This is a genomic window from Flavobacterium psychrotolerans, from assembly GCF_003097635.1.
In the GTDB taxonomy this organism is placed as follows: Bacteria; Bacteroidota; Bacteroidia; order Flavobacteriales; family Flavobacteriaceae; genus Flavobacterium; species Flavobacterium psychrotolerans.
This window is the reverse complement of record NZ_QCZI01000001.1, coordinates 173015-230358: the sequence shown is the minus strand read 5'-3', so window position 1 is coordinate 230358 and position 57344 is coordinate 173015. Positions and strand designations below refer to the sequence as shown.

Sequence of the window (57344 nt, the reverse complement as noted above, 5' to 3'; positions counted from 1 at the left end):
ATCGTAATATTTAATGTCTAATTCCAGATAAGGAAGAATTAATTTTTCTTTAATGAATGACCAAATAATTCGTGTCATTTCATCTCCATCCAACTCTACAATTGGATTGACTACTTTAATTTTTGCCATGCTTTAGTTATGAGGTTTGTACGTTTTTTTTTAATTGTCAGCAAATATAATGAAACGATATCGTAATAGAGAAATGGATTCCCTTTTGTTTTTATTAGTATCTGTTAAATTATGAAATTGGGATTATCAGTACCTTAAAAAGAGAATATGATAATTTACAGGTAGATTTTTGTCAAAAAAAAAGTTCCAATAGTACATCGGAACTTTTTTATAAGAAGAAAGCGAACTATCTTCTTTTATCTCTAATCTTAGCTTTTTTACCAGTAAGTTCTCTAAAGTAGAAAATTCTAGCTCTACGAACATGACCTTTTTTGTTAATCTCTACTTTTTGCAAAGCTGGCAAGTTTACCGGGAAGATACGCTCAACTCCTACAGCACCTGACATTTTACGAATCGTAAAAGTTTCTGTGTTTCCAGAACCTCTTCTTTGAATAACAACACCTTTAAAAAACTGTGTTCTTGTTTTTTCACCCTCTTTAATTTCGTAGTACACTGTGATGGTATCACCAGCTCCGAATACAGGGAAATCTTTTCTTGTTACGAATTCGTCTTGAACGAATTTCATTAAATCTGCCATGATATTTTTTAATTATGGTTTTAAATTGGAGCAACATTCGCGGACTTCGCCAGAGGTTGGTCTAATGTGGGCGCAAAAGTATTTAAAAAAGTCGAAAGTCACAAGTTAAAAGTCGAAAGATTACCTATGTTTTTACATTAATGACTTTAAGACTCATTTAACAAGTCCGGACGTCTGTTCTTCGTGTGTTCATAGGCCATATCCTCACGCCATTTATCTATTTTGGCGAAATGACCGCTGGTTAAAACATCGGGAACTTTCCATCCTTTATAATCGGCAGGACGAGTATAAATGGGGCCTGATAACAGGCCGTCCTGAAAACTGTCAGTTAAAGCCGAAGTTTCGTCACTCAAAACACCCGGAATCAATCGAATTAAAGCATCCGACACTACCAAAGCACCAAGTTCTCCGCCAGACAAAACATAATCGCCAATAGAAATCTCCTTCGTGATAAAATGATCGCGAACTCTTTGATCTACTCCCTTATAATGTCCACAAAGAATGATAATATTTTTGTAGAGTGACATGGTGTTTGCCATTTTTTGGTTCAGCGTTTCCCCGTCTGGCGACATATAGATAATTTCGTCATAGGTGCGTTCGCTTTTCAAATGTGTGATACAGGCGTCAATAGGCTGCACGGTCATCACCATTCCGGCACCACCACCAAAGGGGTAATCATCAACACTTTTCTGTTTGTTTGTGGTGTAATCCCGTAAATTATGAATGTGAACTTCCACAATCCCTTTTTCAATAGCACGCTTCATGATAGAAGCTTCAAACGGACTTTTTAATAATTCAGGTAAAACAGTAATAATGTCAATCCGCATTTTATGTATATTTATAAGAGTGCAAAGGTACTAAGGTTAATTGGAAAAGAGAAAAGAAGGTAAATTATTAGCATGTCTTCTTTTATCAGTATTTTTATTATACTCCAAATTGTTTTAAGTGATGGTCTAAATGTTTCCACATTAGCAAATCCCATTCGTCATAGTTCATTGCTCCCCAAAACGGATGTTTCATTATTTTTATGGATTGATGTCCCTGTGCGAAACGACTAAATTTTTCAATTAAATCTTTTTTTGAAGTTTCAAAATCATATTTATCAGAGAAAATAAATTCGGGGGCTGTCGGACTATTTTTTTTAAATTCCGAATTAAAGACTTTGTTTTTAAGCATCTTACCTAAAAATTTCATCAAGAAATTTATTTTAAGTTGCTTCGTGCCAAAAGCAACTTCAACTGCAGCATCAGTATGTTTCAGCATCTGGTCAACTGACATTTTTCCCCACAAAGGCTGGCTTTCGGGAATCAGCTTATTTATTCGAACAATCATGGCCTCATTTCCAGCACTGTCAAAAATGGAGTTCATATTTTTTGTATTTAAATGAAGCGCAAATATAATGTATATTTTTTTAGAAGGTATGTTCTGTTTTTAGGGAGGCAGAAAGATATGGAGTGTTGTCAAAACAAATTCTTAACAATTTTTCGGGACTATATCACTGTTTTTTCAATTACATTTATCTTTTATTAAACGAATCCTTTCTTATGCAAATTTTTTCAAGAATAATCATGGCAAGCAGTATGATTGTCTGCATTGCCTTATCTCAAGTTCAAACACTTTATGCACAAAACAAATCCATTAAAATGACGAATCCGCTTTTACAGAAAAGTACGTTGCAATACCAAGCACCGCCTTTTAATTTAATTAAAGACGAACATTTCAAACCCGCTTTTGAATATGGTTTAAAAATTCATGATGAAGAAATAGAGAAAATTGCAAACAATCCTGCCCAACCCACGTTTCAAAATACGGTGTTGGCATTAGAGACTAGTGGTTTAGATTTAACTAGGGCAACTGGGGTTTTTTATAACCTGACGGGATCAAACACCAACCCAACTTTGCAGGCTATAGAGGAAGAATATGCCCCCATTTTTTCAGCCCATAATGACAAAATATATTTAAACAGCAAAATATACAATCGTATCAAAGCATTAGATGTCGCCACTTTAAAAGGTGAAGACAAAAAACTGACCGAGTATTATTTGCAGCAATTTGAATTGGCAGGAGCCAATTTATCGCCGGCAGATAAAGAAAAAATGAAAAAAATCAATGAAGAGTTGGCTAGTTTAAGCACACTTTACAGTAACAAGTTATTAATTGCCCGAAAAAACGGAGCTGTTTTGTTTGATAACGCAAATGATTTAGCGGGTTTAAGCATCGATGAAATGGCATCGGCTCAAGCCCAAGCCAAAGAGGCTGGGCAAGAAGGAAAATATCTCATCGGATTATTGAATACCACCCAACAGCCCTTGCTGCCCAGTCTAACCAACAGAGCCACTAGAGAAAAAATATTTAAGGCCTCTTGGAATCGCGCCGAGAGAAACGACGAAGGCGATACGCGTGAAGTCCTGGAAAAAATGGCGAGATTGCGTTTGCAAAAAGCACAATTAATGGGTAAGAAAAGTTTTGCCGAATGGAGGCTGCAAGACCAAATGGCCCAGAAACTAGAAGCGGCCATGGACTTGTTGTCCAAAATTGCAAAGCCGGCAGTAGCCAAAGCCCAAGAGGAGGCCAAGGCCATTCAAGATTTAATTGACGTTCAAAACGGCAGGTTCAAATTAGAGCCTTGGGATTGGGATTTTTATTCTGAGCAAGTGCGAAAAGCGAAATACGATTTAGACGAAAGTCAAATAAAACCGTATTTCGAAATCACCAATGTATTAGAAAAAGGGGTGTTTTTCGCTGCCAAACAAATGTACGGCATCACGTTTAAGGAAAGAAAAGATTTGCCGGTGTATCATCCAGACGTTGTAGTCTATGAAGTGTTTGACAATGACGGAACCTCCATAGCCATTTATTATTTGGATTTTTACACCCGTGATAATAAAAACGGAGGCGCATGGATGAATAATTTTGTGAGTCAATCGCATTATTTAAAACAAAAACCGGTTATTGTAAACGTGTATAATTTTGCAAAACCCATAAATGGAAATCCATCCTTGGTCAGTTTTGACGATGTAACAACAATGTTTCATGAGTTTGGGCATACGCTGCACGGGCTGTTTGCAAATCAAAACTATGTCAGTCTTTCCGGGACTTCCGTGCCGCGGGATTATGTAGAATTCCCTTCTCAAATCAATGAGCATGCGGCATTAGACCCAACGGTCTTAAAGAATTATGCCCTTCATTACCAAACCAAAGAAGTCATCCCGCAGGCGTTGATAGACAAAATTAAAAAGGCCGAAACCTTCAATAAAGGATACCAACTAACCGAATTGTTGGCCGCATCAACCCTAGACATGGCTTGGCACAGCGTAGAACAGGAATCGGATTTTAAACCGACACTGGCTTTCGAAAACGAAGCCCTTCAAAAATATGGCTTGTTGGTCAACGAAGTTCCAACCCGATACCATACTCCTTATTTCGCGCACATTTGGAGTGGAGGATATTCCGCGGGCTACTATGCCTATACTTGGTCTAAAACATTAGATTACAATGCTTTTGATTGGATGGAAGCCAACGGAGGTATGACCAGAGCCAATTGTGAGCATTTTAGAAAATACATTCTGTCCGTAGGGAACAGCGTAGATTTAAACAAAGCCTTCAAAGATTTCATAGGGCATGACATGCAAATAGAACCGTATTTAAGAAATTCAGGTTTGTCTGAAAAGTGATAATTTTTTAGGTAAAATTTTGGAAGAAGCGGTTTTAAAACATAATTTGAGTCTGTGTCACGTCCTAAAAAAAAGTTTACATATTTTTTCTTAAATTTAGATGCTAATGCTGGGATTTAAACAAGCAAAGCCTAACAACAAATTCTCAACATACCATGTCAAAAACACTTTCAAGTCCATTGACGCTGGGAACTCCAGCTCCTAAATTTAAATTAAAAGACACCAATTCGAGTTTTGAATATTCCTATGATGAACTGAAAGGGGCTAAAGGCACTTTAGTGTTTTTTATTTGCAACCATTGTCCGTTTGTGCTTCATGTCATGGAAGAAATCATTCGAATCGCCAATGATTATAGGGTGCAAGGTCTGGGTATAATAGCCATTTCCAGCAATGACATCCTAAAATACCCACAAGATGGCCCTGAATTAATGACCGAATTTGCGTTCAAACACAAAATGGAATTTCCCTATTTATACGACGAAAACCAAGAAGTAGCCAAGGCATTTCATGCGGCTTGCACGCCTGATATTTTCCTTTTTGATGTTCAGGACAACTTGTTTTATCACGGCCAGTTAGATGATTCTCGACCCGGAAACGGAATCCCTTTGAGCGGAAGCGATCTCAGAGGCGCCATTGATGCCGTCATTTATAACAGAACCTTGGCTTCGCCACAAAAACCAAGTATGGGTTGCAACATCAAATGGAAATAGTTTAAATTATAAATGGTGTAGTGCAATAGAGCATCTGCAGCTATTTTTCTTAAAATAATACCATTACAACTCTTCTTGTATCGTTTATATATACAGGAAAATGTAAGAAAGTCCCATATATTTCATACTTTTATTTTTTTTTAAGAAAACATACAAATTGAGTATGAGGTTGAAGTTTGCCTCATCAAGTAAAGGCAGTTATTCAAATCCATAATGACGTATTGATTTTATAAATTATAAAAATCTAAAAATTACTAAATGAAAATAGCTCTTTTTACAAATGAATTCCCACCTAATATATACGGGGGAGCAGGTGTACACATTGACTTTCTTAGTCAGGAATTAGCCAAATTAGGAAAAGTTGAGGTGCGTTGTTTTGGTAATCAATCTGAAGATACCGAAAATATGCATGTATTGGGGGTTAACGTTTCACTTACCAAAATGACAGATGATAGCAACCCGCACATCAAAATGTTTCAAAACCTAAGTCGAAATGTTGAAATGGCACAGCACACGCCAGATGCTGATATCATTCACTGCCATACTTGGTACAGCCACCTCGCAGGGATATTTTCGCGTGAACTTTTGCAGGTGCCGCTCTTACTGACTACCCATAGTCTGGAAACGCATCGCCCTTGGAAAGTGGAACAACTAGGAAATGGCTATTTTCTTTCGCGCTGGATTGAGCAACAAGCCTATAAAACATCCGACGGGATTATTGCTGTGAGCCAACAGATGAAACAAGACGTCATCGAGGCGTATGGTGTTGATCCCGAAAAAGTAACCGTGATTCATAACGGAATTGATCCCGAATTTTATAAGCCTACATTCGACAGCGAATTGCTCGTTGAGTATGGAATTGACCCAACGGTTCCTTTTGTGCTTTTCGTCGGTCGCATTACGCGTCAAAAAGGAATTTCCCAATTGATTAGCGCAGCCAAACATTTTAACAAAAACTGTCAGGTAGTCCTTTGTGCCGGAGCTCCAGATACCCCTGAAATTGCTGCAGAAATCGAAGCACTCATCGCTAATTTACTTGCCGAAAGGGATGGGGTCATTTTAATATCAGAAATGCTTTCGCGCGATAAAATAAAAGTGCTTTACAGTCATGCGCGCGTTTTTGCTTGTCCTTCCCTTTATGAACCTTTTGGGATAATTAACCTCGAAGCGATGGCTTGTGAAACTCCCGTAGTGGGCAGCGCCGTGGGCGGAATACCAGAAATCATTGTTGAAGGAACCACTGGTTTTTTGGTTCCGTTACAAAGCGTTTCAAGAACCAATTTTAACCCCGCCGACCCTGAAGGGTTCCAAAAAGATTTTGCCGCCAAAGTAAACCTGCTTCTGGACGATGAAAATCTGGCTTCAAGAATGGGTAAAGCGGGTAGATTAAAAGTGCTGGAAAAATTCAGTTGGGAATCCATCGCCAAAACCACTTTTAAGTATTATGAGGAAGTGATTTCCAGATTTGAAAAGGAACATGCCTAACAATTCAAATATAAACTTAAATTTATAAAAAAAATGAACAAAAGTACATTAGCCATCATCTTAGGTGGCGGTCAAGGCTCAAGATTAGCGCCATTGACCGAAAATCGCTCCAAGCCAGCCGTGCCGATTGCAGGAAAATACCGATTGGTGGATATTCCAATTTCCAATTGCATTAATTCAAACATTACAAGAATGTTTGTTTTAACCCAATTCAATTCTGCTTCACTGAATCAGCATATCAAGAATACCTATCATTTTAGTACTTTTAGTACTGCCTTTGTGGATATTTTGGCGGCAGAACAAACACCTGATAATCCAACTTGGTTTCAAGGAACTGCGGATGCGGTGCGCCAATGTATGAAACATTTTATGAACCATGATTTTGATTATGCTTTAATTTTATCTGGTGATCAATTGTATCAGATGAATTTTAACGATATGATAAAAGCGCACGAATTAAGCGATGCTTCAATAACCATTGCCACTTTGCCGGTAAATGATAAAGATGCCCCAGAATTTGGAATTTTAAAAACTGACTCCGAAAATTTCATTACTTCTTTTATTGAAAAACCAGCTCCTGAATTGTTGCCTGATTGGACATCGGAAGTGAGTGATGAAATGAAAGCCGAAGGCAAACTTTATCTGGCTTCTATGGGAATTTATATTTTTAATAGGGACTTATTGGTGGAGCTAATGTCGAATTCTGACACCAAAGATTTTGGAAAAGAAATTATTCCACAAGCCATTGGAAAGCAAAAAATACTAAGTTACCAATATGAAGGCTATTGGACTGATATCGGAAATATCGATTCGTTTTTTGAAGCCAATCTAGGTTTAACCGACGATATACCTAAATTCAATCTTTTTGATAATTCCAGTAGAATCTATACCCGGGAAAGGGTTTTGCCACCATCAAAAATAACTGGAGCATCCATTTTTGACAAATCAATTGTCACGGAGGGTTGCATCATCAATGGGGCTAAAATTGAGCATTCGGTAATTGGAATTCGAAGTAGGATAGGTCATGGGTCAACTATTTCAAATTCTTATCTTATGGGTAATGATTTTTATCAAAATTTAGATGAAATCAGAGTAAATATTAAATATAATATCATTAATGTTGGTATTGGCGAACGCTGTATCATCAATAACACTATTGTCGATAAAAACTGTAGGATTGGAAATGATGTTCACTTAAACGGAGGGAAACACTTAGAAAACACTAATACTAATTTATATACGATTAAGGACGGAATAATTGTGATTAAAAAAGGGGTGACATTGCCCGATGGATTTACGATATAATTCCAATAACTAAAAGAATCCCAAAACTTGTTTTGGGATTCTTTGTATATAACGAAATTAAAACTTCGTAAATTACTTTACTTCCATTAATTCTACGTCAAAAATTAAAGTAGCGTTTGGTGGAATTGCTCCACCGGCTCCACGAGATCCATACCCTAAATGGGATGGAATCACGAAACGCGCTTTGTCTCCCACTTGTAACAAGGCAATGCCTTCATCCCAACCTTCAATTACTTGACCTTGACCCAGTCTAAATTCGATTGGTTTTTTTCTTGGATAAGAAGAATCAAAAACTTTTCCGTTTTCTAATGAACCTTCATAGTGAACTGCAACTGTTTTACCGCTTTCTGCTTTTTTACCGGAACCTCTTTGTATGAATTGGTAACGCAATCCGCTTTGTGTTTTTTCAAATCCAGCCGCTAATTTTTCCATTTTTGCTTCGGCAGCTTCACGTTCTGCTGCTTCTCGCTTAGCACGAGAACCTTCAAAAGTTCTGAAAGCTTCAACTGCATTCCATTTTTGGGCTTCTTCACCCACTCTCACAATCTCTAAAGTATCCAGAACATCACCTTGCGCAACAGCATCAACCACATCCTGACCTTCTACCACATGCCCAAAAACTGTGTGTTTTCCGTCCAACCATGACGTTGGAACGTGCGTAATGTAAAATTGAGAACCGTTAGATCCAGGTCCTGAATTGGCCATAGCCAAAATGCCCGGTTTGTCGTGTTTCAAACTTGGATGAAATTCATCGTCAAATTTATACCCAGGATCTCCAGTTCCGGTTCCTAGAGGACATCCTCCCTGAATCATAAAATCTGGAATTACTCTATGAAATTTTAATCCGTCATAGTATCTTGTTCCTTGTGGTTTTACTTTATTTTCTAGGTTTCCTTCGGCCAATGCCACAAAGTTACCTACTGTTCCTGGAGTTAATTCGTGTTCTAGTTTTACTAAAATCGACCCTTTTGTGGTGTTGAATTTAGCGTATATTCCGTTTTCCATTGTTGTTTAATTTTTATTGAGGTGCAAAATTACGAAATTAATTTTAATAAGGGAATTGAGCGATTTAGGAAATGAATTTAAACGAATATTTTTTTGGAGGTTTCCTTTCTAAAAAACGAAAGTCCTTCTTCCGAAACTCACTGGAAAAAGGCATGAAATGGATACCATAAAGGAAGTACTCATTGCAATTAAGGAGGCTGTCCTAAGCAATACGAGACAGCCCCTTATATTGAATTCTTTTTTAAATTAGGGTAGCCGTTGAAGTGATTGCGGCATTTAACAATTTAGAAACGGGGCAAGATTTACTTGCCTTTGTAACAAATTCCTGAAAGCTATCATTGGAAATTGCATTAATTTTCGCATGTACTGTCAGGTGTGATGTAACAATGGTCGATTCAACCAAATTGATTTCGCATTGGGTTTCAATACTCTCAATGACATAACCCGCTTCGCTGATATAGGCGGAGAGCTGCATAGTAAAGCATCCTGCGTGGGCTGCGGCAATGAGTTCTTCGGGGTTGGTTCCCACTCCTTCTTCAAAACGAGATTTGAATGAATATTGGGTATTGGTCAAGGTAGTGCTTTGGGTTGATAGTTGCCCAAATCCTTCTTTAAGTGAACCATGCCAGACTGCGGTTGCATTTCGTTTCATAACACTGTTTTTTAGTTACTCAAATTTACTTCTTTTTTAACTATAACCAGGGTCTATCTTTTTTATAATTCACTGTTTCTCCTCATTTGTTCCTTTTTTTGTTGCTTCTATCAATTCTTTATAGGTCATTTTGGAGAGGGCATCCTGCCAGTCTTCGGCTGATTCGGGTTGTTTGAGATTTTTTAGGGGATAGTTTTCGGGATAATTCTTGTTGCTGTCGGGAATCCAGAGGAGGAGGTCGTTGGGTTCACAATTGAGGGCGTCGCAAAGCAATTCGATGTGGTCTAATCTAAAGATGCGGCCTTTGTTATTTATAATGCTGGTTGCCGAATGTGGAGAGAGTCCTGCTTTTACCAGAAAGGTATAGGGTTTTTCTATTCTTCGGGCTTTAAAAATGGGGGTTAAATGGAGTGTTAGCATGATGACGGTGTTGGGTTTCTACTATATGTTGTTAAAAGTCCGAATAAAGTTTCTAATAACCAAATAGTTGTTTCGAAAAGTCTAAATTACTATTTTAAAAGTCTAAAATGAGTTTATAAAAATTCAAAAGTGGTTTCTAATAATCTAAAAGGAATTTCAAGAAATCAAAATGAAGTTTCAAGAAATCAAAATGAAGTTTCAAGAAATCAAAATGGAGTTTAAAGAAAACCAAAATGAGTTGTTAAAAGTCCAAAATAAGTAGCCTGTATTTAAAAAATGGGGAGTAGGTATTGGAAGGTGTATTTTTTGATTGGAAATTTTATTTTATTGCTGCGAGGTTGGGAGACCATCGCAGAGCGTTAATGAACACTTTGTTTAGTAGAGTATTAATACGTAACAAAACGGTTCTTTGAAGCTACCGTAGATGCTGTCAATTTATCTGTTAATTATTAATTTTCGGTTTATCGTGAATTCTTTTGATTTGATGGCAACCATGTAGGTTCCAGTTTTTAGACATGCGACATTAATGGTTGGATTGTTTTCTTTTAGTGATTCCGTTTTTACGAGTTGGCCTAAGGTATTGTAAATTTTAATTTCCAAATCTTTATTGGTATTCCTTTTCAAAGTCACACTATCGTTCGCCGGATTAGGGTAAAGGGTAATTGAATTGGTTTCTGAAATGCTCTCATTAACATCTAGTGTAATTCGGCTGTACTCTAAAATTAAAATACTCATGGCTGGCATGGAGTAATTTCCGTTAATATCAGGAGTTATTGTACTTTCAATAATTACATCGGAACTTAACGAAGTGGCGGTTAAAACTCTTGCGTTTGAAATCGTATAATTAGTTGTCCCATTTATTTGCATTGGAATTGTGATTAATTTATCCCGATTTACAGCAATTATATTCAGCTTGCTTAAGTCGGCGGATGCAAATGCTCCGCTTCTAACGGAATAAGGATTTGTGTCACTTGCAATCGGCGAAGTACTGATTGTTGAAATGGAGTTATCCAAAAAAACGGAATTTAATTTTTTATATAGTTCAGCAACTGGCATTGAAGTATATGTTCCGTTAGCATTTTTTCTGATTGGATGCCATTGAGCGGATGCAAGCCCATAAGCCCAAAAATTAGATCTTTCCAAATTATCAATTTGACTCATCATTAATAAAAAATCCATTGTTGTGTTAGCTCCCTGCCATTGCATCGCTAAATCTTGAACAGCGGCCGTTGGCTGAGCTCCTAAAATTGCATGTGCATTGTCCCCTAATATAAATTTATATCCTTTGATTTTTGCTGCTGCCGACAAACCCTTAATGGCTGTTTCGTATGTGTTTACGCCATACGGAATGGCGTTATTTATTACTTCCTCGGTTATAAAAGCATGGCTATTTATGCCATAAATTTTTCCTTGCAGCAAGGGCGAATTTAACACGGTATTGGTCCATGCAGAAAGTGCTTTTCCTGTAACTGTAACTGTAATTTTAATGGTAGGGTCAATTGCCCTCATGGCATCGATAATGGGTACAATCATGGTAATATAACTGTTAACGCCGCTGGTGTCAAATTCATTAGGGGTGTAAGGCTCGTTTCCCAAATTCCACAACTCAATGCCGTAAGGGGCAGGATGCCCATTTATTGCCCTAACTGCTGCCCAATCCGTTCCTCCACCGGGATTTGAATTATCATTTGGGGCATTGGCATATTCTACCCAATCGGCATTGGATTGAACAACGTTTGGAACGGCTGCATTCTGCTGAGTTGATTTTAATGTATTATCGGCAGAATCATAAATTGGAATCATTAACTGAACATTTTTAGGATTTGTTCCTCTTGCCGCAGTCATTGCCATGAATTCATCAAAACCAAATTCCAATACTTGTGCCGGAGTATTACCTTGAGCAAAAATTTGCTGGGCCGTTCTTGTGGCGATTGGTCCAATTGATTTTTTCCATTCAAAACCTTGCATAATTCCATTTGCCGGATATCTTAATCCTATCATCGGAAAATCGCCAAATACTGCATCAACCTCTGGTATAAAAGATCCGTCAGTATTGTGATAACCGGCCTGGCCATATCCCGATACGTTTAAACTGGATCGACAATCGTATGTGATTCCCAACAATAATTTAGGGTTAGACATTACCGTTGTGCCTATATTTACTGTAGTAGTTGCCGTTTGCGAAAACAGAATCCCGCTAAAAAGAATTATTGCTGAAAGAAGTGTCGATTTATTCATTAAAGTTTGGATGTCAATTTTTATTTGTAAATATATTGGTTTTACTGAACCTTTGGCTATTTTATCTAAATATGTCTAGTCTCTGATATAAATATCGGTATTGAAGATTGTATTTTGAATCATCCTAAAAAAGTTGATATAAAATAGTTTTTTGCCGTTCGCCATACTTGTCCCCAACTTATCTGTTAATTAGTAATGTGCGGTTTATCGTCAATTCCTTTGATTTAATGGTAACCATATAGGTTCCTGTTTTTAGACTTACGACATTCATGGTTGGATTGTTCTCTTTTAGTGATTCCGTTTTTACCAGTTGTCCCAAGGTATTGTATATTTTAATTTCTAAATCTTTACTGGTATTACTTTTCAAGGTGACACTATCGTTCGCCGGATTAGGGTAGAGGGTCATTGTATTGGTTTCTGAAATGTTTTCCTTCACTGAAAGAGGCACATTGACATACTCAAGAATGAGGATGCTTAAAGCGGGCATGGCATAATTTCCCGTACCATCAGCAGTTACTATATCTTCGGAAAAACTTTCTGCCTGCAATGAAGTGGCGGTAATTAAACGTGCCGTGCTTAAGGTATAGCCGATGGGAACTGTTGGAAGATAAGGGACGGTATTTAGTTTGTCCCGGTTTACGGCAATAAAATTTAATTTGGAGGCATCGGTAGAAATAAAGGCCCCTGATCTTACGGCGTAAACGTTTCCATCACTTGCGGCTGGTGAAGCAGTAGTAACGGCAAGCGATTTGTTTAAAAAAGCGGGAACTAATTTTTTATAAATGTCAGCGGCTGGCATGAGGGTGTAATTCCCCGCGGAATTGATGCGAATGGGATGCCAAACGCCATAAGGCATTCCGTAGGCCCAAAAATTAACTCTGTCGATATTGCTTTTTTGGGAAATCATTATCAAAAAGTCGGCTTCCATGTTGGCCCCCTGCCATTGCATGGCAAGGTTTTCGTTAGCATCATTATGGGTGGTTGGTGGGCTTGTTGGAATGGAATGGGCATAATCGCCAATCAGGACTTTTACTCCTTTGGTAGTGGCATAACTAATTAGGGCATTTATATTGTTTTGCACAGCAGCAACACCGGTTTGTATCACTCCTCCGCTCACTTTTTCAGTTATAAAATAGTGTTGTGAAACGCCATAAATTTTATGTTGGGCGACTAATGTTGAATTGAAAAGTGCATTTGCCCAACTTGTAGTATTGGTTGCGTTTCCAGTTGTGGGAAGTGTAATGTGCAAGGTAGGGTCGATAGCGAGCATGGCATCAATAATGGAGGTAACGTAGGCCAAAAAGGAATTGCAACTGGCGGCGCTACTTCCATATTCTCCTGCGGCCCACGGTTCATTTGCTATGTTCCAGATTTTTATTCCGTACGGGATGGGATGCCCGTTTGCAGCGCGTTGTGCGGCCCAATCAGTTCCTCCTCCTGGATTACTGCCATCATTTGGCGCATTGCAATATTCTACCCAATCTGCATTGGTTCCGACGGGATCGGTGATTGCCATACTGGTTTGGGTTGCATTTAATCCTATGGAGGTTTTGTCATATATCTGAACCATTATTTGAATATCGGCACCGGAAACTCCCTTGGCGGCGGTCATTGCCATAAATTCGTCAAAACCAAAATTTAATGGTTGGGCTCCACCTAATGCTCCTAACAAAGTGGCGGGTTGATTTTGCCTTGAGCCAACGGGACCAACGGATTTTTTCCAATCAAAACCAAATGAAACGGCGTTAGCGGGGTAACGCAAAGTGGTCATTGGGAAATCATTGAATACGGCACCCACTGCAGGAATAATGGTTCCATCGGTATTATAATAACCGATTTGCCCGTAATTAGCATTACCAGTCATACTGGTGCGTGCATCAAAGGTTATCCCGAATAACAAGGGGGTGTTATCCATTACGGTCGTGTTTATATTGGGGATAGTGGTTGTTGCGATTTGTGCAAATGATACTGAGGTACTAATTATTAGGCTAATGAGTAGTGCTTTTTTCATTGTGGGTTCGTCAGTGATTATAGTGCTGGCTCCGCACCTTTATATTTTATTGATTTTTCAAAGGAGGCTTTATAGAATAAAAAAAATAAATATACTTTTTTTATTCTATAAAACGTTAAACATCAAATAAATAAATTTTTGCAGAAATGAAATCAATGACTTAATCAAACAAATCGGAAGACAGATAGCGATCACCTCGGTCACAAATAATGGCGACTATTGTTCCTGATTCCATTTGGTTAGCTAGTTTGAGTGCCACGGCTACGGATCCTCCACTGCTCATTCCAGCAAAGACGCCTTCTTCACGAGCCAGTCTTTTGGTCATTTCCCGTGCTTCTTTTTCGCTTACTTCAATAATGGTGTCTACTTTTGACGCATCAAAAATTTTAGGTAAATATTCTTGAGGCCATTTTCTGATTCCCGGAATTTGGGAGCCATCACTGGGTTGCGCTCCCACGATTTGGATTGCCGGATTTTTTTCTTTTAAATAGGTAGAAGTACCTATGATGGTTCCTGTAGTTCCCATGGCAGAAACGAAATGGGTAATGGTACCGTCAGTATCCCTCCATATTTCGGGGCCTGTTGTTTTATAATGGGCTTTCCAGTTGTCCTCATTTGCAAACTGGTTCAGCATGATATATCCTCCTTCGGCGACTTTTTTATCGGCATAATTTCTTGAGCCAATAATTCCGGTACTTGCTGGAGTTAATATCACCGTAGCGCCATATGCCCGCATGGTTTGCGTGCGTTCTTTTGTGGAATCTTCGGGAAGCACTAGTTCAATTTCAACATTGAATAATTGGGCAATCATTGCTAGGGCAATTCCGGTGTTGCCGCTGGTAGCTTCAATAAGTTTGTCTCCTTTCTTGATATCACCCCTTTCAATTGCAGAAGCAATCATGTTGTATGCTGCCCGATCTTTAACGCTTCCGCCGGGGTTATTTCCTTCCAGTTTCAATAAAAGTTTTACGTTTTTATTTTTGACCAGATTGACCGTTTCCATTAGTGGCGTATTTCCAATAAGGTCTACTAATTTTTGTGGATTCATCCTATTTTTTCTCTTTTATTTTTACTTCGGTAGTTGTGGTATTGGTGACAATAGATTTAGCAGGAATGGATTTTGTGACCCATGAATTTCCGCCAATAATACTGTTTTTGCCGATGGTTGTTGTCCCTCCTAAAATGGTGGCATTGGCATAAATACAAACGTTTTCCTCGACCGTTGGATGCCTTTTAGAGTTTTTCATATCCTTAGTGATACTCAAAGCACCTAGTGTTACCCCTTGGTAAATTTTCACGTATTTCTCAATGATTGTAGTTTCACCAATTACAATTCCGGTGGCATGGTCAATGAAAATAGGAGAGGCAATGGTTGCTCCGGCGTGTATGTCGGTACCAGTAATACGGTGTGCATATTCACTCATGAGTCTGGAAAACAATAATAAGTCCAATAGATATAATTCGTGGCTTAATCGGTAGATAGCAATAGCATAAAAGCCGGGATAGGCTAAATATACTTCTTCGATACTATTAGAAGCGGGGTCGTTTTCTAAAAAATAATCGGCGTCTTGATTCAACTTTTCAAGAACAATAGGTAACTTTTTAAGAAATTGATCCCATATGGAATCGCAAATCGAATTTGTTTTTTTACAGGCAAGAGCAGCAATTTCTTTAAACTGTTTTTCCAGTTCATCAATACTTTCTCCCAAATGGGCATTAGAATCAAATAGGGTATAGAATAGTTTTTCGGTAAAGGTTTCTGTCTTGGTTTTGATTCCGTAATTGATTGAAGAATGTCCCTTCAAGGAATTAATAGTGTTGATAATCTGATCTTTTGTCACGATTAATAGGATTGAATAGTTGTTAGAAAGGGTTAAAAGTAAGGGTTTTTTAGAAAAGGCAGTAATAATTTGGTAAAGAAATTTTTTTCCGTTTTCAAGAATGGATTTTATAGTACTGGCTTGTTTTCGTGAAAAAGTGTTTCAGCCACGAATTTTGCGGATTTGCACAAAGGAATAAGTGTGAATTCGCGAAATTCGTGGCTGAATAGGTTTTTGATGTTGTATGGCTTTACTGTTTGCCGGTCAATCTAGTAGGTAGCGTTTTTTCAATAGTTGGTTCAAGGATTAATTACTAATATGTAATGTCAAAACTGCCACTTGGAATAACGATAGAATTTGTATTGCTGGAATCTGAAAGTCTTCCTGTGATATTCCCTTTTAATTTATTGGGTGTATTGACTGTAATGTTTACTTCGAATGAATTTCCAATTGCAGAGTCATAGTTGATATCACCATCCGTATAATCAAAATAATAACACGTTTCTGTGCCAACTTGCAAATGTTGCAAATTGAAAATGATACTTTTAGAATGATCATCGCTTTTGGTTGCAGTCACAATCAAATCGGTATAAGGATCTCCATCATTAGGGACTACTTCTTTGACCACTTTTAGAGTGTCAAAATTAAGCGTAACGCCATTTATTATCGCCGTCAAAAAATTAGTTGGTTGGGCAGGATTATTTTTTGAATCATCTTTAGAACAAGACGATAAAGACGTTAGTGCAATAGCGGTAATAAACATAAATAGCTTTTTCATTTTTTTAAAATTTGAGGTTAAACAATCTATTAATACATATCAAAACTATGGGATTATTAAGAATACAAAAAATATTTTCGTTGAATTACGGTAATACTCGATTAAACACAAATTGGATTTTTTTAGTTCTAGTTTTCAATTGATTGCCCATTTCTTACAAAGGGATTTTTAAATTTGAAGGAAAAATATCATTTTTAAGAATAATTGTTTTGAAGGATTTATGCACTAGGTTTTCCCGTACTAAAAATAGGGGTAAATAGAAACGGGACGTTCAGGAATATCATTTTGCATGAAATGATGGGCAAAAAATAATAAAATAGTGGACTTGCCTTTTTTTATAAATTTCTAATAATATTCATTAAATTTGAAGAAAATTAGATGATTTCTCTCTATAAGAAGGAATTGTAGAAAATTATTTAAAATAGTAGTTAAGAATGTCAGTTTTAGAAAAAATTAATGCAGAAGCGATAATCGCTTTGGAGAATAAATACGGAGCACATAATTATCACCCATTGCCTGTTGTTTTGAGCAGAGGGGAAGGGGTTTATGTTTGGGATGTTGATGGGAAAAAATATTATGATTTCCTATCCGCATATTCCGCGGTAAACCAAGGACATTGTCACCCAAAAATTGTTGGTGCTATGGTGAAACAAGCACAATCACTGACCTTGACCTCACGTGCTTTTTACAATGATCAATTGGGGCCCTATGAAGAATATTTGACAAAATATTTTGGTTTTGATAAAGTGCTGCCTATGAACACGGGAGCCGAAGCTGTAGAAACCGCCTTGAAATTGTGCCGAAAATGGGCTTATGAAGTAAAAGGAATTGCCGAATACGAAGCACAAATTATTGTTTGTGACGGGAATTTTCATGGCCGAACCACAACCATAATCTCTTTTTCAAATGATGAGAACGCCCGTAAAAATTTTGGTCCTTACACGGAGGGTTTTATCAAAATTCCATACGATTCCATTGAGGCTTTAGAGAAAGTATTACAATCCGATAAAAATATAGCGGGGTTTTTAGTGGAACCTATTCAAGGGGAAGCGGGTGTTTATACTCCGGCCGATGATTACTTGATGCGGGCTAAAGCATTGTGTAATACATACAATGTTTTGTTTATTGCCGATGAGATTCAGACAGGGATTGCTAGAACAGGCTCGCTGTTAGCGGTTTGTGGAGATTGTACTTGCGAAAATCATTGCGAAAAACAAGTCACATATGCTACTCCGGATATTTTGATTTTAGGGAAAGCCCTTTCTGGTGGCGCTTATCCCGTTTCGGCAGTTTTAGCCAACGATGCAGTCATGAATGTTATAAAACCGGGACAGCACGGTTCAACTTTTGGAGGAAACCCAATTGCCGCCGCCGTTGCAGTTGCCGCACTAGAAGTGGTAGAAGAGGAACATTTGGCTCAAAACGCCAGAGTTTTAGGGAAGTTGTTTCGCAGTAAACTTAATGAATACATCAAAACCAGTAGCATTGCCCATCTCGTTAGGGGAAAAGGATTGCTGAATGCCGTTGTGATTAACGATACCGAGGAAAGCGATACCGCTTGGAATATTTGCATGGCTTTGCGTGATAATGGACTTTTGGCAAAACCAACTCACGGGAATATTATTCGTTTTGCACCGCCATTAGTGATGAACGAAGCACAGTTGTTGGATTGTGTTGCGATTATTATAAAAACACTAAAGCAATTTGAAAAATAATAAACTATAATAATCCGTCCCGTTAATTGAAAAACGAGACGGATTATTTGTTATTCTTCCTGCTGTTGTTTCATTTTTTCAATTAGGTTTTGTTGGAAATCTTTTAAACCATCCTGTCCCACCACGGCATAAAGATATATGATGAAAATAAAATAGATGGAACCCAAAATGATTCCAATTATCGCTAGTACTTTTCCCGTATTTAGGTTAGAATACCCGGTGTAAGTTTCTGGATTTTCCCTGTACAATTTCAGGTCTTTTTTTGCTAAGACTAAGGCGACTATTCCTAAAATCAACCCTATAATTCCCCAACAGCAGCATGTTATGATGGATGAGATTCCTAAAATCAGTACGGCAGTTGCATTGGGTAATTTTTGTTTTTCCATTTTGTAAGGTTGTTTTAAAAGTGAATCATTTTGTAAATATAAGAAACAATCATAATAATTGCGTTAACAATAGCAAGACCAATAATGATTTTATGGTAATTTCTGCTTTTGTCAATAAAATTCAAACCGAGTACCATGAAAAATAAAAGGGTTGTAAAAATGGCGGGAAACATATGAAAAGCTGCCGTGAATTCACCTCTAAGGATTAAGACTAAAGCTCTTTGTGTTCCGCAACCCAAACATTCCACTCCAAAGAGTTTTTTGTTCATGCAGGGAATCATGTATTTTTCTATATCCAAAATTGAAATTATTTGTAGTACAATTTTACGAAAAAATATTCACAAGAGAATAGTAAGTTTATTATTTTAAAGTTTGTTACTTTTGAGATCAGATATTTCAAAACATGAAAAAATTATTAATTCCAATAATGATTGTTGCCATCATGATTGCTTTGTACGAACAAAGTAAAGCTGATAAAAACGTGTACATTATGGTAATCGCCATCGTGATATTTATGTATGGCATGTTGCGATTGAGTGCCAAAACGCCAAGTAAGAATCAAGAAAAAGAAAACGAAGATGTTCAATAAAGGAGATAAGGTTTCGGTACTGGATGAAGCCATAAACGGCATAGTGTTGTCTGTTCAAAACGATGAGGTGAATGTGGAAACGGAAGATGGATTTACGATGAAATTTTCAACAAAAGAGCTTATTAAAGTAAACGACACCAGTGATTTAAATATAAAAAATGGAAGTTTTAATTTAAATCAAATTAAGTTCGAAAAGGAAATTCCAAAACCAAGAAGTTTCGTAAAAGAAAAGAAAGCAAAAGGAGAAATTCCTCCGCCTGAATTCGATTTGCATATTGAGAAACTTGTTTCGAATTTTAGGGCAATGAGCAACTATGACATTCTTACCTTGCAGTCAGAAACCGCAAAAAGGCACATTGAGTTTGCTATTAGAAACCGCATTCCTAAAATCGTTTTTATTCACGGAGTTGGAGAAGGAATTCTGAAGTCGGAACTCGATTTTTTATTGGGTAGATATGATAATATAGCTTTTCAAGACGGCAATTATCAAAAATACGGTTTAGGCGCCACCGAAGTTTATATCAGACAAAACATAAAATGATTCGGTTTAATTGGTCAAAAGCACGCCATATATAACAGCATCTCCATAATAGAACGTACTGTTGTCTTTCTTAAAAGTCACTTTTTTAAGTGTTATGGTATGTACAAATCCTCCGGCAGTAGTATTAACTACTTCTATGGTTCCATCAGTTGCAATCCATTCTTCTTTAATCGTTGGACTTGCCGGAGTGGTTCCGCAAAAATAATCTGAAAGGGTATTTGGCAAGGCAGTATTGTACAATCGGTATACCAGTTTGTTTGTTGTAGCACTTATCGACTTTGTTACCGTACCTGTATTTTGAATTAAATCGGCATCGGCATTTTCCAGTACTAAACTTTCAATTCCGCTGTTTCGCGCATTGTAGATTGTTGGTGTTGCAGTGCATTGCGCCACAAGGATAGGGTCAAAATTTAATGGCAACGTGGTAGCATCCGTCAGATAATCCCCAAAGTTAAAACTCTCGTATTTTTGATTGGTTCCGTCCGGTTTTGCGAAAACTAAGTTTTTAATAATTATATGATGATTGTATTTTGATATTTTTAAGGCTCCCGTAGTTGCATTGGCAGCCGAATAAACGGCAGTCGTGGTAATCTCGATTGTTCCGGCAGAGGCACTCCATTCTTCGGTGGCAGAAGGGGAAATGGGAGCCGGTAAAGAGCAAATGTTATCGGAGGAAACTTTTCCGTTATAGAATCTGTATTTCATAATTACACTGCCACCTATTTCTATTTTAGTGGGTGCGTTTGGTAAAGTTGGTTGGTTTGCAAATGCGTTTTCACTGGTTGGGATTTTAACAAACAATGCTTCATTATTGTTTAGTTTGTATATAATTTCTCCGCAAGCATTTGCCGCAACATCATCAAAATTAATCGTGTCGACCGTTAATTTTCCATCATCACAACCATTCAGAAAGAGTACAGAAACCAATAATCCCAAAAGCTTTTTCATGTTTATACAATTTGTCACAAAAATAGGATTTTAATTTACAATCCCAATCAATTTGTATTCCATTTGCGCTACTAAAATTCTTAACTTTGTGGCTATGAAAAAAATTTACCTCGATAGCGCTTCAACTACCCAAATTAGGACTGAAGTTATTCAAGAAATGACCAAAATTTTATCTGAAGATTATGGAAATCCTTCGTCAACACATAGTTTTGGACGAAACGCTAAAAGTATTTTAGAACTTTCCAGAAAGACGATTGCCAAGCAGTTGAATTGTTCTTCGCAGGAAATTATTTTTACTTCATGTGGGACGGAATCTAACAATTGGATTCTTCGTTCAGTGGTTAAGGATTTGAGGGTAAAACGCATCATCACCAGTAAAATAGAACATCATGCCGTGTTGCATACCGTTCAGGCTTTGCAAGAAGAATATGGGATTCAAGTAGATTATGTAGCCATTAAATCCAATGGTGAAATTGATATTACCGATTTGGTCGAATTACTGGCACAAGATAAGAAAACATTGGTAAGCCTGATGCATGTCAATAATGAAATAGGGACTGTTTTAGATTTGGATAGGGTAGGGCGCATTTGTCAACAGCACAATGCGATATTTCATTCTGATACCGTACAGTCTGTTGGGAAAACCGAAATAGATTTAGCAACGATCCCCGTTGATTTTATAGTTGCGAGTGCACATAAATTCCATGGGCCTAAAGGAGTTGGATTTGCTTTTGTTAGGAAAAAATCGGGTTTACGACCGCTTTTTTATGGTGGAGAACAAGAGAAAGGATTGCGCCCAGGAACAGAAGGGGTTCATCAAATTGTGGGAATGGCGAAAGCTTTGGATCTTTCTTACGGCAATCTCGTGAAAGAAAGACAACAGATTTCTGACCTCAAAACGTATTTGATTCGTCGATTGGAAATTGAATTTCCCGAGTTTAAAATCAATGGAAATCAGGACGGTTTTTATACGGTTTTAAATGTATTGTTGCCTGTCCCGGAAGACAAAACCGCGATGATTTTATTTTATTTAGACATGAAAGGCATTGCTCTTTCAAGAGGAAGTGCCTGCCAGTCAGGAAGTATAAGTCCTTCTCATGTTTTAGAAGAAATGCTTTCTCAAGAAGATTTATTGAAGCCAAGTTTACGCATTTCCTTTAGTCATTACAATACTGAGGAAGATATTGATGCTTTAATGGAAGCATTGAAAAGCATTTAATTTTATGAACAATTAAAGGATCTAAACATGAGAAAATTATTTATTACCTCTTTATTTATAATTGGTTTTTCAATTGCAACGCTAGCACAGAAAAAAGATGATGTTGAAATGGGGGTAAATATTGGATTTAATTCGGCTAAAGTAAGTACGATTAACGGACAAAATTCCAATCCCAGAACTGGAATTAATTTGGGGTTTTCGACAGATTATTATTTTTCTGATAGATGGAGTATTAAAGGGAAATTAATTTATGATTCAAAAGGGTGGACTAATGGATTTATAGAAGATTTATCGACAGGGAAAATTTATAAAACAAATTTCAATTTGGATTATCTAACGATTCCAGTTATGGCCAACTGGCATTTTGGTAAAACTAGGGCTTGGTATCTGCATTTTGGAGCATACACCGGAATTTTGCTGAATGCCAAAGAAACGGTTGGAAATACAGATGTTAGAAAAGGTTTCAATGCAAATGATTTCGGACTGTCATTAGGAATTGGCTGTAAAATCCCGATTTCAGATAAATTAAAACTCGTGTTGGAATATGATTCTCAAAAAGGTTTAAAGGATATCTTTAAGAAGAATACCGGGGATATGATAACAAATTCAAGGGGAAGTTTCAATGCAGGTTTTAATTTTCTTCTTAAATAATTTGCAGGAACAAAAACGGCTCATTTTAGGTATTCATAAAAAAAAATCAGGTTGTCTTAATAAGACAACCTGATTTTTAATGTAGCTATTCAACTTGATTCTTTTCTTTAATGAAGAAATAGAAGCTAATGTTTGCCATTTCCATGGCCGCCTTTTCCACCTCCATGACCATTGTCTTTGTGGCCACCACCTCCATGACCTCTGTCGTTATGGTTATTAGAATCACCATGGTTATCATTTCTGTTTCCGATGGATTTTTGGTGTCCGCCTTTATATCCTTTATAATATTTTACTTTATCATTTTTAAAGTAAGTGTAGGGGCTTGGACCATGATAATCGTTTAACACAACTTTATATCCATTATATAAATCATAGTTTCTATACTGTCTTGGCAAATATTTTGTTCGTACCCAAGTTCCTCCATTTAAATAGATAAATTGTTTGGCTCGAATATCATAATAGGATTCAACATCGGGTAGATAATAATAATCTACAGATGAGTACCCGGCCGGTCCCCAAGAAGGAGCTGTACCTAAATTTACGTTTATGGAGACTTGTGCCTGTATGGAACTCGCTGCAAAAAACAACAGCCCAAGAGTGAATAATTTTAAAGTTTTCATTTTTTTGTATGTTTTTGATTACTATTTATAACTCAACATTGTTGTGTAGGCCAACAATTGTGCCAGCACTTTGATGTTAACTTATAATTGTGAGTTTTAATATTCAATAGCAATTAATTATAGAATAAGAATCAATAAAAGTATGATAATGATAATGGCACCAACTGATAAATACACGCCATTACCACTTGATCTTAGACTGGTATTAATAGCACGGACTTCTTTACGTAGTGCTTTTTTTTCTATTCGACTCATAGAAGATCTATCCATTGCTTTAATTTCATTTAAACGGTTAAGCATAACTTTAATTTCTGCAGGCATTTCTGTAGGATTGTTTGCAACTGTCGTTGGATTTTTTTCAGATGCAAAAGTTGTACTTGGGAAGAAACTTAACGACAATACCATCATCATTAAATAAAGGGTTGTTTTTTTCATGTTATTTTTGTTTTAAAGGGGTTAAATTATTCGTAGAGTAAAGGTGAAAATTATTCATTAATAATATGTTACATATTTATTCATAGGACTTACAAAATTCACAGATTATATAAATAGTTATGGTTTCCCAATTCTTGTAAATAAAAAAAGGACAGAAATCAAATTTCTGTCCTTTTAAAGGTACTTTAAAAATGTATTCTATTTTTAGAATATTAAAATTTATTTTGCCGGAATAATATCAATTACAACTGTACGGTTATAAAAACGTTCTTCAGGGAATTTGTTATCAAACGGAGCTGATTTTTGATCTTCACCAAATCCATTCACTTCAAATTTCACATCAGATCTTCCGGCTTTAGACAAGCCATTTGCAATTATGCTTTTCACATCGTTTGCACGAGCCAATGACAATGCTTGGTTATGAGACTCATCTCCAATAATATCAGTATGACCATGAATAATAACTGTTCCGCCTACAGGGATTTTTGGTGTTACAATATCAGTAAGATATTTTTCATAAATATTAGTGGCTTTCGATTCATTAAATTCATAAATGATACTGTAACGAATTCCTGCTTCCACTTTTTCTGGAGTCCAAAGCACAACATGTATAGGAGTCTCTTTCTCTGACAATTTACCGCTTTGCGTTATACCAATCATTTTTGCAGTATAGTCGCCTTCAGTTCGGTTGCCCAAAATAGATTTTCCAGGAATACTTGCGGCATCTTCGGTGTAAGGACCAAAAGTTTGCACTTTCCCTTTTTCATCTTTTATTTCCAATGTCCACGAAGTAAAGGCTTCTTTAGCTCCAACATTGTTGAAGGATACATAACTTTCAATTGGAGCTTCGGTCAAAGCTTTAATTTCGACTGGTTTCAAAGGAGCAGTTGGGCCACTTTGGAACTCCATCAATAGCATTGGCGAATTACTTTCGATAGAAACTCTTCGGTCTCCCTCACGAAGAAGGTCAAGTTCACGTGTTCCACCTGGTTGTTCTGAAGGAATAGCTGGTTTGGTACGACCTTCAATACTTATTCTAGAAGGATTAATTTCAAACACATTAACCAAATAGGTTTTGATGGATTGTGCCATAGCACGACCGTCTTCTGGTCCTTTCTCTGATGAACCTACCAAAGTAATGGTTGCTGATGGGTTTTTTTCCATACGGTCACCCAATATGTTTAGTACATTATAATAAACGCTCATTTGACGTTGGGAACGACCGGAAAGATTTTTTTGCGTAACAACTTCCGATTGGTCTTCTTTAAAATCTTTTACCTGATTTTTTCTTAGCAATTGGTACCGATTGGGTATTTCAGTTGAACCAGCATTGAAGAACACGTAGTTACGAATAGGGAATATTTCACTCTCTATGCGATTAACGGGTACGTTACTTGGAGAATCAACAGAAAATTGAGATGTGCCATCAGGTACTCCTGCAGCTTCTATTTTACTGCCTCTACCAAATTTAAGTGCAACACCTGCTCTAACGGTAGTTATATTCAAGGTTTCTACAGAACGTGGATTCTGTCCAAAATAGGGATGAAAAGAAACGAAAGGAGATAGCACAAATTGCGTATGGTTATTTTGTGATGAAAGCGGAATGTCGATTCCGGCTCCAATTTGCATGGAAACGAGGGTTTCTTTCACATCACTTAAATCTCCTTTTACTTCGGCACTGGCTTCTTGATTAGGATAAGCAGGATTAATTCCCAGTTTGTATGTAAATGATTTATCCATATTGAAAGCCAAACGTGGCCCTCCAAATAAATAGAAATTGGATTTAAACGGGGCAAAACGCAAACTAGGTTCTACCGTGATATAGCTAATGTTAGTTGACAAATCTGCTGGACAGTCACAAGGCGTTTTTTGTTGATCAAACTTCCCTTTTCTATTGTCGTAACCAGCTTGTAACATGACACCCCATCTTGAATCCGGTCGGTGAAATTCTAAAAGTGGCGCAACAAAGAGTCCAACTCCTTTACCATCATGAAAAGCAACTGGGGGAGTAAAAGCAGCATTCAACATTTGAGTCGATCCGCGATAGAAATTAAAATTTGCTCCACCCGCTACACCAAAATACCATGACGGCTTAGTGTATTTAATAACCGGTGTTTCTTGCGCCTGAAGAGGCGCCTGAATGCCTAACAAGGCCAAAGCAATTACTATAATGCCTTTAGAAGTTAGGTTATTAAGGGATTTCGTTTTGAGAGATCCCTTAGTTGAATTAGATATAAGGTTCATTTTTTTATTTTTTAGGGTTTAGTGATGATATTAGTATGGGTCATTACTACTGCACCATTTCTGGCTAACATTCTGCCAACAGCAGTTGCATGGTCTCCCATTGTTATAGATTGAAGGGCCAATACGTTTCCTTTAAAGTTAGTATAGTTCCCAATAGTTGCAGAACTTCCTGTTTGCCAGTACACATTTTTCGCTTGTGCACCTCCGGCAAGGATTATATTTCCACCAGCTCCACCTACAGTTGTAAAAGCGGATGCTACTTGGAAAATCCAAACATCAGTAGCACTACCTGTAAGCGTTAAATCTCCTGCCTGTACTAAAAGTGTTGATGTTGATTTGTATATACCTGCAACAAGTGTTTTTCCGCCTTGGTCACCCGATATTGTAATGGGTGCGGAGTAGGAAGCACCTTCAGCAAAAAGGTAGGCATTGGTTAGGTCTAGTTTTGCTTTTAAAAGCATGGCAGGTGTGCCTGGAGGTGTTAAATCATCAAAGGCATAAATAGCTCCACCTACTACTTTGGCAGGAGGGAAGCCTGTAACAGAGGAACGTGTACCTGGACAAATTCCAACGTCTAAATTCCGAATCTCACTAAAGCCCGCATTGTTACTGACTCCTACACCAGCTAAAATTCCAAATCTTTCAGCAGATCCAAGATTAACGCCAGGCCCCACTAATGTTGAAATGGTGCTGAAGTTCCAAACATATTCATTGGCTAGTGGGATACCAGTTGCACTTTTTGCTGCGGTGGTAATTGTTGCAGTATAGGTTGTGTTTGGTAAAAAATCACTTGTCGGCGTGAAATAAGCAACATCTCCATTAACATTGTGAGTAACTGTACCTAAAACGGTTGTTGTACCTATTTTTAAGGTAAAACTGGTTGCATTGATTGTTAATAAATTCATTGGCATGTTAAACGTTGCGCTAACTATTTTATTAGCCACAACATTTGAAGCATTATTTGTCGGGTCAGTCAAAATTACTCTAGGAGCAGAAATAGCACCAGTGGTAAATGTCCATACATAGTTATTCGCTAATGCTGTTCCTTGAACGTTTTTAGCACCAGTAGTAATGGTACCCGTATAAACGGTATTGGCCGCCAATGTTACTGTTGGGTCAAAATAGACAGTTGTTCCACTATAAGTAACCGTTCCGAGTATAGGCGTTGTTCCTTGTTTTATAGTAACGGTTGTCGCATTAATAGTCGATTCATTCATTTGCATATTAAATAATGCACTTACTATTTTGTTAGGGAATACGTCAGTAGCTTTGTCGGCTGGATCGGTAGAAACCACCATTGGGGAAACGGATCCTCCAGTACTAAAAGTCCATACATAATCTTGTTGTATAGCATTGCCTGTTAAGTCTTTAACAGCAGTTGTAATTTTAGCAGTGTAGGTTGAGTTCGGTTTAAGAGCCGCAGAAGGATTAAAAGTTGCCGTTTTGCCAGTACTTGAAACTGTTCCTATAACAGCAGTGGTTCCTTGTAGTGTAAAAGACACTCCAGTAATAGTTGAAGCATTCATATTTTCATTGAATGTTACTGTAATGGTTTTGTCAAGAGACACATTGATAGCGCCATTTTCAGGGCTTGTTGCAATTACAATTGGACAAACGCCAACGTTTTCCTGGAAGTCGTCTTTTGCACATCCAGAAATTAAGGCAATAAATGCTATTGCGATAATTGAAAGTAGCTTTTTAGCTTTCATTTTTATTTTGATTTAGGGTTTAATTATTTACTGTACAAAGGTTAGTTTGTAACAGCTTAAACTTATTATACAATTATCGGAAAGAGTTATATCATTCACACATTGTAGTGGGATAATGTATTTAATCATCTTGTAATCAGTTGTTTGTTGAATAAAAGTTTGTGGGAGGTATGGCATGAACTTGCCAAGTTTAGCATTTAATTAAAATTGGTAAGGTTCGCCAATAATATCTCAATAGTTGCATGAGTAAAAAAGTACGAAGAGTTTGTTTGGTGATTTTTTATTGAAATGGAAAATCATAGTCAAATGGAAAAATAGCAACCAATATACCTATCTGACGCACAAATGAAGAAATGCAGAATGACTTAATCCGATTTCAAAATACGGGTAGATAAAACATGAAGTTTCATAAAATGGAGATGAAAAACAAACAAGTTTCAATTAAATTTCATGGAGACCACAAGAGAGCCTTAGCATAAAAAGGAAGCATTCAAGTTATCAACGCAACTTTTTAATTAATCGATTTGAGCTCCGAATCAAATTTATTTTAAATGTCAGTTTTTCTTGCCTTAACTGGTGCATACAAAATACCAATTTAGTGCACCAGTAGCAAAAAACCTTAAGCCTCTTAATACTGTGTTAAGGTTTAGCATTAATTAACTTTCGGAATTAATTTTTAAATTTTCTTTCCTTGAATTAACCTTAATAATATAGCTATAACTGCAATAACAAGCAGGATATGTATTATTGATCCGACGCTGTAGGCGAAAAAACCGATTGCCCAAAAAATGATTAGAATTAATGCCAAAGCATAGAGTAGATTGCTCATGATAATTGTTTTTAAAAGTTGTAAAATTTTTACGCTGATACTAAGTTGTATTTTATTGATATGAAACCTGCAGTTTTGCAATTGAATACCGAGTATTAAATTATCATATGTTATATTTTTATCTTCAATTCTGTGATACGAATTTTGACTAGATTTGATTTATTATTTTAGTGACAACACGCTATTGCTTAATTTGAGGTCTAAAGTGCAGCGATTATTTTGTGTAATTCTTCTTTCGTTTTGCCTAGTTTTATTTGAAGTTTTGCTATCATTTCTTCTTTTTTCCCTTTTACGAATAATAAATCATTATCTGTTAAAGCAGCAAATTTTTGTTTTAATCTACCCTTTTGGAGCTCCCAGTTTCCACTTAATTCAATAGTATTCATTTTTTATAATTTTCAATGTGAAATAATTTTCACAACTGTACAAAGGTGGCTTCATTGGGACAGGAAAGTGTTACATAAATATGACAATTACTTATATCATTCACACATTTTAGAGCTTTTTTTAACGTTATTAAAGTGAATTTATAGGAAAGAAAAAGATTAATGGGATTCGTTGTCTTTCTCAATCTCTTCCTCAATTTCTTTGACTTGTTCGGCCAGTTGGGAGTATTCTCGTGAAAGTTCCGTTATTTCCCGTTCGGTTTTTTCATCTGCGTTAATAACAGAATTATTTGCAGTCTCATGGGACGAAACCAATTCATTTACTTTTAAATGTAAAGAACCGGAAAATCGATTGAATGATTTTTGGATAATAAATAAACTCAAAAAAGTAACTCCAAAGATAATATCACCCAAGATTTGATGGATATCTCGTGTAGTAAACAAATTATTAACCCACCAGCATATCACTAAACAAAAAGCCAAAATAAAAGTGATGGAATTACCGAGAATAGTGGTTGCTAATGAGACTAGTTTTTCGAAAATTTTTTCTGTGAAGCAATATGCATTTTTCAATTTTTTCATTTCAATTTTTTCTTAATAATCTGTTTTAAAGTGTAATTTTTGAGATGAATTTTATAATCGAATAGATTGTTTTCCTGAGTTTTCACAGAGCATCCACCAGCTTTGGTATTATATTCTAGTTCAATTGTAATTTCTGGTGCTCTGTAATATTCAGCTGCTTCTTTGGGATATTTTACATTGCCATTGCGGAAATCAATTACATTTTGATTTTCTGCAAGGGCATCTTGGAATTTGCCACGTTTAAACTGGTTTATGTTGTCTGTCATTTTTTGGTATTGCCCTTTGTAAATGAATAAAATTCAATGTATTACAAAGATGGGCTGTTTTAAGAAAAAAAATGTTACATAACTTTTACAATAAGTTGCATCATTTACGGCTTTATATTTATTAGTTTTTTGAAGCTTCAAATTATATTTTGGTCATAAAAAAGGCTGTCAAATACAGACAGCCTTCAATTAAAATTGATCCAATTTTTTTTTCTATTCACCAAAAATTTCATTTGCTAGTTGTTCATCAAGATTATAAATATCATTTCTGAAATTCAGTTGCCCAGCGCTATCAACCCAAGAAGTAAAGTATGCAAGATACACGGGTACTGAAGGTTTAATTGGAATGCTAAACTCTTTTTCGGTTTTTGTAATACTATCTACTTTTGTTGCATTCCACGTTTTATCCTTTCGAAGAAAATACAATACTAATTTCTTGGGATTTTCAACTCTGATGCATCCATGGCTGAAAGCGCGACTTTTTTCGCTGAAATTACTTTTTGAAGGGGTGTCGTGCAGGTAAATATTAAAATTATTTGGGAATAAAAACTTCATTTTTCCTAATGCATTGTTCATTCCCGGTTTTTGTCGGATAGTAAATGGAATATCATTTTCATATTTATTCCAATCTATTGTTAGCGGATCTATTACTTTATTACCAGAAAGCACCTCCATATTATTAGTCGCTAAATAATTAGAATTCTTTTTTATATTGGGCACTATTTCATCTTTTATAATGCTGTTAGGAATGTTCCAATACGGATTAAGGATTATTTTTGAAATGTTACCTTTGAAGATATTGGTTTGTTTTACATCTTTCCCGACCACAACATTAGTAGTCCATATTAATTGGTTGTTTTCAATAATATGGAGTTTAAATTCAGGAATATTTACAAGCAGATATTCGTTTTCCATCTTAACAGGAACCCATCGCAATCGCTCCAGGTTAACCATCATTTGCTTAATTCTAAGTGAAATGGGTTTGTTTAATTCATGTATGGTTTCAGCATTTATCTTTCCGTTTTCATTCAGTCCCATACGGTGTTGAAATTTTTTGACTGCCTTGGCTAATTCATCCGTAAAAATAATTGACCTATCATTAGCCTTCAAGTCGCCCGTTAAGAATAAATATTTTTTCAGATTTAATAAGCAGGTATCACTTTCTGTAACCAATAAAACCTTTTTGGATGTGACTACAGCGGGAAAACCTCCTTTTTTATAAATGACACGATACTTCCTTAGATTTTCTTTTAATTTTGTGTAATAATGATTCACGGGTTCCGATGGGTTTTCTCCTTTATCTGAAACCACTAATGAATCGAGTAACGCTTGGTAATTTTTCTTTTTCCTGGGTATGAACCAATCCAGTTCTTTGGGGCTTTTAGTTATTCCTCCATAGACCTTTTTAGAATAAATAAAAAAGGTGGTTGTAAGCAATAATTCTAATTCTTTTACTCGATTCTCTTTTATTAGCGAAGGTTTGTCATCTGTTTTTAATAACGTAATTAAGGAGTCCAATGCTGTATTGCCAAAGTTCTTATCTCCAAAATCGCTTCTGTAGTTTTGAATCTGGTTGTAGAAATTTGGAACGGCCGCAGTCATACCCTTATTATTGAACCAGGCAAATTGGTATTCACGTCTTCTATAAAATTCGTTTACTTCATTTTTGATTCCATCATTTTGAGGGAACATTTTAAAAAAGGAATTTATTGCCGTTTCATCAAGAACTAAATCAGTATAATTTTTGTTACTATAAATACTTGATTTGGAGTCTTTTTTGCATCCTGATATTAGGAAAATAGTTAGGATAATAAAAAACAGTTTGCTTTTTAAAGTGACATCAAATCCAGTTGAAATAATTATTTTGGAGTACATCATTATTTATCTTTTTCTTATTTGTTTCAGTGGTATTCAACAAGATTATAGAATATTTATTTTAGTAACAAAACGCTAAGATTTAATAATTTCGATAGAGTCAACATCTATTTTGTACACTATTGCAATAAAACAATCCCGTGATGTTTTGAGTATAGTTACTATACTCGTTTTTAAAGACAAGGAATGTAAAAATAGAACGAAAAAAAGCGAGCTATAATTACATTCTGGACATATACCAATTTAATTCTTTTTCAATTTTTTTATAGCTAAAAAGGGTTGTGATAATTTTTTGCAAACGGATAAAAGCAGTTTCGCTTTTTACCACATAATCAAAAGCCTTATGGTGCATACAATCTATCGCTACCTCAATTTTATCTTGAGAAGAGAGCATAATCACAGAAATGTTTGGATTTTGGGCATGTATTTTATCCAATGTTTCAATTCCGTTCATGGCATTTTTATCAATTCCATCAAGATGATAATCCAGAATAATTACATCCGGATTATTAGACAAATTTTCAAGGCAAAGTTCCCCTGTTGCATAAGTTTCGACAATGAAATTGCTATGTTGCAGAAATTCAATTTCTAAGGTTTTTAGATGCAGTGCATCATCATCTACTAAGAAAATTTTAATTATATTTTGGTTTTCCACTATATTGTATTTTTTAATATGTTAAATTCTATATTCAATTCACCGTAGGCTTGTTGGCAAATATTTTCTAATTCAATTGCCATTTCATTTATTTCTTCTTCGAGTTGTTCTGTCCCGGAATAATCCTGTATTTTTCGTGCTATATCCTCAAATTTTTTGCTGATTCCCATTATCGAGAAGGAAGGAATTATTTTGTGGACGGATGAGTGCAACAAGGTATAATCTTTATCGTGTAAACTTTGTTTCATGGCACTTATTAACGGTGGAGTTTGTATTAAATACAACGAAATCATTTCCATCATTAATTTGGGGTTTGATTTGGTTAGGCGGTGTAAATATTCCAAATCAATACATTTTATTTTTTTTATTTCATTGTTGTCACTTAATGTTGCTTCATTAAATTTTATTGCGGTAGATTTTTTAACCAACCCAACTATTTTGCTGTATAATATTCGTTCGTCAACTGGTTTTGCAATATAATCATCCATTCCTACTGCTTTGCATTTGGCTAAATCTACTGTGGTTACATCTGCAGTTAAAGCGATGATAGGAATTTTTGAATTCATTGTTTTTCGAATGTATTCTGTAGCTTCAAATCCATTCATTACGGGCATTTGCAAGTCCATCAATATAACGTCGTAAGCATTGGTCTCTAGTTTTTCAATGGCTATTTTTCCATTATCGGCAATGTCGCGTTCAAATCCAAAATCATCCAATAATGTTTTCATTAACAATTGATTCAGTGCCATATCTTCAACTACCAATACTTTTATACCTTTATTTTCTGTGTTTAATTCCATTGTTTCTTCTTCAGTTAAGGTAATTGCATTTGTTTTTGTGAAATTTAATGTAAAACTAAAAGTAGTACCTTCACCAACAACACTTTTTACCACAATGGTTCCGCCTTGGGGCTCCACTAATTGTTTAACAATGGCAAGACCTAATCCCGTTCCTCCATAGAGTCGGGAAGTATTACTGGATGCCTGTTGAAAGTTTTCGAAGACAGTTCCTAGTTTTTCTTCTGATATTCCAATTCCTGTATCTGAAATGGCAAATTCGATAGTAACTTTCTCTTCGTCTTCATGTAATAAGTGAACGTTTATCGTGATTTTTCCCTTTGATGTAAACTTTACGGCATTACTTACTAAATTTAAAATAATTTGGTGCAAACGAACAGGGTCGCCCAGTAATACTTCAGGAATACTATTGTCATAATCAGTAACCAACGCTAAATTTTTTTCCTGAATTTTTGTCTCAAATACGTGAAGCATTGCTTTTATGGATTGCTTCATCTTAAAAGGAATTTGCTCAAATACCATTTTTCCGGCATCTACTTTTGCTAAATCGAGAATGTCGTTAATAAGTACAATTAATGCATCTCCACTCACTTTTATAGCCGATAAATATTCTCTTTGTTTTGGTGATAAATCTGTCTTCATCACTACTTTGGTAAATCCGATGATAGCATTCATTGGAGTTCGAATTTCGTGACTCATATTCGACAAAAATTGCTGTTTGGCTTTTACGGCATCAACGGCAATTTTTGTGGCATTTTCAGCATTAAATTTTGCTTCTTCGGCAATATCCGTTGCTAACTCGGCAAACACTTTTGCCTCTATTAATTCGGTTGCAATTCTTTTTTGTTCGGTAACATCTCTAGCTACAATTACAACGCCCAATACATTTCCGTTATCGTCTTTATAGACGGAACCGTTGAATAACACATCGGTCAATTTTCCTTTTTTATGACGAAGCGTAAGCGGAGAATCGGCAACAGATCCTTTTGCGAATACTTCCTGATACACTTCACGAGCCATTTGTGGTTCGGTAAAATAATCAAAGAAATCGGAGCCTGTGAGTTCATCTCGTTCCATGCCGGTAATTTTCACCGTTGCTTCATTCATGTCGGTAATTTTACCTTCAGGGTTTATGGTTACTAATGGGTCACGACTAGCTTCAATAAGGCTAAGAGAATATTGGGATGCCAACTTTGCGGAATAGTTAAGGGCTTCAAGTTCCCTATTTGCAATTTCTCTTTTCTCTTTTTCTTTGTTTTGGAAATCAAGTTCGATGTCTGCAATAACCAGTTCCGCTGCCCGTTTTTCTTTTTCTTTGTTTTGAAAATCAAGTTCAATGTCTGCAATAACCAGTTCAGCTGCCCGTTTCCCTTTCTCGTCATTTTGAAATTGAAGTTCTTTGTTTGCGATGACCAATTCTGCAGCCCGTTTTTCTTTCTCGTCATTTTGAAATGAAAGTTCTTTGTTGGCAATAACTAATTCAGCAGCTCGTTTTTCTTTTTCTTCATTTTGAAATAAAAGTTCTTTGTTGGCGATAACTAATTCAGCTGCCCGTTTTTCTTTTTCGTTATTTTGATATTCCAATTCTTCGTTGGCAACAACTAATTCAGCTGCCCGGTTTTCTTTCTCAATATTTTGAAAAGCAAGCTCTTTGTTGGCAATGCTCAATTCATTTGCTCGTTTTTCTTTCTCGTTATTTTGATAGGCTAATTCTTTGTTGGCAATTTGCAAATCTAACGCCCATTTTTGTTCGGCAATATCTCGAGCCACAATCACAACGCCTAATACATTTTCATTGTCATCCTTATAAACCGAACCATTAAATAATACATCGGTGAGTTTTCCGTCTTTATGACGAAGTGTAAGTGGAGAATCGGCAACAGAACCTTCAGCGAATACTTCCTGATAGACTTCACGTGCCATTTGTGGTTCGGTGAAATAATCGAAAAAATCTGAACCTCTAAGTTCTTTGCGTTCAATTCCTGTTATATTTACTAATGCTTGGTTCATATCCATGATTTTACCTTCATTACTAATGGTCACTAACGGATCAAGACTTGCTTCAATAAGACTAAGAGCATATTGAGAAGCTAATTTTTGGTCGGAAGTAGCTGTTTCTAATTCGTTATTTTTTATTTTCTGATTTTTTATGATGTGTACCACAAGAACGAAAATAGTAATAAGAAAAATAAGCAGTAAAAGGAACAATAATCCGGAAAATTGATTGTTATTTTCATTTTCGATTTTCCGGATTTTAAGCAGGCTAATTTCTTCCTCATTAATGGAGGCAATTATAATCCTAATTTTATCAGTGAGAATTTTTCCTTGTTCAATAATAGCTGTTTTTTCAGAATCATTTAATGAATTCTGCCTATTTGCTTGGATATTTTTTTCTGTAAAAACTAATCTTTCGTTAACAGCTTTTTGTAATGAGGACAATCTTTTTTGTTGATTTGGATTGTCTCCTATAAGAGTTGTTAATGCCTTTAATGCTGTGTATATTTTGGTTTTACCACTATTGAATGGTTCTAAAAAACTTTCATCTCCGGACAATAAAAATCCCCTAAATCCAGTTTCAATATTAAGAGCAGCCAATAGAACATCATTAGTTTTGATAATTGCTTCTTGAGAATACACCACTTTATCGCTTGAAGCCATAGCTTTTTGGCTATTCATATAGAAAACCACTAAAACAGTGATTAATATGGTAGCTATAAGAATGTATATAATAGTATTTTTTTTCCCTAATAAGAATTTCATAATGCTATTGTCGAAATTAATTTATGCGATTTTACGGCTATTTGTGGGAGAATCAAATGTCTTCAATTGGACTTCTCCTTTTGTCTTTTAATTGTTTGAAATGGGAAGGGGAGAGCCCAGTAACTTTTTTAAACTGACTTGATAAATGCGCCACACTGCTGTATCCCATTTCCCAGGCAATCTCCGTAATATTGAGTTCGCCATAAATAATTAGCTCTTTGATGCGTTCCGTTTTATGGGAGATGATAAATTGTTCGATTGTGGTTCCCTGTACTTCTGAAAACATATTGGATAAGTAGGTATAATCGTGATCTAATTTTTCACTTAAATAATCAGAAAAATTCACTTTAATAATTTCATTAGAATGATGCACCATTTCTATAATTACATTTTTGATTTTTTCAATCAGCATTGCTTTCTTGTCATCCATCAGCTCAAGCCCCGAATTAAATAAATTGGCTTTAAGTATAGTACGTTGTTCCATCGAGATGTTTTCCATGATCTCCACTTCGCCTAAATCTACGACAATAAAGTGCAGACCAAGATTTTTTAAATTTTCTTTTACCACCATTTTACAGCGGTTACTGACCATGTATTTTATATATAACTTCAAATTAGTTTCTTTTTATAAGATTATGTAAAATTCGCACGATTTTCTTTTAAAAGTCTTATATAACTCCGAGAAAAAGTTATATAATTCACGGATTATTTCTTTTGATAAGGCTTTATAGGGTATGAGTTAGAAAAGAAAAGTACTTAAATGAATGTTATTTCAAAATATACAACTAGAGACTAAATTCTTCTATTTTTTGTGGAAGGTACAAATAAAGAACGACAAAGGGGTGTGTTTTTTTATTCTAAAAATTTATGATTAAATAATGGATAAATATTTCAATAACTAATTAATGCGCTTGAAAAAAGCCTAACTTTGAATTTATCAAACAATATGAAGTACTAATTATTTACAACAAACCTATGAATGAAATAGTAACTTTAAGCTCCGTTGAACCTTTGCTTGATTATTTTAAATCAAGGTCTTACGATCTAAATGACATGGAGAAAGCATTGGTTCGAGAAAAGTTTCATTCGCGTCTTTACCGAAAAAGACAGTATGTAATGCAGGAGGGGGATATATGTACCCAATTTAACTTTGTGGTCAGGGGATGTCTTAGAACCTATAATGTCGATAAGAAAGGGAACATTCATATTTTACAATTTGGTACTGAAAATAATTGGATAAATGACTTGGGAAGTTTTCATGGCAAGAAGCCTTCTACCTTGAATATTGATGCCCTGGAGGATACTGTTGTTTTACAAATAAGCCTGGAAGATCTTATTTCGTTATATAAACAGTCACCTATATTTGACCGTATTTTCAGGGTGTTGATTGAAAACGGCTATATTCATTTACAAGAACGGTTATTACAAAATATAAGTTCTACAGCAGAAGAACGGTATGAATCGTTTTTGAATCGTTATCCTCATTTAATTAATCGTATTTCGCAAGTGCAAATTGCGGCTTTTCTTGGAGTAACCCCAGAGTTTTTAAGCCGTTTGAGGAACCAGCGTACAAGAGTTTCTCAAAAACCTTAATCTACATCAAGACTATTTCTTAAACTATGTCATTGGATACACTTCATCCAATGGGTGACCTTTGTACTCACAAATCATAGTTAACAAAAAAACAGAAATAGTTATGACACAAAAATCTAAAGTTGCAGTTATCGGTTTAGGAAATATCGGAACTGCTGTAGTCACCAATCTTGTAAAAGGGAATCGTTCCGTTATTATTGCTGATAAAACATTTGAAAAAGCAACAAGTCTTGCTCAGAAATTAGGAAGTCTAGCGCAACCAGCAACAATTGCTGATGCCATCACTCAGGCAGACATAATCGTACTAGCCATTTACTTCGACCCAATTAAAGCGTTTTTCAAAACTTACGCAACAGAACTTGAGGGTAAAATTATCGTTGATCCCTCAAACCCTATTGCTCTCGATGAAAAAGGTGGTTTCAAAAAAATAATAGGCGACGACGAATCGGCCGGGCAAATACTTGCTGCCTTATTGCCGAATGGTGCCAAATTAGCCAAAGCATTAGGAACCTTAGGTGCGGCATCTCTTGCCGGCGCTTCTTTTCAAACTCCTGTAAGAGCGGTTGAGTTTTATGCCTCTGATGACAGTAGCATTAACGGTGAAATTGAAGAATTAATTCGTGACAACGGTTTTGAACCCTTACGAGTAGGCGGTCTTAATCAATCTATCCGTATTGAAGTATTTGGCGATTTGCACGAATTTGGTGCATTGGGTAAAGCCGTTACCCTAGCTGAAGTGAAAGAGGTTGTATAAATAAAAGAGATCAAACTCTAAAATCTCTGTTTGAAACTAATTCAAGACTTCAAACAGAGATTTAAAAAGATATTAACGTTTAATTTAATATAGAAAACATGAAAAAAATATTATCAACAAACACAAATAATACAACGGCATTAATAGCCAGACTTGCACTAGGAATTGTAGTGTTTCCGCATGGTGCTCAAAAATTACTAGGGTGGTTCGGTGGCTATGGATTTGAAGGCACTATGAGCTTTTTAACAGGTCAGGCTGGTTTGTCTTATATTGTAGGATTATTAGTAATACTAATCGAATTTTTTGGTGCGCTATTCCTGATTACGGGTTTTGCTTCTCGAATCGCAGCGTTTGCCATATTAGTGAATTTTGCAGGAGTAGTGATTACAACGCATCTGCATAATGGCTTCTTTATGAATTGGTATAGTGAAGCAAATAAAGGAGAGGGATTGGAATACTTTATTCTTCTTTTCGGACTTGCACTAATTGTTCTTATTGCAGGAGGTGGAAAAGCGAGCATTGATGGAGCTATATCTGATAATGATAAAGAAAATTAATGAATAATCGTCAAAATGATGATGACGGTCTATTAATGGTTCGTTTCAAATTAAAACCTGAGAATGCCAACGATTTTGAAAAGTGGAAGTCGGAAGCCATTTCGTGTGTAAAAGTATTTAAAGGGTTTATCAACATCACAATATTAAACCGTTTAAAAGATGCCGATTATTATCATATCCTGATACGCTTTGATTGTGAAGAAAATGTAAAGGCCTGGCTACAATCCGAAGCAAGAAGGAAAATTTTCCATGATTCAAATGTTTTATGGATAACTGAAAGACAAGAAGTAGTGCATAGTTGGAATATGTTCTGGTACCGAATTTTTGAAGGCACCAAAAAATGGAAGCAATGGGCAGTAACCTTTATTGCTGTTTATCCGCTGACTATTGTAATCCCAACGATGGTAAAAATAATAGCAAAAGTGATTCCTCTCTATTTTTTTGCAGGGGTTATCAGTGCTCTTATGATTTCAGGATTCATGATTTTTTTGGTTATGCCGTTTATCCATAAGCTATTTAAAAAGTGGCTGCATGAATAAGCTATCTCAAAATGGACAATTTCCTCTTTACAAACTAATAAAAAATACGCTTTTGAAGATTCTGAAAAAGGTAGAACCATTAAATCCGTGTTACTTATCGGAGAATATAAAAAATTAATTTTAAAACATTTTATTATGAAAAAGTCATTTACAACAAAAGTAGTAATAACCACAATGTTGGTTATTACAATGAGCATATCTGTTATTGCGCAAAAAAAAGAGAATAAAGAGGATTTACTGAAACAAGTAAAAGAATTAGCTGCCGCCAATGAGTTAATCTCAAAACACTTGGAAACATTCGATACGTTAGATTATATTGTATTTAGCAATAGAGATTGGTCACGGCTGCATGAAAGCCATGCCAAAGACATCAAAGTTCATTTCCCTGATGGGCATACTGAAGTTGGTTTGGAGCAACACATCAAAACTTTAGATGCGATGTTCATATACGCACCTGATACCCGCATTAAAGAGCATCCAATAAAAATTGGTAGTGGTAATATCACCGCAGTGATGGGGTGGATGGAAGGAACATTCACAAAACCAATGCCTATAGGTGATGGTAAATTTATTGAACCTACCAGCAAAAAATTCAGAATTCCAATGGCCACTATTGGTATTTGGAAAGAGGGTATAATGACTGAAGAATACCTTTTTTGGGATAATAAAACCTATATGGATCAAATTATGGGTAACTAATTTTACCCAATAAGTTTGTAATTAATGGCTAATCCTTACTTGTTAGAATCGTGTAAGAAAGTACTCTCGTACACAAGAAAAACAAGTAAGATTTATAATTTTTCAATAAATGGAAAGGAAAGATTTTTTTAAAACTATGGCGCTATTACCCTTTGGACTAGCAATGAAACTCAATGCGCTTCATACCGTATCGCAGCATTTAAAAGCAACAGAGCGAATGCCTGTTCTTTTTTTGGGACACGGCAATCCAATGAATGCAATTGCTAATAATATTTTTACGCAGGGATTTGAATCAATTGCTAAGACGCTGCCGAAGCCCAGGGCTATTCTTTGTATTTCTGCACATTGGGAAACAAAAGGGACTCATGTTACAGCTATGGAGCAACCTAAAACAATTCATGATTTTGGAGGATTTCCTAAAGCCTTGTTTGATGTGCAATATCCGGCACCGGGTAGTCCTACTTTGGCCAATGAAATAAAAGGGAGCATTAGCTCGGTTAATGTAGGGTTAGATCATGATTGGGGTCTAGATCACGGGTGTTGGACTGTGGTAAAATTTCTTTACCCTAATGCAGATATACCGGTAGTGCAAATGAGTATCGATTATACACAGCCGGCATCCTATCACTATGCCCTGGCGAAAGAGATTGCTTCTTTGCGCAGAAAAGGCGTGTTGATTATAGGTAGTGGTAATTCGGTCCATAATTTAGGCACGGCCGCATGGGACAAAATGATGACTCCTGGTTACGCTTATGAATGGGCGACTATAGCCAATGAAAAAATAAAAGAATTTATTCTTGAACGTGACCATAATTCCTTAATCAATTTTGATAAACAAGGAAAAGAATTTCAATTGGCGGTTCCCACTCCGGAGCATTACTTGCCCATGTTGTATGTTTTAGCTTTGCAAGAAAAAGACGAAAGCCCTATTTTTTATAATGATACTATTGTAGCAGGTTCTCTTAACATGCTATCCATTAAAATAGATAAAAGCAGATGAAAAGAAAAAAAAGGTATATAGTATTGTTTATACCGCTAACCCTATTAATAACTAGTTTTATGATTACATCTCAAGAGGCAAAGCCCACACTATTTTATTTAGTTCGCCCTCCTAAAATACAAACTGGAAAACCGCCATTACTAATATTGCTACACGGTGTTGGAGGCAATGAACAGGATATGTTTTCACTTGCCAATTCATTGCCAGAGAAATTTCTTGTGGTATCGGTTAGAGGACCTCTAACACTTGGCCCAGATAGTTACGCCTATTTCCGTGTTGATTTTTCTACCGGACGCCCCATTATTAATGAGAAAGAGGCGGAATCGGCAAGAGTTTCGATACTTCGGTTTCTCGAGGACTTAAAACAAAAAGAAACCTTTGATGAGAAAAAAGTCTACCTGATGGGGTTTAGTCAAGGCGGAATTATGAGTTACAGCGTTGCACTAACTGAGCCTGAAAAAATTAAAGGGATTGTTGTCATGAGCGGCAGGTTATTACCTGAGATAAAACCATTAGTTGCTATAAACGAAAGGCTATCCAAATTAAAAGTTTATATTTCACATGGCAGTCAGGATAATGTTTTGCAAGTGCAATATGCCTATGATGCAGTGAACTATTTAAAAGCTAAAGGGATTAGTCCTTTGTTTCATGAATATTTGGAGAGTCATACAATTAGTGAAGCAATGCTTAAAGATGTGACTATTTGGTTAGATCAAATTGTCAATAGTCAACAGTAATAATATTGCGAATGGTTTTACCCGCCAATATATAATAAAAAGTTATTTAAAGATTGCGGCAAGTATGTTTTGGGATTGACCGTAAGCATTCATTAATTTAGGATTAATTCTAAATTTCATAAAAAAAGCCGAACATTTCTGTTCAGCTTTTCGTCGGGGTGGCAGGATTCGAACCTGCGGCCTCCTGCTCCCAAAGCAGGCGCGATAACCGAGCTACGCTACACCCCGAATTTAAAAGAAACCAATATCTTCAAGATATCTTTTAGCTCCTCTTTTTTTAATTTTTTGTTCTAAAATCATAGCTTCAGAACGTGATAAAAATTGAATTTGATAAATCAATTCCCAAGGTTTTCCTGATTTAGTTGACAAACTCAATCCTGAATTATGCCTTTGCAATCTGTTTTCAAGACTATCAGTTTGACCAGTATAATATTTTAAAGAACTTTTACTAAACAAAATATATACAATGTACATATTTAATATTTTTAAGGTTTTTATCAGCGGTCTTCACGCACTGCGTGACGCGATAACCGAGCTACGCTACACCCCGAAAGCGAGTGCAAATATAATCTTTAATTTTTCTTTACAAAAGATTTGTCTAAAATAAAATAAATTTATTTTGAGATAGTTATTTAGGATTTAATAGAGCATGAATTTTTTATAATATAGTTTACATTTGCAGTCTCAAAATTGATTTAAAATTATATTTATGTCTGATACAATCGAAAAAATTAAATGCTTAATTATAGGTTCTGGTCCCGCAGGTTATACGGCAGCTATTTATGCTGCCAGAGCGAACATGAATCCCGTTTTGTACCAAGGAACCCAACCAGGTGGACAATTAACAACAACCAATGAAGTGGAAAATTTTCCCGGTTATGTTGATGGGGTAACAGGTCCTGAAATGATGGTTCAATTACAAAGTCAAGCACAACGTTTTGGAACGGATGTTCGTGACGGTTGGGCTACAAAAGTTGATTTCTCTGGGAGCATCCATAAAGTATGGATCAATGAAACCAAAGAATTGCACTGTGAAACCGTGATCATTTCTACTGGAGCATCTGCGAAGTATTTAGGCATTCCTTCCGAACAACACTATTTAAAAATGGGTGGTGGCGTTTCTGCATGTGCTGTCTGCGACGGGTTTTTCTACAGAAACCAGGAAGTGGTAATTGTGGGAGCGGGGGATTCCGCTTGTGAAGAGGCGCATTATTTATCCAAATTGTGTAAAAAAGTGACCATGTTGGTGCGAAGCGAAAAATTTAGGGCTTCCAAAATCATGGAAGAGCGCGTTCGCAAAACCGAAAACATTACTATTTTAATGAACCATGATACAGTTGAGGTTTTGGGAGATGACCAAGTGGTAACTTCCGTGAAGGCTTTGAATAAATCAACTAAAGAAGTTTTTGATATTCCGGCAACGGGCTTCTTTGTAGCCATTGGGCACAAACCCAATACGGATATTTTTGCAGATTACCTCACTCTTGACGAAACGGGTTATATCGTGAATACTCCAGGAACTTCTAAAACGAATGTAGCTGGTGTTTTTGTTGGAGGAGACGCCGCTGACCATGTCTATCGTCAAGCAGTTACTGCTGCAGGAACGGGCTGTATGGCCGCTTTAGACGCAGAACGGTACTTAGCGACATTGGAGTAATATTCAAGATTAGTTTTATATTTCAAACAAAGAGTCCCAATTTTTTAATTGGGACTCTTTGTTTGTAGGAATTTATTGTTCCATTTTTATGGACACTAAAATAAAAATGCTACAAACTCTTTATTTTAAAGGTTTTTTATACAAAATAGCACTATCTGTAAAATTTGTCAACTCAATTTTTGGTGTTCCAAACAATTGTATTTCCGATTTTCCGGAAGCGTTAATACTAGCTTTAGTATCTACAACAATACTGCAATTTGCATTTTCTTCGGTTGTAATTTCGGCATTTTTAGAAGTCAGTTTCCGGCCTGTAAATTCGGCGTTATTGTCTAATCTTAATTTTAAATTAACGGCATCTCCTTCTACAGTCGCAGTAGTTTTTTGATACATGTCAATGGTTAATTTTTCAGATGAAATTAAGGCTTTCATTTGGGCATTTTGGCTTAGTTCTATAGTGGTTTCAGCGGATTTTGAATTGAGTTCAATTTTTGATTTGTCATTGGCAAACAAAGTAAATTTTTTGGTTTTTACGTTGGCGAATATTTTAGCATCATTGAAACTTTTAAAAGTGAAATCATTCAGAACCATTTCTTCTAAAGCGGTTATCGTTGTTTTGTTTTTTACAACTGCCATTTTAAAATCATCGGTATAGGTAATCCGAACACTAAATTTTTTTGCTTTTTTTACTTCTTTAGTACTTGACAGTTGCAACGTACTTCCGTTTTGGTTTATTTCAATAATATCATGAAGATTGTCATCGGCTTCTATTTCAATTCCGCACTTATCGCCTTTTATTAAAAAAAGTTCCAGGTTCCCATCTGCTTCAAGATTGTCAAACTCTTTGGTTTCTTTCTTTTCAACGGTTACAATTTTTGATCCTTTTATTTTTTCTTGACTAAAGACGGAATAACCAAATAATAGTAAAGTGAAGAGCAGTATTGTATTTTTCATGTTTGTATATTTTGTTCAAATATAAATAAAACATCCCGAAAGTACAGGAAGTTTCCAATTGCGACTGTCATTAATTTTGAATGAAGGATAAAAAGGGATGTTTAGATGCAATCGTTCAATAACAAGTGCTAAAAGTTTACATCCGATTTGTTGTGAAATTTATCCTTTTAGTTTTTTGAAGTTCCCATAAATAGGTTTCCTACTTAAATTGTAAGAATTGCAGCCAAATCACTCCGAATTATGTACTTTTGCATAAATTTAAATTAAGCATGAGCAATATACTTGAAGTAAAAAATGTCCTCAAGCAATACGGCGATTTTGTCGCTCTTAACGAAGTTTCCCTCACCGTTCCTAAAGGAAGTATTTACGGGCTTCTAGGTCCAAATGGCGCAGGAAAAACATCCCTTATTAGAATTATCAATCAAATTACCCTTCCCGATGGTGGTGAAGTCATTTTTGATGGAGAAAAATTACAGCCCAAGCATGTTCAATATATAGGGTATTTGCCTGAAGAAAGAGGTTTGTATAAATCCATGAAAGTAGGCGAACAATGCCTGTATTTGGTACAAATGAAAGGACTTTCTAAAGCCGAAGCCAAAAAACAACTTAATTATTGGTTTGACCGATTTGAAATTCAGGGATGGTGGGACAAGAAAATCGAAGAGTTGTCAAAGGGAATGGCGCAGAAAATCCAGTTTGTGGTTTGCGTTTTGCACAAGCCAAAATTGCTGATTTTTGACGAACCGTTCTCAGGTTTCGATCCCGTAAATGCGAGTTTAATCAAAGACGAAATTTTAGAATTGCGAAAACAGGGTTCCACCATAATTTTCTCTACGCATCGAATGGAAAGTGTCGAAGAATTGTGTGACGATATTGCTTTGATTCACAAATCGAACAAACTCATTGAAGGAAAACTCGACGATGTAAAGCGTCAATACCGAACCAACAGTTTTGAAGTGGGCATCATATCCGATAATGTGGAAGGTTTGATGTTTGATATTACTCAAAAATATACCGTGGCACAAACCAATTTCAAATCGCTCAATGACGAAATAAAACTCGAAATCCAACTCGGGAATGCAACGCCAAATGAACTCTTGCATTTGCTGACCCAACGAGGACAAGTTACCCATTTTCTGGAAAAAATCCCAAGTGTCAATGATATTTTTATTAAAACGGTAACTCAATAGACTACTGGAATCTAAGAAGTCTAAAAATCTAATTGTCCAACAATCTAAAAAGAAAATGAGCATTTTAACCCTAATCATAAAAAGAGAATTTATTGCCAAAGTCCGCAACAAATCCTTCATTGTCATGACTTTTTTGAGTCCATTGCTTTTCGTGGGAATAGCAGCATTTGTAGGTTATCTAACCACCATGAAAGCCGAAGTTAAAAATATTGCTATTCATGATGAAACCGGATTATTTGTCAAAGAATTTAAAAACACGGAAGAATATAAATATCTCGATTTATCCTTGATTGATGTGAAAATTCTGAAGGATAGCATAGTGAATGAAAGTTACGAAGGATTGCTTTATATACCAAAAGTGGCTGACACCAAAATATTGGAAAGTAAAATTCAGTACGTTTCAAACGACAGTCCAAGTCTTACTTTTCTAGATCAAACGGAAGATGTTATTGCTAAAAAAATCACCAAAATCAACTTTGAAAATGCGAAACTTGACACTTTGGCCATACAAAATGCCGAGGCAAAGGTCAGCATCAGTTTAACAAAATCATCGGGAGAAGAAGGGGTCAAAGGACTCAATGAAATCAAAATTGCCATTGGGGGCGCATTCGGCTATCTCATCATGATGTTCATCATCATTTACGGCAATATGGTCATGCGCAGCGTCATCGAAGAGAAAACCAACCGCATTGTCGAAATCATCATTTCCTCGGTAAAACCCTTCCAATTGATGATGGGAAAAATCATTGGAACCTCATTGGCTGGAATACTGCAATTCTTTATTTGGGCAATCATTGGGTTGTCATTAATGTTTGCGGCCTCCGTGTTCTTTGGTGTTAATGTGGGGCCAACAGCTAAAATTCCGCCCGAAATGCTGCACTCGGCGCAACAGGAATTAGCCGGAACCGCCCAAATGTATATCAAGGAATTATGGGATTTGCCCATAGCCACTTTGATCCTAAGCTTCATCGTTTATTTCATTGGAGGTTATTTTCTGTACAGCTCTTTTTATGCCGCCATTGGTGCCGCTGTCGATAACGAAACCGACTCCCAGCAATTCCTGTTGCCTATCATCATGCCTTTAATTCTGGGCGTTTACATCGGTTTTTTTACCGTGATGAATAATCCGCACGGTACAATTGCCACCGTTTTTTCCATGATTCCGCTTACGTCTCCCATTGTTATGCTCATGCGCATTCCATTTGGCGTGCCGTGGTGGCAAATCCTAATTTCAATAGCCATTCTTTTCGGAACTTTCTTTTTCGTAGTTTGGTTTGCCTCAAAAATATACAGGGTCGGAATATTGATGTATGGCAAAAAACCGACCTGGAAAGAATTGTACCGATGGTTAAAATATTAATGGAAGCGAATGGCTTGGTCTTGATCAATAAATCATTTTCCTGCTGTACGTTACAATCTGTCATTGCGAGCTTGCGAGGCAATCTCACAACAACAGGATTTCCACTTCCATCAGGGCTAAAGGACTAATCATGTCATCTCGAGCGAAGTGGCGAATTTTTGTTAACTTTGAAAACTTAATGGGTACAATAAAAAACTTGGTGCCTTTGTGCCTTCGTGGCAAAAATATAACTTACAAATGAGCAGAATACTTATCATAGAAGACGAAGCGGCCATCCGAAGAGTGCTTACAAAAATACTTTCTGAAGAAAGCGATACCTATAGTGTTGAAGATGCCGAAGACGGAATTCAAGGGCTGGAGAAAATCAAAAATAACGATTACGACCTCGTTTTGTGCGACATCAAAATGCCCAAAATGGACGGAGTCGAATTGCTGGAAGCGGTAAAGAAAATTAAACCTGAAATTCCGATGGTGATGATTTCCGGGCATGGGGATATGGAAACGGCCATTCAAACCATGCGATTGGGCGCCTTCGATTATATTTCGAAACCGCCCGATTTGAACCGATTGTTAAATACCGTCCGCAACGCTTTAGACAAAAAACAATTGGTGGTCGAGAACAAAATTCTGAAGAAAAAAGTCAGTAAAAATTACGAAATGATTGGCGAAAGCCAAGCCATCAATCACATCAAATTGATGGTTGACAAGGTTGCCAAAACCGAAGCCCGGGTTTTAATCACCGGGCCAAACGGAACGGGAAAAGAATTGGTAGCCCATCAACTGCATGAAAAAAGCGAAAGGGCCAATTTTCCGTTAATTGAAGTCAATTGTGCCGCCATTCCAAGCGAGTTGATAGAAAGCGAATTGTTTGGTCACGTGAAAGGAGCCTTTACATCGGCAGTTCGCGACCGTGCCGGGAAATTTGAAGCGGCAGATAAGGGAACTATTTTCCTAGATGAAATTGGGGACATGAGTCTTTCGGCGCAAGCCAAAGTGTTGCGTGCCCTGCAAGAAAGCATGATTACTCGGGTAGGGGCCGACAAAGATATTAAGGTAGATGTTCGGGTTGTGGCCGCCACCAATAAAGATTTAAAAACCGAAATTGCCGAGGGGCGTTTTCGGGAAGATTTGTACCATCGTTTGGCGGTAATTTTAATCAAGGTTCCGGCATTGAATGACAGACGGGACGATATTCCATTACTGATTGACTATTTCACTGAAAAAATAGCGACGGAGCAAGGGATTGTGCCCAAATCCTTTTCCAATCAAGCCGTCAAATTGTTGCAGGAATACGATTGGACGGGAAACATACGCGAACTGCGAAATGTGGTGGAACGACTCATCATTCTTGGAGGAAATGAAATTTCAGAAACAGATGTGCAATTGTTCGCCAGTAAATAATAATTAGCTTTAGGCAATAGGCTTAGGCAATAAGCAGTTTGAATTGCTTTATTTAGCCTACAACCCACAGCTTATAGCTTACAGCTATAAAAAATGAAACTAAAAAAAATAAACGAAAAGTTACAACAAGCACTCATTGAAAACGGTTTAAAGGAAGCCAATGATTTGCAACAGGAAACTTTTTCCACCCTAAAAAGCGGAGCCGATTGTATTATTATCTCCCCAAAAGGTAGCGGAAAATCAACCACTATTGTAATCAATGTGATTCAACAATTGGTTGCCGAAGGCGAAGAATCACCTCGTGCCCTGATCATTGTGGAAGACAAAACCAAAGTGTTGGAAATGGAAACGCTGTTCGAAAATTTGGGTAGTGAAACCAACTTGAGAGTCTATGGCGTTCATGATAAAGGCGACATGGAATACGATAAAAACTATATTTCTACGGGGATTGATGTTCTAATTGGGACTCCCAATAAATTGAGCGAAATGTTCACCACGGCCGGTTACAATGTAAACCGACTAAAAATGTTTATCCTAGATGATGCAGATCCTATTTTGAAACTGCGTCACGAAACTAAAATCATGCGCATTTCCAATAGCATCACCAAGACGCAACGCATTATTTTTTCGGAACAACTCACGGAACGCATAGAACTTTTGGCCGAAAAAATGATGCTGGAACCCTACTTGTTCGAGATTGGAGCAGAAGTCGAAGAGGATGAAGACGAAGAAAGCGAAGAAGAAACGGAAGATTAATTTATAAAAATAGAACCCATGGGATTGATGAAAGTATTTTCGGGAAGTGAAATTTTGGCCTTAGCCTTACAACAAAAAATAGAAGAAGTTGGTGTAGCCACAGTAGTAAAAAACAACATACAATCTGCCACTTTAGCCGGTTTTGGCACTTCGGGACAGGCAGTGGAGTTATTTATCCAGGAAACTGATTTTGCCAAGGCGAATCCAGTTATCGAGGAATTTAGGATGAGTATTTAAACTCAAATTACCCTTACATGAAATATAAAATGCTGGTTTTGGACATGGATGACACGCTGTTAACCGATGACCATAAAATCTCAAAAGAGAATAAGGAAATGCTTTTAAAAGCACAGGAATTGGGCGTATATGTGGTCTTGGCTTCCGGCCGCCCCACACTAGCCATGACCGACTTTGCCAAAGAATTGCATTTGGATGTCAATAATTCGTACATGCTTTCTTTTAACGGTGCCGTGATTACGGACTTAAAAGAAGACCAAGTGATTTTTGAACAATCGTTGACCCAGCAACAAATTCATGAATTGTACGATTACAGTTTGAAAAGCAAAACGCATATCATCACCTATATCGACGGGAATATTGTGAGCGAAACCGATTCAGAATACATTGAGGTCGAAAAAACGATTACGGGTTTGAAACACAACAAAGTGACCAATTTTAAAGAAGCCGTCAATTCGTCTGCCATTAAATGTATTTTATTAGAAGAGCCCAGTTACCTTTTGCAAGTAGAAAAAGAACTGAAATTGGCCATGCCCCATTTGAGTATTTCCATGTCCAAACCTTTCTTTCTGGAAGTGGCTCAAAATGGCATTGATAAAGCGGCAAGCATTAAATTTTTGGCCAAAAAATTAAATATTCTGCAAAGCGAAATCATTGCCGTTGGTAATGCGGGGAACGATTTAACCATGATAGAATATGCCGGATTAGGCGTTTGGGTAGACAATGTGAATCCGGAGTTAAGGGATAGAGGCGATGTCATTGTGGCGTCCAACAACAATCATGGCGTGGCTGAGGTGGTTCGTAGGTTTATCTTAAATTAAAAATTTTCTCTACGTCTTACAGAAGATTATTTTTTAAAAAATCCAGTAGTCCTAAAATCAAACAATCACCTATCTTTGCGCCTTTCAAAAATCTGATAATCTCAATTATCTAAAAATCTAACCATCCAGATGATCACAGTCAACGATATCTCCGTTCAATTTGGCGGAACCACTTTATTTAGCGATGTTTCTTTTGCCATCAATGAAAACGACAAAATAGCCTTGATGGGCAAAAACGGAGCGGGAAAATCCACCTTATTAAAAATTATTGCGGGACAAAGCAAACCTTCCACAGGGAATATTTCGGCGCCAAAAGAAGCGGTTATTGCCTATTTGCCGCAGCATTTATTAACCACTGACGGTGCCACGGTAATGGAAGAAACGTCTAAAGCTTTTGGCGAAATCTTCAAAATGAAAGATGAGATTGACCAAATTAATGAGCAATTAACCATTCGTACCGATTATGAAAGTGATGCGTACATGAAATTGATTGAACGCGTTTCAGACCTGAGCGAGAAATTCTATGCCATAGAAGAGGTGAATTATGAAGCCGAAATCGAGAAAATCCTGATTGGTTTGGGATTTGTTCGGGAGGATTTTACGCGTCAAACTTCCGAGTTTTCGGGCGGTTGGAGAATGCGAATTGAACTCGCCAAAATCCTGTTGCAAAAACCCGATCTGATTCTGCTGGATGAGCCTACCAATCACATGGATATTGAAAGCATCCAATGGCTGGAAGAGTTCCTGATGAATTCAGCCAAAGCGGTAGTGGTGATTTCTCACGATAGAGCCTTTGTCGATAATATTACCAACCGAACCATTGAAGTGACCATGGGAAGAATCTACGATTACAAAGCCAAATATTCCCATTATCTGGAACTTAGAAAAGACAGAAGAGTGCACCAGCAAAAAGCCTATGACGAGCAACAACGCATGATTGCTGATAACCGAACTTTTATTGATCGTTTTAAAGGCACGTTTTCTAAAACCGATGCTGTTCAGTCCCGTGTAAAGATGTTAGAGAAACTGGTTATTGTTCAGGTGGATGAGGTGGATACTTCGGCTTTGAAACTTAAATTTCCACCAGCAGTTCGTTCCGGTCAATATCCTGTAGTGGTGAAGGACTTAACCAAATCCTATGGGGAGCATCTTATTTTTAAAGATGCCAATATTGTTATAGAACGGGGCGATAAAGTGGCCTTTGTGGGCAAAAATGGCGAAGGAAAATCGACCATGATTAAAGCCATTATGAAAGAAATCGAGATCAATAGCGGCAGTGTTGAAATTGGTCACAACTCCCAAATTGGTTATTTTGCCCAAAATCAAGCGGCATTATTAGATGAAAACGGCACCATTTTTTCGACCATAGATGATATTGCTGTGGGCGATGTGCGTACCAAAATCAAGGATATACTGGGTGCGTTTATGTTTCATGGGGATGACGTGACCAAGAAAGTGAAAGTGCTTTCGGGTGGGGAGAAAACCCGTCTGGCCATGATTAAATTGTTATTGGAACCTGTGAACTTGTTGATTCTCGATGAGCCTTCCAACCATTTGGACATGAAAACCAAAGACATTATCAAAGATGCCCTGCGCGATTTTGATGGGACGTTAATTCTTGTTTCTCACGACCGTGATTTCCTGGATGGATTGGCCACCAAAGTTTTCGAATTTGGAAACAAAAGGGTAAAAGAACATTTTGAAGATATTGCTGGTTTCTTGGCCCATAAAAAGATGGAAAATTTGCGAGAAATCGAGAAGTAATTAAAAAAGTGGTGTTTGTGTTTTGATTTTTTTTGTAACTTTAATAGTGATTGGAGTTATTAAATTTAAAATCAGAATCATGAAAAAAGCGCTTTTGTTGCTGGTTATCGGTCTGTTGCGTTTAGCTGCGATTTCCCAGAATGTCAATGAACCTGAAGCGCTCGGTTTACCGGGTGACAATTTAAATCTGTATGCGGTATTGGATGTTTTTCAAAAATCGAGAACACTGGAAGATTTTGAAAAAGCAATTAACGACAAGAATCGCAAAATTAATAATCTGGATTTAAATGGCGACACCTACATCGATTATATAAAAGTGGTAAGCGAGAAAGATGTCAATTCGCACGCAATCATTCTGCAAGTGCCCATTAACGCTAAAGAAAATCAAGATGTCGCGGTAATTAATGTCTCTAAAGATTCCTCCGGTAAAATTTCGGTTCAAATTATTGGAGACGCCGATTTGTATGGCCAATATTACGTTGTCGAATCCTCATCGGTAAGAACTTCAGTAACGCCAAACCCCGGATATGCAGGAGAGGCAAAGGCAATCATTCCAGAAACCGCCTACACGTCGGTAGATGGCTGGCCCATAGTATTGTATCTCTTTTCTCCGGTATATGTAGTGTATCGTTCTCCATGGTATTGGGGGTATTATCCCAACTTTTGGCATCCTTGGTATCCTGTGTTTTACCATGATTATTGGGGCTATCACTATCATTATTTCAGAAACAATCAGTATCACCGAACCCTTGTGGTATTGAATCCCGTATATTACAACCACTATTATCCTAGAAGGTCAACCTCGACGATGGTGATGACAAACAAGAGAAACGGCAGTTATAATGCAACCTATAACGGCAGAAATTATAGAAAACCCACATTTCCCTCCCGAAACGGAAACACAGCGCCATCAATGGGGCAATCCTTAAATAAACCGAGAGTAGCTTCGCCCAATCGGCAACCGGTTCCAATACGACCAACCGCTCCCACTATAAATAGGAGGATGCCCAACAGGGAAATGCAACGACCCAGTGCGCGTCCCGTTTTACCTACTTCCAAACAAAATCCCGCCAGACCGACTTCGCCATCCGGTAGAAGGAATTAATAGAAAGGGTTGTAAAAATAACTTTTTAATGATTGATCCATTCCATAATCCCTTTCAGGAGTTCCATGCTGAAAGGGATTTTGGTTTGCATGGTGTTTGCCTCCTCTCATGGTTTTTCCCTATTGGCGGTTTTTTGCGTTTACACAATTTAATGTCAATTCCCATAATTAGGAGTACCTATCAAAATCATAGGAGCACCTATTAAAACCATAGGAGCACCTATCAAAATTATAGGAGCTCCTACTAAAATCATAGGATCTCCTATCAAAACCATAGGATCTCCTTTTAAAAGTATAGGAGCACCTATCAAAATTATAGGAGTACCTATCAAAACCATAGGAGTTGACCCCTCCTAAAATTACTTGACACATTTTGTTATTAATTCTTTTTCTAGTTTTCTAGAACTTCGGATTCCGTTGAGATAGCCGTATAAATAGATTTTTAAAAATACTTGGGGGTTGTAACTCGGACGCCCTTCTTTCTTGAGGGGCTGTATGGTAAATCCAAGCTTGCAAAGATCTATAAACACTACAAAAGCATCTATAAAACGGACTTGATTATCGGGTGAGATAGCGTCTTCCAAAGAAGAAATACGCATTTGATGGCGGGAGGTTCCTGTGATGTGTTGCATCCCTAAAAATACGAAAAATCCTGTTTTTATTAAAGGTTTTTGTTATATTTGTTGGGATACAAACGGAGGTTTTTTCACAGACTGACGTTATAGGCAACCTTTGAAAAACAGTATGGGAAAAACAAAATTCAAAATATTAGCAACTGACGGTACATGGACAAAAGAGTTCATGTATTTTTTACAAGTTCCCAAAGGTGATATTTATTACGGAGAAATTAATCTTGCAGAACCAGACAAAACCTCAAGACATTTAAGCGGAATTTCACATCATAAAAGAGGTGAAAGAATGATAAAATTAGGTAAAGGACTAAAACTAACGGAATACGTAGGTCTCCATCAATTATTTGTAATTAGCATCGGAAAATTGGTGTTTGAAAACCAAAACTTTGGAAGTGTTAGTACTAAATCAAATAAAAATGATATTATCATTGATATTCGAAATTTTGGCTTGCGTGTCGGAATAATGGCTTTTTTATTAGAACCTAATAAACTCGAAACACTTAATCATTTAAAAGAAAAATTAAAAGACATAGAACTGAAAGTCTATATGAATACTAATCCTTGGCTTGTTATTGCAATATTTGAAAATGGCAACGAAATTCATAAAGATGCAGTTACTCAAATTGAGTGGAATAAAGCATTTGTGAAAATGGAAATTCCTTCGTCTGAAAAAGGTGGGAATTTAGTAATGATTGATGTTCCTGCAAAAAAGTAAGGCAGCCTATAACAGCCGTTTAGTCTTAATACGCTTGTGAAGTATATATTTTATTGACATTCACAAAAATTAAAATCCCTGTAGTACAACATAAGTACAACAAATCAAAAACTTTTTACAAAGCTATAAATACCAGTACTGTTAAGCTGCGCTTGGCGGTTCATTGCTTGGTATTCCGCTAATCGGCCACAATAATAATTTTGGGTTGCTTTTGCATACCCATTGATCAAAAGCAAATCATTCAAACATTCTCCTCCTGGCAATATTACATATCCTAATTGCCTGTTCCAGTAGTCATAATAATTCTCCTGTTCCGTAACGATAGTTACAACCGTTTTAGGTGGTGCAACCGACAAAACGAAGTGCAAGGATTGCAAACCAAATTGGAGCAATAATTGGGCAGGTAAACTGCTTTTCTCCTCGTCTTCTTTCATCTTCCTATTTAGTTTTACTTCTGGTGCATCTAAACCATAAAGACGGATTTCTTTTTTCATTCCAGTGAAACGATTGCAAATGATTATGCTATCACCATCTAGGACTTCTTCAATTTGCCAATGGGCTTCCACTATGTACGGTGCTTTTGCGTTGTATTGCATTGATTTACAGTGTTTTAAGTTATTGATAATCAAAGATAATCATTGAAATTTGTCTTATGAATTTAATCTAATTATTAACTTTTTAAATCTTAAAAAAATGGCAAGACAAAAAGGTGTTATTAAGTATGTTGGAACTCTTGGAGATATCCGACACTTCAAAATCAAAGGACAGGAAGGCTACTTCGCTGGAATGGTTGGCGGACCAACTGGTGACCAAGTGTTAACTGCTCCTGAATTTGAGAGAACTCGTGAGAATATGAACGAATTTGGTGCTTGTGCCAAGGCTGGAAAATCTGTTCGAACTGGTTTATCTCAAGTAATGAAACAAATGGCGGACAGCCAAGTAACTGGAAGATTAACTTCAATTATGAAGAAAATCAACTTGGAAGACCAAACCGAAGCGAGAGGTTACAGAAAAATTGAAATCACAACACAAAGAAATTACTTAAAAGGTTTTGAGTTTGACAAAAACTCTTCTTTCAATGGAATTTTCAACGCTCCGTTTTCATTAACTCACGGAGTTGATAGAGAAACTGGCGAATTTGTAGTTGATGCTTTTAACCCAGCGAATTTGGTTAATGCTCCATCTGGAGCAACTCATTTCCGTTTGATTACTTCACTTTCAGTAGTAAGTGATTTTGAATACAACGCTACCACAAACAGCTATGATCCAATGGATGCAGCTTTGAATGAAGTAAACGACATTCAATACAGTCCTTTCTTGGATTTGTACGCTCCAGTTCCTGCTACTACAATTGTTGCAACTTTACCTAACGGAGCAATTCCAACGGTAAACACAACTGTTTTACAGTGCATCGGAATTGAGTTCTACCAACAAGTGGGACCAAATTACTACTTGTTTTCCAGTGGTAACTGCTTGAAAGTTGAGGATGCTTTTTAGAAAAACCTTCCGAAAATCCCTCGCCAAAAGTGAGGGATTTTTTGTTTAATCTCAAATCTATCAGAACTATGGAAAGCAAAATAATAAGAGTAGCGCAAGGAAAGGAAAGCACATTAAGCCAGTTGTACATTAATGGCATCTTTCAATGTTACTTGTTGGAGGACAAAATTAGAGAAGTGAAAATCCCTTCTCAAACTGCCATTCCAAAAGGAGTATTTAGTTTAAAGTTGAACACTCACGGAGCTAAAAATGTGGATTACAAAAAAGCATTTGGAAAGTTTCACGAAGGAATGATTGAAATTACTGGTTTGCCTAATTTCAGTTTTGTGTATATCCATACCGGAAATACTATTAAAGAAACTGCCGGCTGTCCGCTTTGTGGTTTTGGTTTTCAATTTGTTGATGGCAATTTTCAAGTTACTCAAAGTGTTGCAGCTTACAAAATGATTTATCCAAAATTAGTAGCATTGGCGAAAGTTGAAAACAATACAATGATCATTGAAAATAATTTTCAATTCTAAAAAGTCCAAAAAATGGAAAACATCAACATCATCGCTACACTTTTTGGAACACTTATCACTTTGTTACTCTCGATTGTGGCTTATTTTATCAAGCAATTACACACCGATTTTAAGAGTATGGAAAAAGATTTGGTTGAAGTTAAAACGATGGCTTTAATCATCAAAACCGAGTTTAAAAGTGGTAATGACTTACTGAACCAAAAAGTAGAATACATCGAAAAAAGAGTACACAATTTAGAACTATCAATTTATAAAAATCAAGATTATGAAAAATAACAAAATGAATTTAGTAGAAAGAACCTTGGCACCAACTCCAAAATGGTTTAAAATTTTGAGAACTGTTGGGATTGCTTTGGCTTCTGTAGGTGGAATTATCATCGCTTCGCCTATTGCCTTACCTGTTGGACTGGTTTCGGCTGCTGGTTACTTGGTTCTTGGAGGTAGTATTATTTCAGTAGTTTCTCAAACTGCTGTAAAATCGGAAGAAGAACCGAAAACTAACCCTTAAATTTGGTTAATAACCAACTTTAAAGCCCAGTAATTCTGGGCTTTTTTTGTTTATAGTAGTCAATAAAAGTAGATTGCTTTGCTTTACTTCGATTTATTTAAGTGGTGCAATCATATTGCTTTTATGCTTCGGTTTGCTTGGGAATAAGGCGCAATCAATCCTAGTCCAATAGGACCAGGATTGATTTATTTTCTGCAATAGCGGTATAAAATGGCTCTGCGGATGTCACTGATAAGATGCAAATTTTCGTGAAATTGCTTTTCTTTTTTCTCCAGAAGTTTGAGAGCTGCAACATTTTTTTGGTGCTGCTCGTGTTCCACCATCATTAAACTGGCTTTTG

Annotated in this window: 62 protein-coding genes and 1 tRNA gene (2 of these 63 running past the window's edge); 30 read left to right on the top strand and 33 right to left on the bottom strand. The window is 36.5% G+C overall.

Annotated elements, in window-relative coordinates:
* The 4 genes from DB895_RS01040 to DB895_RS01025 form a co-directional block, all read right to left on the bottom strand.
* Positions 1 to 129, bottom strand: the start of a protein-coding gene (locus DB895_RS01040; RefSeq protein ID WP_116723485.1) for an NADP-dependent isocitrate dehydrogenase. It extends 1095 nt beyond the left edge of the window; the window shows 129 of its 1224 coding nt (coding positions 1-129); the start codon lies at positions 127 to 129; its stop codon lies off the left edge, out of view.
* A 226-nt stretch (positions 130 to 355) separates the two neighbouring features.
* On the bottom strand, positions 356 to 706 hold the full coding sequence (gene rplS / locus DB895_RS01035; RefSeq protein ID WP_116723484.1) for a 50S ribosomal protein L19: 351 nt from the start codon (positions 704 to 706) through the stop codon (positions 356 to 358).
* A gap of 146 nt (positions 707 to 852) precedes the next feature.
* A complete protein-coding gene (gene trmD, locus DB895_RS01030) occupies positions 853 to 1533 on the bottom strand; it encodes a tRNA (guanosine(37)-N1)-methyltransferase TrmD (RefSeq protein ID WP_116723483.1) in 681 nt (226 codons plus the stop codon).
* A gap of 97 nt (positions 1534 to 1630) precedes the next feature.
* A complete protein-coding gene (locus DB895_RS01025) occupies positions 1631 to 2074 on the bottom strand; it encodes a DUF1569 domain-containing protein (RefSeq protein WP_116723482.1) in 444 nt (147 codons plus the stop codon).
* 176 nt (positions 2075 to 2250) lie between these two features.
* Between DB895_RS01025 and DB895_RS01020 the strand changes: the two genes are divergently transcribed.
* The 4 genes from DB895_RS01020 to DB895_RS01005 all read left to right on the top strand — a co-directional run bounded on the left by DB895_RS01020 (position 2251) and on the right by DB895_RS01005 (position 7880).
* Complete coding sequence (locus DB895_RS01020; protein WP_116723481.1) at positions 2251 to 4380, top strand: M3 family metallopeptidase; 2130 nt, start codon at positions 2251 to 2253, stop codon at positions 4378 to 4380.
* Positions 4381 to 4535: 155 nt separating this feature from the next.
* Positions 4536 to 5090, top strand: a complete 555-nt coding sequence (locus tag DB895_RS01015; RefSeq protein ID WP_116723480.1) for a thioredoxin family protein — start codon at positions 4536 to 4538, stop codon at positions 5088 to 5090.
* A 258-nt stretch (positions 5091 to 5348) separates the two neighbouring features.
* Positions 5349 to 6575, top strand: a complete 1227-nt coding sequence (gene glgA / locus DB895_RS01010; protein WP_116723479.1) for a glycogen synthase — start codon at positions 5349 to 5351, stop codon at positions 6573 to 6575.
* Positions 6576 to 6608: 33 nt separating this feature from the next.
* A complete protein-coding gene (locus tag DB895_RS01005; RefSeq protein ID WP_116723478.1) occupies positions 6609 to 7880 on the top strand; it encodes a glucose-1-phosphate adenylyltransferase in 1272 nt (423 codons plus the stop codon).
* 72 nt (positions 7881 to 7952) lie between these two features.
* On the opposite strand, the gene DB895_RS01000 is transcribed toward DB895_RS01005, so the two are convergent.
* From DB895_RS01000 to DB895_RS00965, 8 genes are all read right to left on the bottom strand, one after another.
* Positions 7953 to 8885 (bottom strand): peptidylprolyl isomerase, encoded by a 933-nt coding sequence (locus DB895_RS01000; RefSeq protein ID WP_116723477.1) that lies wholly within the window; start codon positions 8883 to 8885, stop codon positions 7953 to 7955.
* Between the two features lie 241 nt (positions 8886 to 9126).
* A complete protein-coding gene (locus DB895_RS00995) occupies positions 9127 to 9537 on the bottom strand; it encodes an OsmC family peroxiredoxin (protein ID WP_116723476.1) in 411 nt (136 codons plus the stop codon).
* Positions 9538 to 9606: 69 nt separating this feature from the next.
* Positions 9607 to 9957 carry a helix-turn-helix domain-containing protein gene (locus DB895_RS00990; RefSeq protein ID WP_116723475.1) on the bottom strand — a complete coding sequence of 117 codons (351 nt, stop codon included), beginning with the start codon at positions 9955 to 9957 and terminating at the stop codon, positions 9607 to 9609.
* A gap of 435 nt (positions 9958 to 10392) precedes the next feature.
* Entirely contained in the window at positions 10393 to 12195 is a 1803-nt protein-coding gene (locus tag DB895_RS00985; RefSeq protein ID WP_116723474.1) for a T9SS type A sorting domain-containing protein, read from the bottom strand.
* A gap of 178 nt (positions 12196 to 12373) precedes the next feature.
* Positions 12374 to 13711 carry a T9SS type A sorting domain-containing protein gene (locus DB895_RS00980; protein ID WP_394336315.1) on the bottom strand — a complete coding sequence of 446 codons (1338 nt, stop codon included), beginning with the start codon at positions 13709 to 13711 and terminating at the stop codon, positions 12374 to 12376.
* Between the two features lie 655 nt (positions 13712 to 14366).
* Complete coding sequence (cysM, locus tag DB895_RS00975) at positions 14367 to 15254, bottom strand: cysteine synthase CysM (protein ID WP_116723472.1); 888 nt, start codon at positions 15252 to 15254, stop codon at positions 14367 to 14369.
* Position 15255: 1 nt separating this feature from the next.
* Complete coding sequence (gene epsC, locus DB895_RS00970) at positions 15256 to 16047, bottom strand: serine O-acetyltransferase EpsC (RefSeq protein WP_116723471.1); 792 nt, start codon at positions 16045 to 16047, stop codon at positions 15256 to 15258.
* A gap of 292 nt (positions 16048 to 16339) precedes the next feature.
* Positions 16340 to 16804, bottom strand: a complete 465-nt coding sequence (locus DB895_RS00965; RefSeq protein WP_133242630.1) for a hypothetical protein — start codon at positions 16802 to 16804, stop codon at positions 16340 to 16342.
* Between the two features lie 434 nt (positions 16805 to 17238).
* On the opposite strand from DB895_RS00965, the gene rocD reads away from it, so the two are divergent.
* Entirely contained in the window at positions 17239 to 18519 is a 1281-nt protein-coding gene (gene rocD / locus DB895_RS00960; RefSeq protein ID WP_116723469.1) for an ornithine--oxo-acid transaminase, read from the top strand.
* A gap of 50 nt (positions 18520 to 18569) precedes the next feature.
* Here the strand turns inward: rocD and DB895_RS00955 are convergent, their stop codons facing one another.
* Together DB895_RS00955 and DB895_RS00950 are read right to left on the bottom strand one after the other, a co-directional pair.
* A complete protein-coding gene (locus DB895_RS00955; RefSeq protein WP_116723468.1) occupies positions 18570 to 18905 on the bottom strand; it encodes a CCC motif membrane protein in 336 nt (111 codons plus the stop codon).
* A 14-nt stretch (positions 18906 to 18919) separates the two neighbouring features.
* A complete protein-coding gene (locus DB895_RS00950; protein WP_394336311.1) occupies positions 18920 to 19174 on the bottom strand; it encodes a DUF2752 domain-containing protein in 255 nt (84 codons plus the stop codon).
* A 134-nt stretch (positions 19175 to 19308) separates the two neighbouring features.
* On the opposite strand from DB895_RS00950, the gene DB895_RS00945 reads away from it, so the two are divergent.
* Positions 19309 to 19494 carry a hypothetical protein gene (locus tag DB895_RS00945; protein ID WP_116723466.1) on the top strand — a complete coding sequence of 62 codons (186 nt, stop codon included), beginning with the start codon at positions 19309 to 19311 and terminating at the stop codon, positions 19492 to 19494.
* A complete protein-coding gene (locus DB895_RS00940; RefSeq protein WP_116723465.1) occupies positions 19484 to 20035 on the top strand; it encodes a Smr/MutS family protein in 552 nt (183 codons plus the stop codon). Before DB895_RS00945 ends, DB895_RS00940 begins: the two co-directional genes overlap by 11 nt.
* Positions 20036 to 20041: 6 nt before the next feature.
* Here the strand turns inward: DB895_RS00940 and DB895_RS00935 are convergent, their stop codons facing one another.
* A complete protein-coding gene (locus DB895_RS00935) occupies positions 20042 to 20983 on the bottom strand; it encodes a hypothetical protein (RefSeq protein ID WP_116723464.1) in 942 nt (313 codons plus the stop codon).
* Between the two features lie 94 nt (positions 20984 to 21077).
* Between DB895_RS00935 and DB895_RS00930 the strand changes: the two genes are divergently transcribed.
* Both DB895_RS00930 and DB895_RS00925 read left to right on the top strand, forming a co-directional pair.
* Positions 21078 to 22202: a cysteine desulfurase family protein gene (locus DB895_RS00930; RefSeq protein WP_116723463.1), complete on the top strand. Its 1125-nt coding sequence runs from the start codon at positions 21078 to 21080 to the stop codon at positions 22200 to 22202.
* Between the two features lie 27 nt (positions 22203 to 22229).
* Positions 22230 to 22853 carry a porin family protein gene (locus tag DB895_RS00925; protein ID WP_116723462.1) on the top strand — a complete coding sequence of 208 codons (624 nt, stop codon included), beginning with the start codon at positions 22230 to 22232 and terminating at the stop codon, positions 22851 to 22853.
* Between the two features lie 125 nt (positions 22854 to 22978).
* Here DB895_RS00925 and DB895_RS00920 read toward each other — a convergent pair whose 3' ends face one another.
* The 12 genes from DB895_RS00920 to DB895_RS00865 form a co-directional block, all read right to left on the bottom strand.
* Positions 22979 to 23473, bottom strand: coding sequence for a hypothetical protein (locus tag DB895_RS00920; protein WP_116723461.1), 495 nt, complete (start codon positions 23471 to 23473; stop codon positions 22979 to 22981).
* A gap of 117 nt (positions 23474 to 23590) precedes the next feature.
* Positions 23591 to 23908, bottom strand: coding sequence for a hypothetical protein (locus tag DB895_RS00915; protein WP_116723460.1), 318 nt, complete (start codon positions 23906 to 23908; stop codon positions 23591 to 23593).
* A 219-nt stretch (positions 23909 to 24127) separates the two neighbouring features.
* A complete protein-coding gene (locus DB895_RS00910; protein WP_116723459.1) occupies positions 24128 to 26152 on the bottom strand; it encodes an OmpA family protein in 2025 nt (674 codons plus the stop codon).
* 11 nt (positions 26153 to 26163) lie between these two features.
* On the bottom strand, positions 26164 to 27861 hold the full coding sequence (locus DB895_RS00905) for an Ig-like domain-containing protein (RefSeq protein ID WP_116723458.1): 1698 nt from the start codon (positions 27859 to 27861) through the stop codon (positions 26164 to 26166).
* A 676-nt stretch (positions 27862 to 28537) separates the two neighbouring features.
* Complete coding sequence (locus DB895_RS00900) at positions 28538 to 28690, bottom strand: lmo0937 family membrane protein (RefSeq protein WP_116723457.1); 153 nt, start codon at positions 28688 to 28690, stop codon at positions 28538 to 28540.
* A gap of 200 nt (positions 28691 to 28890) precedes the next feature.
* Positions 28891 to 29076, bottom strand: a complete 186-nt coding sequence (locus DB895_RS00895) for a CsbD family protein (protein WP_116723456.1) — start codon at positions 29074 to 29076, stop codon at positions 28891 to 28893.
* 159 nt (positions 29077 to 29235) lie between these two features.
* Positions 29236 to 29658 carry a low affinity iron permease family protein gene (locus DB895_RS00890; protein WP_116723455.1) on the bottom strand — a complete coding sequence of 141 codons (423 nt, stop codon included), beginning with the start codon at positions 29656 to 29658 and terminating at the stop codon, positions 29236 to 29238.
* A complete protein-coding gene (locus tag DB895_RS00885) occupies positions 29655 to 29924 on the bottom strand; it encodes a hypothetical protein (RefSeq protein WP_116723454.1) in 270 nt (89 codons plus the stop codon). The genes DB895_RS00890 and DB895_RS00885 overlap by 4 nt, the downstream gene beginning before the upstream one ends.
* A 213-nt stretch (positions 29925 to 30137) precedes the next feature.
* Complete coding sequence (locus DB895_RS00880) at positions 30138 to 31802, bottom strand: L,D-transpeptidase family protein (RefSeq protein WP_116723453.1); 1665 nt, start codon at positions 31800 to 31802, stop codon at positions 30138 to 30140.
* A gap of 217 nt (positions 31803 to 32019) precedes the next feature.
* Positions 32020 to 32454 (bottom strand): response regulator, encoded by a 435-nt coding sequence (locus tag DB895_RS00875; protein ID WP_116723452.1) that lies wholly within the window; start codon positions 32452 to 32454, stop codon positions 32020 to 32022.
* Complete coding sequence (locus DB895_RS00870; protein ID WP_116723451.1) at positions 32454 to 36011, bottom strand: PAS domain S-box protein; 3558 nt, start codon at positions 36009 to 36011, stop codon at positions 32454 to 32456. Before DB895_RS00870 ends, DB895_RS00875 begins: the two co-directional genes overlap by 1 nt.
* Before the next feature lie 52 nt (positions 36012 to 36063).
* Positions 36064 to 36603: a helix-turn-helix domain-containing protein gene (locus tag DB895_RS00865; RefSeq protein WP_116723450.1), complete on the bottom strand. Its 540-nt coding sequence runs from the start codon at positions 36601 to 36603 to the stop codon at positions 36064 to 36066.
* A 383-nt stretch (positions 36604 to 36986) separates the two neighbouring features.
* On the opposite strand from DB895_RS00865, the gene DB895_RS00860 reads away from it, so the two are divergent.
* From DB895_RS00860 to DB895_RS00830, 7 genes are all read left to right on the top strand, one after another.
* Positions 36987 to 37604 (top strand): Crp/Fnr family transcriptional regulator, encoded by a 618-nt coding sequence (locus DB895_RS00860; protein ID WP_116723449.1) that lies wholly within the window; start codon positions 36987 to 36989, stop codon positions 37602 to 37604.
* 61 nt (positions 37605 to 37665) lie between these two features.
* Positions 37666 to 38358, top strand: a complete 693-nt coding sequence (locus DB895_RS00855; RefSeq protein WP_394336310.1) for an NADPH-dependent F420 reductase — start codon at positions 37666 to 37668, stop codon at positions 38356 to 38358.
* Positions 38359 to 38456: 98 nt separating this feature from the next.
* Positions 38457 to 38915 (top strand): DoxX family protein, encoded by a 459-nt coding sequence (locus tag DB895_RS00850; protein ID WP_116723447.1) that lies wholly within the window; start codon positions 38457 to 38459, stop codon positions 38913 to 38915.
* The gene (locus tag DB895_RS00845) at positions 38915 to 39454 is read left to right on the top strand and encodes an antibiotic biosynthesis monooxygenase (protein WP_116723446.1); all 540 of its coding nucleotides are present in this window, start codon (positions 38915 to 38917) and stop codon (positions 39452 to 39454) included. Before DB895_RS00850 ends, DB895_RS00845 begins: the two co-directional genes overlap by 1 nt.
* 189 nt (positions 39455 to 39643) lie before the next feature.
* On the top strand, positions 39644 to 40153 hold the full coding sequence (locus tag DB895_RS00840; RefSeq protein ID WP_208012111.1) for an ester cyclase: 510 nt from the start codon (positions 39644 to 39646) through the stop codon (positions 40151 to 40153).
* Between the two features lie 109 nt (positions 40154 to 40262).
* On the top strand, positions 40263 to 41153 hold the full coding sequence (gene ygiD, locus DB895_RS00835) for a 4,5-DOPA-extradiol-dioxygenase (RefSeq protein WP_208012109.1): 891 nt from the start codon (positions 40263 to 40265) through the stop codon (positions 41151 to 41153).
* 59 nt (positions 41154 to 41212) lie between these two features.
* Positions 41213 to 41890, top strand: coding sequence for an alpha/beta hydrolase (locus DB895_RS00830; RefSeq protein ID WP_116723445.1), 678 nt, complete (start codon positions 41213 to 41215; stop codon positions 41888 to 41890).
* Positions 41891 to 42043: 153 nt separating this feature from the next.
* Here the strand turns inward: DB895_RS00830 and DB895_RS00825 are convergent.
* Both DB895_RS00825 and DB895_RS00820 read right to left on the bottom strand, forming a co-directional pair.
* A tRNA-Pro gene (locus tag DB895_RS00825) sits at positions 42044 to 42118 on the bottom strand.
* A 3-nt stretch (positions 42119 to 42121) separates the two neighbouring features.
* Positions 42122 to 42364 carry a GIY-YIG nuclease family protein gene (locus DB895_RS00820; protein WP_116723444.1) on the bottom strand — a complete coding sequence of 81 codons (243 nt, stop codon included), beginning with the start codon at positions 42362 to 42364 and terminating at the stop codon, positions 42122 to 42124.
* Between the two features lie 235 nt (positions 42365 to 42599).
* Here DB895_RS00820 and trxB point away from each other — a divergent pair, with 235 nt between their 5' ends.
* The gene (trxB, locus tag DB895_RS00815) at positions 42600 to 43547 is read left to right on the top strand and encodes a thioredoxin-disulfide reductase (RefSeq protein ID WP_116723443.1); all 948 of its coding nucleotides are present in this window, start codon (positions 42600 to 42602) and stop codon (positions 43545 to 43547) included.
* A gap of 120 nt (positions 43548 to 43667) precedes the next feature.
* Here the strand turns inward: trxB and DB895_RS00810 are convergent, their stop codons facing one another.
* Positions 43668 to 44498: a GIN domain-containing protein gene (locus DB895_RS00810; RefSeq protein WP_116723442.1), complete on the bottom strand. Its 831-nt coding sequence runs from the start codon at positions 44496 to 44498 to the stop codon at positions 43668 to 43670.
* Positions 44499 to 44767: 269 nt separating this feature from the next.
* Here DB895_RS00810 and DB895_RS00805 point away from each other — a divergent pair, with 269 nt between their 5' ends.
* The 8 genes from DB895_RS00805 (at position 44768) to DB895_RS00770 (ending at position 53132) form a co-directional block, all read left to right on the top strand.
* A complete protein-coding gene (locus DB895_RS00805) occupies positions 44768 to 45688 on the top strand; it encodes an ABC transporter ATP-binding protein (RefSeq protein WP_116723441.1) in 921 nt (306 codons plus the stop codon).
* A 55-nt stretch (positions 45689 to 45743) separates the two neighbouring features.
* A complete protein-coding gene (locus tag DB895_RS00800; protein WP_116723440.1) occupies positions 45744 to 47048 on the top strand; it encodes an ABC transporter permease in 1305 nt (434 codons plus the stop codon).
* 237 nt (positions 47049 to 47285) lie between these two features.
* Positions 47286 to 48449 (top strand): sigma-54-dependent transcriptional regulator, encoded by a 1164-nt coding sequence (locus tag DB895_RS00795; RefSeq protein ID WP_116723439.1) that lies wholly within the window; start codon positions 47286 to 47288, stop codon positions 48447 to 48449.
* A 93-nt stretch (positions 48450 to 48542) separates the two neighbouring features.
* Positions 48543 to 49205, top strand: coding sequence for a DEAD/DEAH box helicase (locus tag DB895_RS00790; protein WP_116723438.1), 663 nt, complete (start codon positions 48543 to 48545; stop codon positions 49203 to 49205).
* Positions 49206 to 49223: 18 nt separating this feature from the next.
* The gene (locus DB895_RS00785; RefSeq protein ID WP_116723437.1) at positions 49224 to 49442 is read left to right on the top strand and encodes a putative signal transducing protein; all 219 of its coding nucleotides are present in this window, start codon (positions 49224 to 49226) and stop codon (positions 49440 to 49442) included.
* 17 nt (positions 49443 to 49459) lie between these two features.
* Positions 49460 to 50263 carry a Cof-type HAD-IIB family hydrolase gene (locus DB895_RS00780; RefSeq protein ID WP_116723436.1) on the top strand — a complete coding sequence of 268 codons (804 nt, stop codon included), beginning with the start codon at positions 49460 to 49462 and terminating at the stop codon, positions 50261 to 50263.
* A 129-nt stretch (positions 50264 to 50392) separates the two neighbouring features.
* On the top strand, positions 50393 to 52027 hold the full coding sequence (locus DB895_RS00775) for an ABC-F family ATP-binding cassette domain-containing protein (RefSeq protein WP_116723435.1): 1635 nt from the start codon (positions 50393 to 50395) through the stop codon (positions 52025 to 52027).
* A 79-nt stretch (positions 52028 to 52106) separates the two neighbouring features.
* Positions 52107 to 53132, top strand: a complete 1026-nt coding sequence (locus tag DB895_RS00770) for a hypothetical protein (protein ID WP_133242629.1) — start codon at positions 52107 to 52109, stop codon at positions 53130 to 53132.
* Positions 53133 to 53490: 358 nt separating this feature from the next.
* On the opposite strand, the gene DB895_RS00760 is transcribed toward DB895_RS00770, so the two are convergent.
* On the bottom strand, positions 53491 to 53763 hold the full coding sequence (locus DB895_RS00760; protein ID WP_243694606.1) for a transposase: 273 nt from the start codon (positions 53761 to 53763) through the stop codon (positions 53491 to 53493).
* A gap of 112 nt (positions 53764 to 53875) precedes the next feature.
* On the opposite strand from DB895_RS00760, the gene DB895_RS00755 reads away from it, so the two are divergent.
* The gene (locus DB895_RS00755) at positions 53876 to 54478 is read left to right on the top strand and encodes a hypothetical protein (protein ID WP_116723432.1); all 603 of its coding nucleotides are present in this window, start codon (positions 53876 to 53878) and stop codon (positions 54476 to 54478) included.
* Positions 54479 to 54582: 104 nt separating this feature from the next.
* Here the strand turns inward: DB895_RS00755 and DB895_RS00750 are convergent, their stop codons facing one another.
* Positions 54583 to 55074 carry a thermonuclease family protein gene (locus DB895_RS00750; protein WP_116723431.1) on the bottom strand — a complete coding sequence of 164 codons (492 nt, stop codon included), beginning with the start codon at positions 55072 to 55074 and terminating at the stop codon, positions 54583 to 54585.
* Between the two features lie 97 nt (positions 55075 to 55171).
* Between DB895_RS00750 and DB895_RS00745 the strand changes: the two genes are divergently transcribed.
* The 4 genes from DB895_RS00745 (at position 55172) to DB895_RS00730 (ending at position 57004) form a co-directional block, all read left to right on the top strand.
* Positions 55172 to 55975: a hypothetical protein gene (locus DB895_RS00745; protein ID WP_116723430.1), complete on the top strand. Its 804-nt coding sequence runs from the start codon at positions 55172 to 55174 to the stop codon at positions 55973 to 55975.
* Positions 55976 to 56043: 68 nt separating this feature from the next.
* Positions 56044 to 56496, top strand: coding sequence for a DUF5675 family protein (locus DB895_RS00740; protein WP_116723429.1), 453 nt, complete (start codon positions 56044 to 56046; stop codon positions 56494 to 56496).
* A gap of 12 nt (positions 56497 to 56508) precedes the next feature.
* Positions 56509 to 56772, top strand: a complete 264-nt coding sequence (locus tag DB895_RS00735; protein ID WP_116723428.1) for a hypothetical protein — start codon at positions 56509 to 56511, stop codon at positions 56770 to 56772.
* A complete protein-coding gene (locus DB895_RS00730; protein WP_235893295.1) occupies positions 56762 to 57004 on the top strand; it encodes a hypothetical protein in 243 nt (80 codons plus the stop codon). Before DB895_RS00735 ends, DB895_RS00730 begins: the two co-directional genes overlap by 11 nt.
* 185 nt (positions 57005 to 57189) lie before the next feature.
* Here the strand turns inward: DB895_RS00730 and DB895_RS00725 are convergent, their stop codons facing one another.
* Positions 57190 to 57344 carry the final stretch of a DUF6943 family protein gene (locus DB895_RS00725; protein ID WP_116723427.1) on the bottom strand. Its footprint extends 268 nt past the window's final position, so 155 of the gene's 423 nt are visible here — the last part of the coding sequence; the start codon falls outside the window, past its right edge; its stop codon occupies positions 57190 to 57192.

Excerpts from the sequence above, each read along its gene's own strand:
- rplS (WP_116723484.1), bottom strand. The coding sequence starts at position 706 with ATGGCAGATTTAATGAAATTCGTTCAAGACGAATTCGTAACAAGAAAA.
- trmD (WP_116723483.1), bottom strand. The coding sequence starts at position 1,533 with ATGCGGATTGACATTATTACTGTTTTACCTGAATTATTAAAAAGTCCG.
- DB895_RS01025 (WP_116723482.1), bottom strand. The coding sequence starts at position 2,074 with ATGAACTCCATTTTTGACAGTGCTGGAAATGAGGCCATGATTGTTCGA.
- DB895_RS01020 (WP_116723481.1), top strand. The coding sequence starts at position 2,251 with ATGCAAATTTTTTCAAGAATAATCATGGCAAGCAGTATGATTGTCTGC.
- DB895_RS01015 (WP_116723480.1), top strand. The coding sequence starts at position 4,536 with ATGTCAAAAACACTTTCAAGTCCATTGACGCTGGGAACTCCAGCTCCT.
- glgA (WP_116723479.1), top strand. The coding sequence starts at position 5,349 with ATGAAAATAGCTCTTTTTACAAATGAATTCCCACCTAATATATACGGG.
- DB895_RS01005 (WP_116723478.1), top strand. The coding sequence starts at position 6,609 with ATGAACAAAAGTACATTAGCCATCATCTTAGGTGGCGGTCAAGGCTCA.
- DB895_RS01000 (WP_116723477.1), bottom strand. The coding sequence starts at position 8,885 with ATGGAAAACGGAATATACGCTAAATTCAACACCACAAAAGGGTCGATT.
- DB895_RS00995 (WP_116723476.1), bottom strand. The coding sequence starts at position 9,537 with ATGAAACGAAATGCAACCGCAGTCTGGCATGGTTCACTTAAAGAAGGA.
- DB895_RS00990 (WP_116723475.1), bottom strand. The coding sequence starts at position 9,957 with ATGCTAACACTCCATTTAACCCCCATTTTTAAAGCCCGAAGAATAGAA.
- DB895_RS00985 (WP_116723474.1), bottom strand. The coding sequence starts at position 12,195 with ATGAATAAATCGACACTTCTTTCAGCAATAATTCTTTTTAGCGGGATT.
- DB895_RS00980 (WP_394336315.1), bottom strand. The coding sequence starts at position 13,711 with ATGGCAATCACCGATCCCGTCGGAACCAATGCAGATTGGGTAGAATAT.
- cysM (WP_116723472.1), bottom strand. The coding sequence starts at position 15,254 with ATGAATCCACAAAAATTAGTAGACCTTATTGGAAATACGCCACTAATG.
- DB895_RS00965 (WP_133242630.1), bottom strand. The coding sequence starts at position 16,804 with ATGAAAAAGCTATTTATGTTTATTACCGCTATTGCACTAACGTCTTTA.
- rocD (WP_116723469.1), top strand. The coding sequence starts at position 17,239 with ATGTCAGTTTTAGAAAAAATTAATGCAGAAGCGATAATCGCTTTGGAG.
- DB895_RS00955 (WP_116723468.1), bottom strand. The coding sequence starts at position 18,905 with ATGGAAAAACAAAAATTACCCAATGCAACTGCCGTACTGATTTTAGGA.
- DB895_RS00950 (WP_394336311.1), bottom strand. The coding sequence starts at position 19,174 with ATGAACAAAAAACTCTTTGGAGTGGAATGTTTGGGTTGCGGAACACAA.
- DB895_RS00945 (WP_116723466.1), top strand. The coding sequence starts at position 19,309 with ATGAAAAAATTATTAATTCCAATAATGATTGTTGCCATCATGATTGCT.
- DB895_RS00940 (WP_116723465.1), top strand. The coding sequence starts at position 19,484 with ATGTTCAATAAAGGAGATAAGGTTTCGGTACTGGATGAAGCCATAAAC.
- DB895_RS00935 (WP_116723464.1), bottom strand. The coding sequence starts at position 20,983 with ATGAAAAAGCTTTTGGGATTATTGGTTTCTGTACTCTTTCTGAATGGT.
- DB895_RS00930 (WP_116723463.1), top strand. The coding sequence starts at position 21,078 with ATGAAAAAAATTTACCTCGATAGCGCTTCAACTACCCAAATTAGGACT.
- DB895_RS00925 (WP_116723462.1), top strand. The coding sequence starts at position 22,230 with ATGAGAAAATTATTTATTACCTCTTTATTTATAATTGGTTTTTCAATT.
- DB895_RS00920 (WP_116723461.1), bottom strand. The coding sequence starts at position 23,473 with ATGAAAACTTTAAAATTATTCACTCTTGGGCTGTTGTTTTTTGCAGCG.
- DB895_RS00915 (WP_116723460.1), bottom strand. The coding sequence starts at position 23,908 with ATGAAAAAAACAACCCTTTATTTAATGATGATGGTATTGTCGTTAAGT.
- DB895_RS00910 (WP_116723459.1), bottom strand. The coding sequence starts at position 26,152 with ATGAACCTTATATCTAATTCAACTAAGGGATCTCTCAAAACGAAATCC.
- DB895_RS00905 (WP_116723458.1), bottom strand. The coding sequence starts at position 27,861 with ATGAAAGCTAAAAAGCTACTTTCAATTATCGCAATAGCATTTATTGCC.
- DB895_RS00900 (WP_116723457.1), bottom strand. The coding sequence starts at position 28,690 with ATGAGCAATCTACTCTATGCTTTGGCATTAATTCTAATCATTTTTTGG.
- DB895_RS00895 (WP_116723456.1), bottom strand. The coding sequence starts at position 29,076 with ATGAATACTATTGAATTAAGTGGAAACTGGGAGCTCCAAAAGGGTAGA.
- DB895_RS00890 (WP_116723455.1), bottom strand. The coding sequence starts at position 29,658 with ATGAAAAAATTGAAAAATGCATATTGCTTCACAGAAAAAATTTTCGAA.
- DB895_RS00885 (WP_116723454.1), bottom strand. The coding sequence starts at position 29,924 with ATGACAGACAACATAAACCAGTTTAAACGTGGCAAATTCCAAGATGCC.
- DB895_RS00880 (WP_116723453.1), bottom strand. The coding sequence starts at position 31,802 with ATGATGTACTCCAAAATAATTATTTCAACTGGATTTGATGTCACTTTA.
- DB895_RS00870 (WP_116723451.1), bottom strand. The coding sequence starts at position 36,011 with ATGAAATTCTTATTAGGGAAAAAAAATACTATTATATACATTCTTATA.
- DB895_RS00865 (WP_116723450.1), bottom strand. The coding sequence starts at position 36,603 with ATGGTCAGTAACCGCTGTAAAATGGTGGTAAAAGAAAATTTAAAAAAT.
- DB895_RS00860 (WP_116723449.1), top strand. The coding sequence starts at position 36,987 with ATGAATGAAATAGTAACTTTAAGCTCCGTTGAACCTTTGCTTGATTAT.
- DB895_RS00850 (WP_116723447.1), top strand. The coding sequence starts at position 38,457 with ATGAAAAAAATATTATCAACAAACACAAATAATACAACGGCATTAATA.
- DB895_RS00845 (WP_116723446.1), top strand. The coding sequence starts at position 38,915 with ATGAATAATCGTCAAAATGATGATGACGGTCTATTAATGGTTCGTTTC.
- DB895_RS00840 (WP_208012111.1), top strand. The coding sequence starts at position 39,644 with ATGAGCATATCTGTTATTGCGCAAAAAAAAGAGAATAAAGAGGATTTA.
- ygiD (WP_208012109.1), top strand. The coding sequence starts at position 40,263 with ATGGAAAGGAAAGATTTTTTTAAAACTATGGCGCTATTACCCTTTGGA.
- DB895_RS00830 (WP_116723445.1), top strand. The coding sequence starts at position 41,213 with ATGATTACATCTCAAGAGGCAAAGCCCACACTATTTTATTTAGTTCGC.
- DB895_RS00820 (WP_116723444.1), bottom strand. The coding sequence starts at position 42,364 with ATGTACATTGTATATATTTTGTTTAGTAAAAGTTCTTTAAAATATTAT.
- trxB (WP_116723443.1), top strand. The coding sequence starts at position 42,600 with ATGTCTGATACAATCGAAAAAATTAAATGCTTAATTATAGGTTCTGGT.
- DB895_RS00810 (WP_116723442.1), bottom strand. The coding sequence starts at position 44,498 with ATGAAAAATACAATACTGCTCTTCACTTTACTATTATTTGGTTATTCC.
- DB895_RS00805 (WP_116723441.1), top strand. The coding sequence starts at position 44,768 with ATGAGCAATATACTTGAAGTAAAAAATGTCCTCAAGCAATACGGCGAT.
- DB895_RS00800 (WP_116723440.1), top strand. The coding sequence starts at position 45,744 with ATGAGCATTTTAACCCTAATCATAAAAAGAGAATTTATTGCCAAAGTC.
- DB895_RS00795 (WP_116723439.1), top strand. The coding sequence starts at position 47,286 with ATGAGCAGAATACTTATCATAGAAGACGAAGCGGCCATCCGAAGAGTG.
- DB895_RS00790 (WP_116723438.1), top strand. The coding sequence starts at position 48,543 with ATGAAACTAAAAAAAATAAACGAAAAGTTACAACAAGCACTCATTGAA.
- DB895_RS00785 (WP_116723437.1), top strand. The coding sequence starts at position 49,224 with ATGGGATTGATGAAAGTATTTTCGGGAAGTGAAATTTTGGCCTTAGCC.
- DB895_RS00780 (WP_116723436.1), top strand. The coding sequence starts at position 49,460 with ATGAAATATAAAATGCTGGTTTTGGACATGGATGACACGCTGTTAACC.
- DB895_RS00775 (WP_116723435.1), top strand. The coding sequence starts at position 50,393 with ATGATCACAGTCAACGATATCTCCGTTCAATTTGGCGGAACCACTTTA.
- DB895_RS00770 (WP_133242629.1), top strand. The coding sequence starts at position 52,107 with ATGAAAAAAGCGCTTTTGTTGCTGGTTATCGGTCTGTTGCGTTTAGCT.
- DB895_RS00760 (WP_243694606.1), bottom strand. The coding sequence starts at position 53,763 with ATGCAACACATCACAGGAACCTCCCGCCATCAAATGCGTATTTCTTCT.
- DB895_RS00755 (WP_116723432.1), top strand. The coding sequence starts at position 53,876 with ATGGGAAAAACAAAATTCAAAATATTAGCAACTGACGGTACATGGACA.
- DB895_RS00750 (WP_116723431.1), bottom strand. The coding sequence starts at position 55,074 with ATGCAATACAACGCAAAAGCACCGTACATAGTGGAAGCCCATTGGCAA.
- DB895_RS00745 (WP_116723430.1), top strand. The coding sequence starts at position 55,172 with ATGGCAAGACAAAAAGGTGTTATTAAGTATGTTGGAACTCTTGGAGAT.
- DB895_RS00740 (WP_116723429.1), top strand. The coding sequence starts at position 56,044 with ATGGAAAGCAAAATAATAAGAGTAGCGCAAGGAAAGGAAAGCACATTA.
- DB895_RS00735 (WP_116723428.1), top strand. The coding sequence starts at position 56,509 with ATGGAAAACATCAACATCATCGCTACACTTTTTGGAACACTTATCACT.
- DB895_RS00730 (WP_235893295.1), top strand. The coding sequence starts at position 56,762 with ATGAAAAATAACAAAATGAATTTAGTAGAAAGAACCTTGGCACCAACT.